48 protein-coding genes (2 of these 48 cut by a window edge) are annotated in these 57,671 nt (G+C 72.0%); 13 read left to right on the forward strand and 35 right to left on the reverse strand.

Going from position 1 to position 57,671, the window contains the following annotated elements; translation table 11 throughout:
- The 22 genes from ACIBF5_RS01410 to mraZ form a co-directional block, all read right to left on the reverse strand.
- A protein-coding gene (locus ACIBF5_RS01410) for an RluA family pseudouridine synthase (protein WP_396806911.1) crosses the window boundary here: on the reverse strand, positions 1–338 show its start. It extends 622 nt beyond the left edge of the window; only the first 338 of its 960 coding nucleotides appear in the window; its start codon is at positions 336–338; its stop codon lies off the left edge, out of view.
- Positions 335–985: a signal peptidase II gene (gene lspA / locus ACIBF5_RS01415; RefSeq protein ID WP_396806913.1), complete on the reverse strand. Its 651-nt coding sequence runs from the start codon at positions 983–985 to the stop codon at positions 335–337. The genes ACIBF5_RS01410 and lspA overlap by 4 nt, the downstream gene beginning before the upstream one ends.
- A gap of 106 nt (positions 986–1,091) precedes the next feature.
- The gene (locus ACIBF5_RS01420; protein ID WP_396806915.1) at positions 1,092–1,514 is read right to left on the reverse strand and encodes a TraR/DksA family transcriptional regulator; all 423 of its coding nucleotides are present in this window, start codon (positions 1,512–1,514) and stop codon (positions 1,092–1,094) included.
- Between the two features lie 504 nt (positions 1,515–2,018).
- The gene (locus ACIBF5_RS01425) at positions 2,019–3,521 is read right to left on the reverse strand and encodes a potassium/proton antiporter (RefSeq protein ID WP_396806916.1); all 1,503 of its coding nucleotides are present in this window, start codon (positions 3,519–3,521) and stop codon (positions 2,019–2,021) included.
- 22 nt (positions 3,522–3,543) lie between these two features.
- Positions 3,544–3,885 carry a DUF167 domain-containing protein gene (locus tag ACIBF5_RS01430; protein ID WP_396806918.1) on the reverse strand — a complete coding sequence of 114 codons (342 nt, stop codon included), beginning with the start codon at positions 3,883–3,885 and terminating at the stop codon, positions 3,544–3,546.
- Positions 3,882–4,631, reverse strand: coding sequence for a hypothetical protein (locus tag ACIBF5_RS01435; RefSeq protein WP_396806920.1), 750 nt, complete (start codon positions 4,629–4,631; stop codon positions 3,882–3,884). Before ACIBF5_RS01435 ends, ACIBF5_RS01430 begins: the two co-directional genes overlap by 4 nt.
- Positions 4,632–4,698: 67 nt before the next feature.
- Positions 4,699–5,502 (reverse strand): DivIVA domain-containing protein, encoded by an 804-nt coding sequence (locus ACIBF5_RS01440; RefSeq protein ID WP_396806922.1) that lies wholly within the window; start codon positions 5,500–5,502, stop codon positions 4,699–4,701.
- Positions 5,503–5,554: 52 nt separating this feature from the next.
- Positions 5,555–5,854 carry a YggT family protein gene (locus tag ACIBF5_RS01445; RefSeq protein ID WP_396806923.1) on the reverse strand — a complete coding sequence of 100 codons (300 nt, stop codon included), beginning with the start codon at positions 5,852–5,854 and terminating at the stop codon, positions 5,555–5,557.
- Positions 5,855–5,878: 24 nt separating this feature from the next.
- The gene (locus ACIBF5_RS01450) at positions 5,879–6,589 is read right to left on the reverse strand and encodes a cell division protein SepF (RefSeq protein ID WP_396806925.1); all 711 of its coding nucleotides are present in this window, start codon (positions 6,587–6,589) and stop codon (positions 5,879–5,881) included.
- Positions 6,590–6,779: 190 nt separating this feature from the next.
- Positions 6,780–7,526 (reverse strand): YggS family pyridoxal phosphate-dependent enzyme, encoded by a 747-nt coding sequence (locus ACIBF5_RS01455; RefSeq protein ID WP_396806928.1) that lies wholly within the window; start codon positions 7,524–7,526, stop codon positions 6,780–6,782.
- Between the two features lie 11 nt (positions 7,527–7,537).
- A complete protein-coding gene (gene ftsZ, locus ACIBF5_RS01460) occupies positions 7,538–8,662 on the reverse strand; it encodes a cell division protein FtsZ (protein WP_396806930.1) in 1,125 nt (374 codons plus the stop codon).
- Positions 8,663–8,961: 299 nt separating this feature from the next.
- On the reverse strand, positions 8,962–9,699 hold the full coding sequence (locus ACIBF5_RS01465) for a cell division protein FtsQ/DivIB (protein ID WP_396807357.1): 738 nt from the start codon (positions 9,697–9,699) through the stop codon (positions 8,962–8,964).
- A 131-nt stretch (positions 9,700–9,830) separates the two neighbouring features.
- Positions 9,831–11,321: a UDP-N-acetylmuramate--L-alanine ligase gene (murC, locus tag ACIBF5_RS01470; protein ID WP_396806932.1), complete on the reverse strand. Its 1,491-nt coding sequence runs from the start codon at positions 11,319–11,321 to the stop codon at positions 9,831–9,833.
- A gap of 31 nt (positions 11,322–11,352) precedes the next feature.
- Positions 11,353–12,459, reverse strand: coding sequence for an undecaprenyldiphospho-muramoylpentapeptide beta-N-acetylglucosaminyltransferase (murG, locus tag ACIBF5_RS01475; RefSeq protein WP_396806934.1), 1,107 nt, complete (start codon positions 12,457–12,459; stop codon positions 11,353–11,355).
- Positions 12,459–13,886: an FtsW/RodA/SpoVE family cell cycle protein gene (locus tag ACIBF5_RS01480; protein ID WP_396807359.1), complete on the reverse strand. Its 1,428-nt coding sequence runs from the start codon at positions 13,884–13,886 to the stop codon at positions 12,459–12,461. Before ACIBF5_RS01480 ends, murG begins: the two co-directional genes overlap by 1 nt.
- A 318-nt stretch (positions 13,887–14,204) precedes the next feature.
- Positions 14,205–15,311, reverse strand: coding sequence for a phospho-N-acetylmuramoyl-pentapeptide-transferase (gene mraY, locus ACIBF5_RS01485; protein WP_396806936.1), 1,107 nt, complete (start codon positions 15,309–15,311; stop codon positions 14,205–14,207).
- Complete coding sequence (gene murF, locus ACIBF5_RS01490; RefSeq protein WP_396806938.1) at positions 15,308–16,735, reverse strand: UDP-N-acetylmuramoyl-tripeptide--D-alanyl-D-alanine ligase; 1,428 nt, start codon at positions 16,733–16,735, stop codon at positions 15,308–15,310. The genes mraY and murF overlap by 4 nt, the downstream gene beginning before the upstream one ends.
- The gene (locus ACIBF5_RS01495; protein WP_396806940.1) at positions 16,732–18,258 is read right to left on the reverse strand and encodes a UDP-N-acetylmuramoyl-L-alanyl-D-glutamate--2,6-diaminopimelate ligase; all 1,527 of its coding nucleotides are present in this window, start codon (positions 18,256–18,258) and stop codon (positions 16,732–16,734) included. The genes murF and ACIBF5_RS01495 overlap by 4 nt, the downstream gene beginning before the upstream one ends.
- Before the next feature lie 91 nt (positions 18,259–18,349).
- A complete protein-coding gene (locus ACIBF5_RS01500) occupies positions 18,350–20,647 on the reverse strand; it encodes a peptidoglycan D,D-transpeptidase FtsI family protein (protein WP_396806942.1) in 2,298 nt (765 codons plus the stop codon).
- Position 20,648: 1 nt separating this feature from the next.
- A complete protein-coding gene (locus ACIBF5_RS01505) occupies positions 20,649–21,395 on the reverse strand; it encodes a hypothetical protein (protein WP_396806944.1) in 747 nt (248 codons plus the stop codon).
- Positions 21,392–22,525 carry a 16S rRNA (cytosine(1402)-N(4))-methyltransferase RsmH gene (gene rsmH, locus ACIBF5_RS01510; protein WP_396807361.1) on the reverse strand — a complete coding sequence of 378 codons (1,134 nt, stop codon included), beginning with the start codon at positions 22,523–22,525 and terminating at the stop codon, positions 21,392–21,394. Before rsmH ends, ACIBF5_RS01505 begins: the two co-directional genes overlap by 4 nt.
- A gap of 205 nt (positions 22,526–22,730) precedes the next feature.
- Positions 22,731–23,162: a division/cell wall cluster transcriptional repressor MraZ gene (gene mraZ, locus ACIBF5_RS01515; protein WP_396806946.1), complete on the reverse strand. Its 432-nt coding sequence runs from the start codon at positions 23,160–23,162 to the stop codon at positions 22,731–22,733.
- A 504-nt stretch (positions 23,163–23,666) separates the two neighbouring features.
- Here mraZ and ACIBF5_RS01520 point away from each other — a divergent pair.
- From ACIBF5_RS01520 to ACIBF5_RS01530, 3 genes are read left to right on the forward strand one after another with little or no spacing between them, the layout of a single operon-like run.
- Positions 23,667–24,914, forward strand: a complete 1,248-nt coding sequence (locus tag ACIBF5_RS01520; protein WP_396807363.1) for a MurT ligase domain-containing protein — start codon at positions 23,667–23,669, stop codon at positions 24,912–24,914.
- A 13-nt stretch (positions 24,915–24,927) separates the two neighbouring features.
- Positions 24,928–25,686, forward strand: a complete 759-nt coding sequence (locus ACIBF5_RS01525) for a type 1 glutamine amidotransferase (RefSeq protein WP_396807365.1) — start codon at positions 24,928–24,930, stop codon at positions 25,684–25,686.
- Positions 25,683–26,381, forward strand: coding sequence for a TVP38/TMEM64 family protein (locus ACIBF5_RS01530; RefSeq protein ID WP_396806948.1), 699 nt, complete (start codon positions 25,683–25,685; stop codon positions 26,379–26,381). Before ACIBF5_RS01525 ends, ACIBF5_RS01530 begins: the two co-directional genes overlap by 4 nt.
- Before the next feature lie 67 nt (positions 26,382–26,448).
- On the opposite strand, the gene leuS is transcribed toward ACIBF5_RS01530, so the two are convergent.
- A complete protein-coding gene (gene leuS, locus ACIBF5_RS01535) occupies positions 26,449–29,313 on the reverse strand; it encodes a leucine--tRNA ligase (RefSeq protein ID WP_396806950.1) in 2,865 nt (954 codons plus the stop codon).
- A gap of 422 nt (positions 29,314–29,735) precedes the next feature.
- Here leuS and ACIBF5_RS01540 point away from each other — a divergent pair, with 422 nt between their 5' ends.
- Genes ACIBF5_RS01540 through ACIBF5_RS01550 form a run of 3 tightly spaced genes read left to right on the forward strand, consistent with a single transcriptional unit; the run spans position 29,736 to position 34,557 of the window.
- Positions 29,736–30,800, forward strand: a complete 1,065-nt coding sequence (locus ACIBF5_RS01540; RefSeq protein ID WP_121155784.1) for a MoxR family ATPase — start codon at positions 29,736–29,738, stop codon at positions 30,798–30,800.
- Between the two features lie 2 nt (positions 30,801–30,802).
- Positions 30,803–32,101 carry a DUF58 domain-containing protein gene (locus tag ACIBF5_RS01545; RefSeq protein WP_121161769.1) on the forward strand — a complete coding sequence of 433 codons (1,299 nt, stop codon included), beginning with the start codon at positions 30,803–30,805 and terminating at the stop codon, positions 32,099–32,101.
- Complete coding sequence (locus tag ACIBF5_RS01550) at positions 32,098–34,557, forward strand: transglutaminaseTgpA domain-containing protein (protein WP_396806952.1); 2,460 nt, start codon at positions 32,098–32,100, stop codon at positions 34,555–34,557. The genes ACIBF5_RS01545 and ACIBF5_RS01550 overlap by 4 nt, the downstream gene beginning before the upstream one ends.
- Before the next feature lie 187 nt (positions 34,558–34,744).
- On the opposite strand, the gene ACIBF5_RS01555 is transcribed toward ACIBF5_RS01550, so the two are convergent.
- Together ACIBF5_RS01555 and ACIBF5_RS01560 are read right to left on the reverse strand one after the other, a co-directional pair.
- Positions 34,745–35,128 carry a DUF3040 domain-containing protein gene (locus ACIBF5_RS01555; protein ID WP_121155786.1) on the reverse strand — a complete coding sequence of 128 codons (384 nt, stop codon included), beginning with the start codon at positions 35,126–35,128 and terminating at the stop codon, positions 34,745–34,747.
- 115 nt (positions 35,129–35,243) lie between these two features.
- Positions 35,244–36,530, reverse strand: a complete 1,287-nt coding sequence (locus ACIBF5_RS01560; protein WP_396806955.1) for a DNA polymerase IV — start codon at positions 36,528–36,530, stop codon at positions 35,244–35,246.
- Positions 36,531–36,775: 245 nt separating this feature from the next.
- Between ACIBF5_RS01560 and ACIBF5_RS01565 the strand changes: the two genes are divergently transcribed.
- A complete protein-coding gene (locus tag ACIBF5_RS01565) occupies positions 36,776–38,023 on the forward strand; it encodes an MFS transporter (RefSeq protein ID WP_396806957.1) in 1,248 nt (415 codons plus the stop codon).
- Positions 38,024–38,083: 60 nt separating this feature from the next.
- On the opposite strand, the gene ACIBF5_RS01570 is transcribed toward ACIBF5_RS01565, so the two are convergent.
- The 10 genes from ACIBF5_RS01570 to ACIBF5_RS01615 form a co-directional block, all read right to left on the reverse strand.
- A complete protein-coding gene (locus ACIBF5_RS01570; protein WP_396806959.1) occupies positions 38,084–40,228 on the reverse strand; it encodes a xanthine dehydrogenase family protein molybdopterin-binding subunit in 2,145 nt (714 codons plus the stop codon).
- Positions 40,229–40,247: 19 nt separating this feature from the next.
- Positions 40,248–41,249 (reverse strand): FAD binding domain-containing protein, encoded by a 1,002-nt coding sequence (locus tag ACIBF5_RS01575; protein WP_396806960.1) that lies wholly within the window; start codon positions 41,247–41,249, stop codon positions 40,248–40,250.
- Positions 41,246–41,752, reverse strand: a complete 507-nt coding sequence (locus ACIBF5_RS01580; RefSeq protein ID WP_396806962.1) for a 2Fe-2S iron-sulfur cluster-binding protein — start codon at positions 41,750–41,752, stop codon at positions 41,246–41,248. Before ACIBF5_RS01580 ends, ACIBF5_RS01575 begins: the two co-directional genes overlap by 4 nt.
- Before the next feature lie 152 nt (positions 41,753–41,904).
- A complete protein-coding gene (locus ACIBF5_RS01585) occupies positions 41,905–43,119 on the reverse strand; it encodes an alkaline phosphatase family protein (RefSeq protein WP_396806964.1) in 1,215 nt (404 codons plus the stop codon).
- Positions 43,116–43,895, reverse strand: a complete 780-nt coding sequence (locus ACIBF5_RS01590) for a methyltransferase domain-containing protein (RefSeq protein ID WP_396806966.1) — start codon at positions 43,893–43,895, stop codon at positions 43,116–43,118. Before ACIBF5_RS01590 ends, ACIBF5_RS01585 begins: the two co-directional genes overlap by 4 nt.
- Before the next feature lie 91 nt (positions 43,896–43,986).
- Complete coding sequence (locus ACIBF5_RS01595) at positions 43,987–47,319, reverse strand: error-prone DNA polymerase (RefSeq protein ID WP_396806968.1); 3,333 nt, start codon at positions 47,317–47,319, stop codon at positions 43,987–43,989.
- A 42-nt stretch (positions 47,320–47,361) separates the two neighbouring features.
- A complete protein-coding gene (locus tag ACIBF5_RS01600) occupies positions 47,362–48,960 on the reverse strand; it encodes a DNA polymerase Y family protein (protein ID WP_396806970.1) in 1,599 nt (532 codons plus the stop codon).
- Between the two features lie 197 nt (positions 48,961–49,157).
- On the reverse strand, positions 49,158–49,910 hold the full coding sequence (locus ACIBF5_RS01605; protein WP_396807367.1) for a hypothetical protein: 753 nt from the start codon (positions 49,908–49,910) through the stop codon (positions 49,158–49,160).
- Positions 49,911–49,964: 54 nt separating this feature from the next.
- On the reverse strand, positions 49,965–50,414 hold the full coding sequence (locus ACIBF5_RS01610) for an SAV_6107 family HEPN domain-containing protein (RefSeq protein WP_396806972.1): 450 nt from the start codon (positions 50,412–50,414) through the stop codon (positions 49,965–49,967).
- A gap of 802 nt (positions 50,415–51,216) precedes the next feature.
- Positions 51,217–51,741, reverse strand: a complete 525-nt coding sequence (locus ACIBF5_RS01615; protein WP_396806974.1) for a hemerythrin domain-containing protein — start codon at positions 51,739–51,741, stop codon at positions 51,217–51,219.
- Positions 51,742–51,965: 224 nt separating this feature from the next.
- On the opposite strand from ACIBF5_RS01615, the gene ACIBF5_RS01620 reads away from it, so the two are divergent.
- The 6 genes from ACIBF5_RS01620 to ACIBF5_RS01645 all read left to right on the forward strand — a co-directional run.
- Positions 51,966–52,961: an EamA family transporter gene (locus ACIBF5_RS01620; protein ID WP_396806976.1), complete on the forward strand. Its 996-nt coding sequence runs from the start codon at positions 51,966–51,968 to the stop codon at positions 52,959–52,961.
- 151 nt (positions 52,962–53,112) lie between these two features.
- Positions 53,113–53,946 carry a monooxygenase gene (locus ACIBF5_RS01625; protein ID WP_396806977.1) on the forward strand — a complete coding sequence of 278 codons (834 nt, stop codon included), beginning with the start codon at positions 53,113–53,115 and terminating at the stop codon, positions 53,944–53,946.
- A gap of 41 nt (positions 53,947–53,987) precedes the next feature.
- Positions 53,988–54,542, forward strand: coding sequence for a GNAT family N-acetyltransferase (locus ACIBF5_RS01630; protein WP_396806979.1), 555 nt, complete (start codon positions 53,988–53,990; stop codon positions 54,540–54,542).
- A 16-nt stretch (positions 54,543–54,558) separates the two neighbouring features.
- Positions 54,559–55,332 carry a carotenoid biosynthesis protein gene (locus ACIBF5_RS01635; RefSeq protein ID WP_396806981.1) on the forward strand — a complete coding sequence of 258 codons (774 nt, stop codon included), beginning with the start codon at positions 54,559–54,561 and terminating at the stop codon, positions 55,330–55,332.
- Entirely contained in the window at positions 55,329–56,468 is a 1,140-nt protein-coding gene (locus ACIBF5_RS01640; protein ID WP_396806983.1) for a glycosyltransferase, read from the forward strand. The genes ACIBF5_RS01635 and ACIBF5_RS01640 overlap by 4 nt, the downstream gene beginning before the upstream one ends.
- 87 nt (positions 56,469–56,555) lie before the next feature.
- Positions 56,556–57,671: the 5' portion of a phytoene desaturase family protein gene (locus tag ACIBF5_RS01645; RefSeq protein ID WP_396806985.1), read on the forward strand. Its footprint extends 435 nt past the window's final position; only the first 1,116 of its 1,551 coding nucleotides appear in the window; the start codon lies at positions 56,556–56,558; the stop codon falls past the right edge of the window.

The raw sequence follows: 57,671 nt of genomic DNA on the forward strand, positions 1-57,671 counted from the left end.
GCGACTCCGACCGGTTTGTCCACCACGACGATGTCGTCGTCGGCGTAGATCACCCGCAGTCCGGGTACGGCCTGGGGAATGACCTGCGGCGCGACCGGCGGGGCCGGCAGCGTCACCTCCAGCCAGGAGCCGGCGCTGACCTTGTCCGACTTCGGTCGCGCGATCCCGTCGACCAGCGCGTCGCCGGCTTCGACCAGGGTGGCGGCGGCGGTACGGGAGAGCCCGAACAGACGGGCGACGGCCTGGTCCAGCCGCATTCCGTCGAGCCCGTCCGGCACCGGCAACGAGCGCTGGTCACCGACCGCGCGGGCCGGTACGGAGTCATAGGTGGAGGTCATGTCGCATCCCGATCCCGAGTGCCGGAACTGGCTTCCGGGTCGCTGTCCTGAGCGGTCGCGGCACCCGACTGGGCGCCCTTGTCAGCCGAGTCGCCGCGGATCCGGGTGCCGTCCCGCTGCCGACCGGTCAGTTCGAGCAGGATGGCCAGGATCACGCCGCTGACCAGCGCACTGTCCGCCAGGTTGAAGATCGGCCAGGTCTGCCCGTACGGGTCGAAGAGGCTGACCATGTCGACCACGTGGCCGAGGAACGGGCCCGGAGCACGGAAGATCCGGTCGACGAAGTTGCCGAGCGCCCCGGCGAGTACGAGTCCGAGCGAGATGGCCCAGGGCAGCGAGCGCAACTTGGTCGCCATCCAGCTGATCCATCCGACCACACCGACGGTGACCAGGGGAAAAACCCAGGTGTACTCGGAGCCGAGCCCGAACGCCGCACCGCTGTTGCGGATCAGGGTGAGATACACCGCCCCGCCGAGCAGGCGTACCGGCTCACCGTCGGTGAGGTTCGACAGGGCGAGCTGCTTGGTGCCGATGTCGGCGAGCAGGACCAGTAACGCGGTCGACACCAGGATCGTGATCGCCCGCCGACGGCCCACACCCACCTTCGGCACGGCGGTGTCGGGCCCGTCGGGCCGTACTGCGGTCATCTGCTCCCCATCGACGTTCAGCGGTACTGCCCTTCACCCGTGGCGACGCAGTCCCGTGGTACGACGCGGCCCGGGGTATCCCCCCGGGCCGCGTCGGACCGGTCGCTCAGCGTCGCTCTTCCAACTGCTTGCAGGAGACACAGAGGGTGGCGGACGGGAACGCGGCGAGCCGCTCCACCGGGATCGGGTTGCCGCACTTCTCACACCAGCCGTAGCCGCCCTCGTCGAGCCGCTCCAGCGCCCTCTCCACCTGCGTGATCCGCTCCAGGATGCTGTTGGCGAGAGAGATCTCCTGCTCCCGCTCGAACGTCTTGGTACCGGTGTCGGCCTGGTCGTCACCGGCCGAGTCGGTCAGACGGTCGCGCTGCAGCTCGGTAATCTCGCTCAGCGTCTGATCGTACTCGGCGCGCAAGTCGTCCCGCCGGGCCGCCAGCGCCGCACGGATCTTCTCGGTCTCCGCGACACTGCGGGATGCCTTCTCCGCTGGCTTGCGGCCCGCGGCGGTCTTGGTGTCAGCTGGCTTCGCCATCGTCGCTCCCTCGGCCGCGTTCCCCGCGGCGATCGGCGGTGCCTGGAAGGATCTGTTCCGCGACACGGAGGCTGGACCCGGCCGCGCCGTTCGCGGTCACCCCGGTGGTGTCCGTCGCACTCGTGACCGGGGCCCGCCGAGCCTTGGCCCACTTCGCGAGCGTGGCCGGACTGGGCGGGGTCACGGGTGTGACCGTCGGCGTCGGGCGGTCCTGGACCCCACCGCCGGGTACGTCCCGCGCCGTCTCCGGCGCCGGTGTGCCCGTCGGCCGTTCGCCGCCGTTCTTCTCTGGTGACGAACCCGGATCCGGGGCCGCCTCGCCCGCGGTTTGCGCCCGCTCGGCCATTGCGCCCCCCAGTTGCAAAACGGGCGCGCGGCGGGCCGCCGCGCACTCCGGAGGTTGGCAAGAATACGGAACGTATACGCGTCCGACAACACGCCGCACCGATGTCACGCATTTCACCCCGGACTAATCCCTAATCCGGGCAAAAAGAACCTAGCAGATCATCCCTCGCGATCGTCCCCACTTTCCCCGAACCACCGAGCCAACCGCCCGCGCCGGCTCACCGCCCGCAGCCGGCTCTCGGCCGCGTCCCGCACCTGCTCGGTGGCGACCACCAGCAGACTGTCACCCACCTTCAGGCGGGTGTCCGGAGCGGGTACGAAGCCGGCGCCGTCCCGGAGCACCAGGGTCACCGCCGCACCGACCGGCAGCCGAAGCTCGTCGATATGCACCCCCGCGAGTCGGGAACCCGACGGTATTTCCAACTGAAGCAGATCCGCGCCCATCCGCTCCAACGGCGCCGTCTCCACCCGCAACTCCGCCGCCTCCGCAGGGGCGACCACCCCGAGCCAACGGGCGACCGGGGCGAGCGTCGAGGTCTGCACCACCGTGAAGATGACGACCAGCACGAAGACCGCGTCGAAGAGCCGGTCGGCCCCGGGCATCCGCTCGGAGAGCGGGATGGTCGCCAGCACGATCGGTACAGCCCCACGCAGCCCCGCCCAGGAGAGGAAGACCTGCTCCCGCAGGCGGATGCCGAACGGTGCGGCGGCGACCGCCACCGACAGCGGGCGCGCCAGGAAGACCAGGGCCAGCCCGGCGACCACCGCCGGCAGCAGGGCGTTGTCCAGGCGCCCCGGCGACACCAGGAGCCCGAGCAGCACGAAAAGCCCGATCTGGGCCAGCCAGGCAAGCCCGTCGGCGAACCCCAGGATGGCCACGCGGTGGGGCAGCCGGGCATTGCCGAGCACCACCCCGCAGACGTACACGGCGATGAACCCGGAGGCGTGCAGCACGGTGCCGGCACCGTAGGCCAGCACGGTCAGCCCGACCGCGGCGATCGGGTAGAGCCCGGACGAGGGCAGCGCGGCCCGACGCAGGGTCCACCGCCCGCCGAGGCCGGCCAGGAACCCGACCGCAGCCCCGACCACCAGCTCGTACACGACCAGAAGCGCCTCCTGCCACCACGGGTGCGCGCCGAGCGCCGGGGTGGCCAGCAGGATGACCAGCAGCACCACCGGGGCGTCGTTCATCCCCGACTCGGCCTCGACCGTGGCCACCAGGCGGGGTGGCAACCGCAGCCGGCGCAGAGTGGCGAAGACCGCGGCCGCGTCCGTCGACGACAGCACCGCGCCGTAGAGCAGCGCGAGCCGCCAGTCCAGCCCGAGCAGGAGGTGGACCGCCACCCCCACCGCCGCGATGCTGACCACCACCGCGACGGTGGAGAGCATCAGGGAGAGCCCGAGGACCGGGCGCAACGTACTCCAGCGGGCGGTCAGCCCACCCTCGGCGATGATCACGATCAGGGCGCAGAAGCCGAGCACCCGGGTCAGTTCGGCGTCGTCGAAACGGATGCCGAGGCCGGATTCGCCGATCGCCACCCCGATGGCCAGGTAGACCAGGAGGCTGGGCACGCCGAGCCGGGTGGAGAGCCGAACGGCGCCGACGGCGATCAGCAGCACCGCCGCTCCGACCAGGAGGGCGACGTCGAGACCGTGGGTCATGCGCGCCCCGCGCGGACGGCCCTCACCCGGGAGCCCCGTCCCGTAGCCGCCGCAACCGGCCATCCAGTTCCGCGGCCTCGCCGGTGACCAGGAAGAGCTTGTCCCGGCTGGCGGCGCCAGCCCGCAGGGTGACCGCACCGGGGCGAACGTCCAACGCCCGGGCAAGCGCCAGTCGGGCGGCCTCGGTCGCGCGGCCGTCCACCGCCGGCGGGTTGACCGCGATCACCAACGCCGAGCCGTACGGGCCCGCGAAGCAGCCACCGACCCGGACCCGGGCTGACCCGGGCTTGACCCGGACCGCCACGGTCACCACGTCGGGGCGGGAGGAGGCGGCCCCACCGGTCGACACGGCGCGGCGGCTCAACCGCGGTGGATGTTGGCCAGCAGTGCGGTGTCCGGCGCGCAGATGGCGCACGGGGTGAAGCCGAGCCCGACCGCCTCGCCCACGGGCAACGGTTCGGTCTCCCGGTCCCGCAGGTGCGGGCAGTCGGCCAGGTGGTAACGCGGCCGGCCATCGACGACCAGGACGTCGTCGGTCATCCGGGCGACCCGGGCGGCGTCGGCGGGATCGACCCGCTGCGCCGCCGGTTCGTCCGGGTACGGGTCGTCGTCGACCTCGGCCGCCGCGACCGTACGGTCCTCGGACCATGGCGGCGCCCCGTCGGCCAGCCCCGCCGCCTCAGCCGGTTGCCGCCGGCCGCGGTCGTCGGTGTGCGTCGGATCAGGGCGACCGTACTGGTAGCCGCCCTGGTGGGGAACCAGTACCTCGACGGGACCGTCGTAGCCTGTCGACCCGAAACCGGTCGGCTGGTCGTCGAGGTCGCCCCGAACGGGTCTCCACCGTGGGTCAGCGGTACGCGCACCGGCCGCGGCCGGGCGAGGGTGTGCTGCTCCAACACCCTCGCCACCGGCCCGCAGGTCTGACTCCTCGTCGGAGTCGGTCATACCAGCGCGGATGGCAGCCGCCTGGCGGGCGCCCACCACCAGCGCGACGGCAGCCAGCAGGCTCGCCGCGATGGAGGCGACCAGCAACACGCTCGAACCGTTGGCCAGCCCGAACACGAGCAGCGCGACCGCGACGAGGATGAGCAGGAGACTTCCGACTATCACGGCTCACCCCTCGCCGCTTCGTTTCCAGCTGTTGTCGTGTGGTACGGGCTGAACTGGAGCGAGCGGGTCAGCGCCCGGCTTCAAGCGCGCCGGACCGGCTGCCACTGTAGGAGTTGGCCAGTCCTGCCGCAGCGAGGCTCGCGGATCCGCCACCAGACCGATTGCCGTCGGTCCGGGTCATCTCCGCTTCGAGACCCTGTCCACGCCCGTCGAGGTCCCGCAGCTGGCTCTCCAGGTACGCCTTGAGCCGGGTGCGGTACTCACGCTCGAACTGCTTGAGTTCCTCGATGTGCTTCTGCAGCGCCGTGCGCTTGGCGTCCAGGCCGCCCATGGCCTCCTGGTGCCGCTGCCGCGCGTCCCGCTCAAGGGCGTCGGCCTTGGCCCGCGCCTCGCGGGTGACCTCCTCGGCCTTGGAACGCGCGTCGGAGAGCAGCTTGTCGGCCTCGCGGCGGGCGTCCGACACGTGGTCGTCGGCCGTACGCTGCGCCATCATCAGCACCCGCAGTGCCTGCTGCTCGCCATCGCCGCCCGCGACCGGACCACCCTGGGAACGCACCTGCTCCAGTTCGGCCTGCATCGCCCGGGCGGCCTGCTCGGCCGCCGCCTTGTCGCGCTGCACCCGGTCGAGCTGGGCCTTGACATCGTTCAGCTCCGCGGCCAGTCGCGGGTCGGCGCCCGGGCCGGCTGGAGCGCCGCCACGACCGCCGCGCTCCACCTGGGCGCGAAGCTCATTGTTCTCCTCGATCAGACGGGCGAGCTCTCGCTCGACCTCGTCCAAGAAGGCGTCGACCTCCTCCTCGTCGTACCCCCGCTTGCCGATCGGCGGCTTCTTGAAGGCGACGTTGTGTACGTCAGCCGGGGTCAGCGGCATCGAAACTCCTCGGGTCAGTTGCGGCCGCGTAGCGCGCTGGTCACCTGGCGGATCACCTGATGATCAACGGCCTTAACACGAACTCCATCAGCACGAACAGGATAACCAGGAGCACAAGGGAGGCCAGGTCGATGCTCACGGTACCAATTCGCAACGGTGGGATCACACGCCTCAACGCCTTGAGGGGCGGATCAGTGACGCTCCACACCGTTTCGAGTCCTGCCGACGCTCCGCGGCCCGGCTGCCAGCGACGACCGTACTGCAGCACGGCGCCAAGGACAAAACGGGCTAAAAGAACCAGCAAAAAGATGTAGAGGATCAGGTACAGGACTTGGAACAGGATCGAAGACACGGCAGGCGAGATCCCTCGGTCGGGCTAACTCAGGCTGAAAAACCCACCCTCAGCGATCTTGGCCTTGTCCTCCGCGGTGACCTGGACGTTAGCCGGTGAGAGTAGGAACACCCGGTTGGTCACGCGCTCGATCGTACCGCGCAGCCCGAAGGCCAACCCGGCGGCGAAATCGACCAATCGGCGGGCATCGGCCTCATCCATCTCGGTGAGGTTGATGATCACAGGTACGCCATCGCGGAAGTGTTCTCCGATGGTCCGTGCCTCACGGTATGTGGTCGGATGCAGAGTGGTGATCTGATACCGCTGGTCCTCGTCTGGCACCGACCGCTCACGCAACTGCACCTGCGGCGCGAGCGCCAGGTTGTCGCGCGTGTGGTAGGTCATCGCGGAGGAGGGCTCCGGCGAACTCGGCCGGGTGATCGACCGTACGCTGGCACGCTCGCCGCGCTCGGTACGTTCGGTTCGCTCCGGACGGTCACCGTCGGACCGATCCAGATCAGCGGTACGGGTGCCGCTGCGCTCACTCAGCCGACCCCGATCGGTGGACCGGGAACGGGGCACCGCTGGCGGCTCGTCCGGCTCGTCGTCCTCGTCGGCGAACTCCTCGGCGTACCGGCTCTGCCGGTAGCGCGAGTCGCCGCGGTAACCGGCCTTCTCGTAGCCGTCGTCGTAGGCCCGCTCGTCGTCCTCTTCGACCAGCCCGAGCCAGACCCCCGCCTTGCGCAGTGCACCCATCGCCGCGCCCCTCCGTCCGCCGTGCGACACGCCCCCCGTGTCCATGCCACTGTCACGCGCGTGAACACTGCAGTGCCCACCGGTTCAAGGCCGCTCGCCGACGGCCGGTGTCCCGGTCGTCCCCCCTACCCCCCGATGGCGGTGAGTACGCCTCAAACAACACTGTTGTAGTTTGGTGTCCGTTGCCAGGCTACCGCAGCGTGGAACGCATTCCGAGCAACGCGCTACCGACGCGCACATGTGTCGCGCCGTAAGCGATTGCCGCCTCCAGGTCACCGCTCATGCCGGCGGAGAGCAGTCCCGCCTCCGGATGGTCGGCCCGCAGCCGGGCGGCCACCTCGGCCAGCCGCGCGAAGGCCCGTTCCGGCTCCCAGCCCAGCGGTGCCACCGCCATCAGCCCGGCCAGCCGCAACGCGTCCTGCCCGGCGATCTCGGCAGCCACCCGCTCCAGCCCCCGGTCGTCGTCGGCGCTGCCTGCCAGTGCCCCGCCCCGGTCGGCGTCGCCGTCGATGCTGACCTGCACCAACACCTCAAGCGGCCGGTCCCGGTGGCGCGCCGCCGCGCCGGCGAGCGCCCCCGCGAGACGTACGCTGTCCACCGAATGGACCAGGTCGGCGTACTCGACCACCGAACGGGCCTTGTTGCGCTGGAGCTGGCCGACGAAGTGCCACCGGACGTCCGCCCCGGCGGCGGTCACCTCGACCGCCTTCGGTGCCGCCTCCTGGTCTCGGTTCTCGCCCATCTCCCGCACGCCGAGTCCAGCCAGCAACAGGACGTCACTGGCCGGGTACGTCTTGGTCACCGCGATCAGGGTGACCGCGTCCCGGGGCCGACCGGCGGCCTCGGCGGCGTGCGCGATGCGGTCCCGGGTGCGGGCCAGAGCGTCCTCGAGTTGCGCGCGGCGGTCACGCTGCGCCGCGCTGGCTGGTGCGCTCATCACCGGTCGACTCAGGAACCGTTCTTGAGGAAGTCCGGCACGTCCACGTCGTCGAAGAGGACCCGACGGGGCGACTGGGTGGGCGCGGGCGGGGTGGTCGGCGTAGCCGAGCCCGACCCGTGCGTCGCCGCCGGCTGCGGCTGGGGCGGCACCGACTTGCGCGGCGATTCGGCCGCCTTGTACGACGGCGTGCCGCCGTCGAAGCCGGCGGCGATCACGGTCACCCGTACCTCGTCGCCGAGGGCGTCGTCGATGACCGCACCGAAGATGATGTTGGCGTCCGGGTGGGCCGCGTCGGTGACCAGTTGGGCGGCGTCGTTGATCTCGAAGAGACCGAGGTCGGACCCGCCGGCGATGGAGAGCAGGACGCCGCGCGCACCGTCCATGCTCTGCTCCAGCAGCGGGCTGGAGATGGCTGCCTCGGCGGCCTCCACCGCCCGGTTGTCACCTCGGGCACTGCCGATGCCCATGAGCGCACTGCCGGCGCCGCTCATCACGCTCTTCACGTCGGCGAAGTCCAGGTTGATCAGACCCGGCGTGGTGATCAGGTCGGTGATGCCCTGCACACCGGAGAGCAGCACCTGGTCCGCCTGGCGGAAGGCGTCCATCATGCTGATACCCCGGTCACCCAGCGCGAGCAGCCGGTCGTTCGGGATCACGATCAGGGTGTCGCACTGGTTGCGGAGTTCTTCTATTCCCGCCTCGGCCTGCACCTGCCGCCGCTTGCCCTCGAACGAGAACGGGCGGGTGACCACACCGATGGTCAGGGCGCCGAGCTTACGGGCGATGTTCGCGACCACGGGAGCACCACCGGTGCCCGTGCCGCCGCCCTCGCCGCAGGTGACGAAGACCATGTCGGCGCCCTTGAGCACCTCTTCGATCTCGTCGCGGTGGTCCTCGGCGGCGTTCTTGCCGACGTCGGGGTTCGCGCCCGCGCCGAGGCCCCGGGTCAGCTCGCGGCCGACGTCCAACTTGACGTCCGCGTCGCTCATCAGCAGAGCCTGGGCGTCGGTGTTGATCGCGATGAACTCGACGCCCTTGAGTCCAACCTCGATCATCCTGTTGACGGCGTTGACGCCGCCGCCACCGATGCCGACGACCTTGATGACCGCCAGGTAGTTGTGCGGAGGTGTCATCGGGGTCCTTCCCTTCGAGATTGGCGGGCGCCGACCCGTCGCGTGGCCCGGCCGGACCATGGTCGACATCCACCCCGGTACGAGGGGCGAAGGGAAACCCTCACCCTCTACTAGAGAGTTATAGTTATGTCAACCACTGATCCTCTCCGGGCAACGTAAGCGCCCCCGCCTCCTCAACCAAGGACCCGCGCGGCGTGTCGCCACGCCCGTCCACGATCGGTCGACGCGACGCCGACGATCGGCCCGGCGAAAGCCCACTCCGGCCACCGCCACCGAACCCACCACCGGACGGCGCCGGCTCAGCGGATCGTGACCACGTCCGGGGAACTCACATCGATGGTGTCGGTGCGCTGGCCGAGCAGAGCGGTCGCCACACTGGCCTTCTGGTCGCTCCGGGTCGCGTCGCCCCAGACCACCGTCCGGTCCTCCGCGAGCCGCACCAGGATCCGCGCCGGCCCCTCCACCGCCACCTCGACAAGTCCGTCACGCAACTGTGGGGTCAACGCCGCGATTACCCGCAGGGCCGCCTCGGTCGCCGGGTCGTCCCGCCCAGGCGTGGGGACCCGGACCAACGGCAGCCCGGCCGGCCGCTGGGCCACCGTCTGGAACACCACCCCGGCCCGGTCCACCACGGCGAACTGCCGGCCCTGTGGCACCACCGCCGCCGGAGTCCGCTCGACCACGTCGACCAGCAGCGCACCCGGCCAGTGCCGGGAGACCGTCACCCGCTCCACCGGCGCCAGCGCGCCGACCCGGTCACGGACGGCGGCCAGGTCCACCCGAGCCAACGGCTGCCCGTCCGGCACCGCCGCCGCCTCCCGTACCTGCGCCGGACTGACGAGGTTGGTGCCGGTCACCCGTACCTCGCCGACCCCGAGCAGCGAGGTGCCGTAGACGACCCAGCCGACCAGGCCGGCGAGGACCAGCACACCACCGGCGACCGCCCACGGCAGCACCGCGCGCAACCGCCGCTGACGGGCCCGACGCATGAACCGGCGAGCCGAGGGCGGCACCGCGTCGCTACCGGCCCGGACCAGACGCCAGCGCCGTCCCGTGCCGCTGCGCCCGGCCGACCCGGACCCGCCCCGGCCGGTGGGGCCGACGCCGCCGGAGGAGCCGGTCGACCCGGCTCCCGAAGCGGAGGCCCGGCCGCGCGGCGTACCCGGCGTCACGCGCCGGCGACGGTCGATCCGGCCGGACCGGGCGCGGTGACCGCGCCACGCCCGGCACCTGCCGTATCCGATGCCTCGGCGAGAGCGGCGAGCAACTCGTCGCCCATCAGCGAGATCGGCGGCGCGCCCATGGTCACCACCACGTCGCCCCGGGTGGCCCGCCGGACCACCTCGGCCGGCACGTCCGCCCAGGACTCAAGGAAGATCTTGCGCTCCGCCGGCAACGGCACCGCCGCGATGAGCGACGCCGACCCCTCCCCCGGCTGGCGCACCTCTCCCGGGCCGAAGACCTCCAGCATCACCACCTCGTCGGCGATGCCGAGCGCGGCGGCGAGCTGGTCCTGCAGGTCGCGCGTCCGGTAGACCCGGTAGGGCTGGAAGACCACGATCAGCCGCCCCTCCCCGGCGACCTCACGCAGCGTCTGCAGGGACGCGGTCATCGAGGTCGGGTGGTAGGCGTACTCGTCGTAGACCAGGACACCGTCGACCACACCCTTGCGCTCGAACCGCCGACGTACGCCGGGAAACACACCGAGCGCGGTGACCGCGGCCGACGCCGGCAGGCCCAACCGCAGCGCGGTCAGCACCGCCGCGGCGCTGTTCAGGGCCAGGTGCCGGCCGGGCACCGGAAGCTGGATCTCGCCCAGCGACTCGCCGTCCAGGGTGGCCAGGTAACGTGCCCCGGCGGCCGACGAGACCACCTCGCTCAACCGCAGGTCGGCGTCGTCGGCCAGCCCGTACGTGTAGACGCTGCGCCCCTGCGCACGCAGTGCCTCGGCCAACCGGCGGGTGCCCGGATCGTCGGCACAGGTGACCACGAAACCGTCCGGGTCGGTCAGCCGGGCGAACTCGCCGAAGCCAGCCTCCAGCCCGGCGTAGTCGCCGTACGTGTTGAGATGATCCTCGTCGATGTTCGTGATGATCGAGACGTACGGCCGGTAGAGCAGGAACGAGCGGTCGCTCTCGTCGGCCTCGACGACGAAGTACTGGCCGCTGCCGTGGTGGCCGTTCGAGCCGGCCTCGGAGATCTCCCCGCCGATCACGAAGGACGGGTCCTCGCCGGCCTGCTGGAGGATCAGCGTCAGCATCGAGGTGGTGGTGGTCTTGCCGTGGGTGCCGGCGACCGCGATCGCCCGTCGGCCGGTCATCGCCGCGGCCAGCGCCTCGGAACGGTGCATCACCCGTACGCCGCGCCGACGCGCCTCGACCATCTCCAGGTGGTCCTGCGGGATCGCGGTGGAGTAGACCACGGTGTCCACCCCGTCGAGGTTGGCCGCGTCGTGGCTCATGTGGATGGTGCCACCGAGGGCCCGCAGGCCCGCCAACGCGGGCCACTCCCGCAGTTCGCTGCCGGAGACCGGGATACCCCGGGTGAGCAGCAGGCGGGCCACCCCGCTCATGCCGACCCCACCGATTCCGATCAGATGTACGGTGCCGAGGTCCTCGGCGGCGACCGTACCGGCCGGGGTGGACTGCGCGGTGTTCATAGGGTCAACCTTCCGTTCGCGACGGGCCGGGTCACCGGCCCACCGCCTCGTAAACGAAGTCCAGCAACGCCTCGTCGCCGTCCCGCCGGCCATAGGTGCCGACCGCGTTGCTCATCGCCGCCAGACGGCGCGAGTCGCGCGCCAGCGGCAGCACGTTCTGCTCGACCCAGCCCGGGGTCAGTTCCGCGTCGTCGACGAGCAGGCCGCCACCGGCCTCGACCACCGGCAACGCGTTGCGCTTCTGTTCCTGGTTGCTGTACGGGTACGGCACATAGATCGCCGGCAGCCCGACCGCGGAGACCTCGGCGACCGTCATCGCGCCGCCCCGGCAGAGCATCAGGTCGGCGGCGGCGTAACCGAGTTCCATCTGCGACAGGTAGGGCACGGTCACGTACGGCACCGGCAGGTCGGTGGGGATCGACACGGGTTCGTTGCGGGCACCGATCACGTGGAGCACCTGCACCCCGGCGCGGGCCAGTTCCTTGGCCGCCCCGGCGACCGCGAGGTTGATCGACCGGGCGCCGCCGGAGCCGCCGGAGACGAAGAGCGTCGGCAGGTCCGGCCGGAGCCCGAAGTGGGCGCGAGCGGAGTTGCGCTGGGCCATCCGGTTCAGCCCGGTGATGCCGCGGCGCAGCGGTACGCCGACCACCCGGGCGTCGCGGAGCGACTCGGCCTGGACCGGCTGGTGCGGGAACCCGACCGCGACGTGCTTGGTGAACTTCATCCCGAGCCGGTTGGCCACCCCCGGGGGCACGTTCACCTCGTGGATCACGATCGGCGTCTCGCGCCGCCAGGCGGCCAGGTACGCCGGCACCGAGACGTACCCGCCGAAGCCGACGACCACGTCCGCGATGACCTCGTCGAGCACCTTGCCGGCGGCGCGGGCGGCCTTCCACATCCGGTCTGGAGTACGCATCAGGTTGACGTTGACCGACCGGGGCAGTTGGTAGGCGGGGATCTGCCGCAGCTCGTACCCGTGCGGGGGGATCAGCTCGTTCTCCAGCCCCCGAAAGCTGCCGACACAGGTGATCCGGACACCGGGGTCGTGACGACGCAAGCAGTCGGCGAAGGCCAGCAGCGGGTAGATATGCCCCCCGGTGCCACCTCCGGCAAGCACTACCGACCGCAGCGGACCCATCAGCGTCTCCTCTCGTTCGCCGGGCCGGCACGCTCCCGCGCCGCCCGACTACCCGCCACCCGGCCGCTTTCCGACCGGGTCTGCCCGTCGCGCCGCTTACCCGATCGGGGCGGGGCATCACCGGCGGCCGGGGCGGGACTCGACCGTCCGCGCCGGTCCGCGGGAAGCGGCGGCAACGGGGCCCAGACTAGTCGTACCCATCGGGCCGGCGGGCGGGCGTTCAACGCTCGGGCGGCGTCCGGTTCGGCGCGGGCGAAGGAGGCGAGCATGCCGATGGCGGCGAGGGTGACGACCAGGGCGCTGCCGCCGTCGGAGATGAACGGGAGCGGCAGGCCGGTGATCGGCAGCAGGCCGGTGACGCCGCCGACGTTGATGATCGCCTGACCGACCAGCCAGGTGGTCGCCGCGGCGGCGGCGAGCCGCCGGAACGGGTCGTCCACCCGGCGTGCGATCCGCAGCCCGCTGTAGGTCAGCACGGCGAAGAGGGCGAGCACCACGGCGCAGCCGACCACGCCCAGTTCCTCGGCGATGACCGCGAAGATGAAGTCGTTGTGCGCCTGCGGCAGCCAGTCCCACTTGGCGATTCCCCGGCCGAGCCCCACGCCGAACCAGCCGCCGTGGTCGATCGCCAACCGGGCCTCGCGTAGCTGGTAGCAGGCGTTCTCGGCGCAGTCGGGAGGCGGGTTGATGAAGGTGGTGAGCCGCAGCAGACGGTAGTTCGGTTGGTCCGAGGAGCCGGAGCCGCCGCCGGATGAGGCTGCGGCGACGAGCAGCCCGATCCCGGCGAGTCCGAGCAGCGAGAGGGTGGCGAAGACGCGCATCCGTACGCCGGCCGCCCAGAGCAGGCCGACCAGGAGGGCGAGCAGGCAGAGCATGGTGCCGAGGTCGTTGAAGCCGACCAGTACGAAGAGGAGTCCGACGACCGGGAAGAGCGGCAGCGCCAGTTCCCGCCAGTAGCCCAGTTCGGCGCCCTTGCGTGCCACCAGGTCGGCTCCCCAGAGCACCAGACCGAACTTCGCCAGTTCGGAGGGCTGGACCTGGACCGGTCCCAGGTGCAACCAGTTCAGACTGGCCATCAGTGGGCCGAGCTTGCCGATCTTGAGGTCGGGGTCTCCGACAGGGAACAGCACCAGCAGACCGTTGAGCACCAGCAGCAGGGCCACGGACAGGCCGAGCACCGGTCGGCCCAGGGCGCGGAAGGTACGGGCCGGAAGCCGCTGGCAGGCCCAGAACGCGACCAGTCCGATCACCGCGAAGAGCGCCTGCTTCGTGAGTGCGCCGAAGGCGTTGCCGCCGTTGGCGTACTCGGTGACGCTGGTGGCCGAGAAGACCATGGTCAGCCCGATCACCAGCAGCAGACCGGCGCTGGACAGGAGCACGTAGTAGGAGGCCAGTGGCCGGTCGAGCAGGCCACGGAGGGCGGCCAGGCCGCCGGCCAGGTCCAGTTCCCCACCGGCCGCGCCGACCGGGCCGGGTCGAGCCGGGGTGGCCGTTCCCGGCGTACGTCCGGCGCCGGGCGAGGGCCGTGGCTGCTCACCCGTCATCTCGCCCGCCCCTTTGGCCTCCCCAGCGCAGTCATCGGCCCATCATCGACGTTCACCGCACGCGCTCACCGCAGGCGCACGGTCGGCGTGTCGGATCCGGTGGTACGGATGCGGTACGGCCCGCCCGGGGTGACTGCCGCGTCACCGGTTGTCCCGGGTCGACGCGGCGGTCCCCACCGGGCGGGCCGGTGAACGCTCGGCTCAGCTGACGGCGGCGAGGAAGTCGCTGTAGAACAGGCCCAGGGCGATCGCCACCCCGATCCCTGCGATGATCCAGAATCGAACCACGATATTGACTTCGCTCCACCCCGCCAACTCGAAGTGGTGTTGCAGTGGAGACATTCGGAACACCCGTTTGCCCGTGGTACGGAACGAGATGATCTGGATCACCACCGACATCGTGATGATCACGAAGAGGCCACCGATGATCGGCAGCAGCAGGATCGTCCGGGTCGACATCGCCATGCCGGCGATCAATCCGCCGAGCCCGAGCGCGCCGGTGTCCCCCATGAAGATCCGCGCGGGTGAGGTGTTCCACCAGAGGAACCCGACACAGGCACCGGCCGCCGCACCGGCGATCAGCGCGATCTCCAGCGGGTCGCGTACCTCGTAGCAGTAGATCGAGGGCCTGATGTTGTAGTCCGGGTCGGCGCACCAGTGCCGGTACTGCCAGAACGCGATCAGCGCGTACGCGGCCAGCACCATCACCGAGGCGCCGGTCGCCAGGCCGTCCAGCCCGTCGGTCAGGTTCACCCCGTTGGTCGAGGCCATCACGACGAAGATGAAGATGACCACCGACGCGATCTTGCCGATCTCCAGCGCGTCGATGTCCCGGATGAACGAGAGCGTGGTCGCACCGACCGTCTGCCCGTTGGTGCTGGGGAAGTAGAGGGCGATCACCCCGAACACCGCGCCGACCAGGATCTGACCCAGCAGCTTGCCGCGCTTGTTCAGCCCGGCGCTGTTGCGCTTGCGCACCTTCAGGAAGTCGTCGATGAACCCGACCGCGCCGGCGAAGACCATCAGCCCCAGCAGGACCAGCGCGGTGATGGTCGGCTGCACCTGGGCGATCTGCTGGCTCGGCAGTGTGGTCAGCGCGAGGTGACCGGCGACGTACGCGATCACGGTGGCGATGATGAACACCACCCCGCCCATCGTCGGGGTGCCCTTCTTGCCCTGGTGCATCGCCGGACCCTCGGCCCGGATCGGCTGCCCCGCCTTGAGTCGGGTGAACACCTTGATCGCCAGCGGCGTACTGAAGAGCGACACCAGGAAGGCCACGCCGATGGCGACGATGACCGCCCTCACGCGCGAACCCCTTCGGTTCCGTTCCCGGTCTCCGTCACGGCGTCGGCGCGTAACGCGTCAACCACCTCCCAGGTGCGGTAGCGCGAGCCCTTCACCAGGACCACGTCGCCCGGGCGCAGCTCGGCCCCTACCGCGGCCACCGCCTCCGCCTGATCGGTCACCAGCACCGACACTCCTCCCCAAGTCCTGACCGCCGACGCCCCGTGGTGGATCGGCGCCGCCGACTCACCAACCACGAAGAGCCGGTCGACGCCCAGGTCGGCCGCGAGCCGGCCGACCTCCTCATGTCCCTGCTGTTCGAACTCGCCGAGTTCGGCCATGTAGCCGAGGACCGCGACGGTCCGGCGGCCCCGCCCGAACTCGGCCAGCGCACGCAGCGCGGCCGACATCGAGGCGGGGTTCGCGTTGTACGAGTCGTCGATGACCGTCACCTCGTCGGTGCGGTCGAAGACATCCATCCGGCGGGTCGACACCAGGCGGAGTTCGCCCAGCGCCACCGCCAGGTCGGCCAGCGGCATCCCGAGTTCACGGGCCACGGCCGCCGCCGCGAGCGCGTTGCCGACCTGGTGCCGGCCGGTCAACCCGAGCCGCACCGGCGCGCTCCCCTCCGGCGTGACCAGCATGAAGGCGGGCCTGCCCCGCTCGTCCATGGTCACCTCGGTCGCCCGCAGCTCGGCATCGGCGGCCTCGCCGACCAGCACCACCCGCGCGCTGGTCCGGGACGCCATGGCGCGTACCCGGGGGTCGTCGGCGTTGAGCACCGCCACCCCGCCGTCGGCCGCGGCCGGCAACGCCTCGACCAGCTCGCCCTTTGCCGTGGCGATCCCCTCGACCGAGCCGAACTCACCGAGATGGGCCACCCCGACGTTGAGCACCACCGCGATCCGGGGCGGCGCCACGGTGGTCAGGTAACGGATGTGTCCGATCCCCCGGGCGCTCTTCTCCAGCACCAGGAAGCGGGTCTGCTCGTCGGCCTTCAGCACCGTGTACGGGTGCCCCAGCTCGTTGTTGAAGGAGCCGGGCGGTGCCACGGTCGGGCCGAGTCGGGCCACCAGCTGCGCGGTCAGGTCCTTGGTGCCGGTCTTGCCGGAGGAGCCGGTCAGGCCGACCACGGTCAGCTCCGGCAACCGGTCCACCACCGCCCGGGCCAACGGCCCCATCGCGCTCAGTGCGTCGTCGACCAGCACCATCGGCACGCCGTCGATCTGCCGGGTGCCGAGCACCACGACCGCGCCGGCCTCGACCGCGGTGGCGGCGTAGTCGTGCCCGTCGACCCGCTCGCCGGGAAAGGCGACGAAGAGCGAGCCGGGTTGGACCTTGCGCGAGTCGAACTCGACCGGCCCGGTGACCCGTACGGTCGGGTCGGCGGCGACCAGCCGCCCCCCGACGGCCTCGGCCACCTCGGCCAGGGTGAGGGCGATCATGACTGATCCACCAGGTGTCCGAAGCGGGCGGTGAGCGCGGCGGCCAGTTCGACGTTGTCGTCGAAGGGGAACACCTGGCCGTCGACCTCCTGCCCCCGCTCGTGTCCCTTGCCGAGTAGGGCGATCACGTCACCGGGCTCGGCCAGCCGGACCGCCTCGTCGATGGCGGCCCGCCGGCCGGCCAGTTCGATGATCTGGGCGCCGTCGGTCACGGTGAGCGCGCCCTCGACCACCTCGGCCCGGATCGCGGCCGGGTCCTCGGTCCGCGGGTTGTCGTCGGTGACGATCACCAGGTCGGCCCCGCGCGCGGCGGCGGCCCCCATCACCGGCCGTTTCTGCCGGTCCCGATCACCACCGGCGCCGATCAGGCAGATCACCCGGCCACCTCCCACGGTGAGCTCGCGCAGTGCGGCGAGTACGGCCACCACCGCGTCCGGTTTGTGCGCGTAGTCGACGACGCCGCGTACCGGCCCCGGGGCCTCGACCCGCTCCAGCCGGCCCGGTACGCCCGCACAGGCGCCCACCCCGGCCACCGCCGTCGCGGGGTCGACCCCGGCGGCGACCAGCAGGGCGATCGCGAGCAGCGCGTTGGCGACGTTGTGCCGGCCGGGCAGCGCCACGGTGGCGTCCAGCGTCAACCCGTTCGGGCCGTGCGCGGTGAACCGCTGGGCGTAGCCGGAGCCGCTGATCCCGGTCGCCCACCAGGTGGCGTCCGGGTTGCCGTCGGCCGAGTAGCTCACCGTGTCCGGCTTGAACAACGGACGCAGCGCGGGGTCGTCGAAGTTGAGCACCTCGACGTCGCAGCGGCCGTCGAAGAGCTGCGCCTTGGCCGCGAAGTACTCGTCCGCGTCGGCGTGGAAGTCCAGGTGGTCCTGGCCGAAGTTGGTGTAGCCACCGGCGCTGAACCGCACCCCGCCGACGCGGCCCAGGGCCAGCGCGTGGCTGGACACCTCCATCACCACCGAGGTCACCCCCCGCTCCCGTGCGGCGGCGAGCATGGCGTGCAGGTCGGTGGCCTCGGGGGTGGTCCGTACGCTGTCCAGACTCAGGTCGCCGAGCCGGGTCTCCACCGTGCCGATCAGACCCGTCACCTGGCCGGCGGCGCGCAGCCCCGACTCGACCAGGTACGCCGTGGAGGTCTTGCCCGCCGTGCCGGTGACGCCGATCATGATCAGCCCGGCGGTGGGTTCTCCGTAGACGGCGGCGGCGATCGTGCCGAGCACCGCCCTCGGGTCGGGTACGACCAGCGCGGGAAGGCCCGCTTCAGCCGCCGCCGGCGCCCCGGCCGGGTCGGTCAGCACCGCCACCGCACCGGCGGCGGCGACCGCCGGGATGAACTCGGCGCCGTGCCGGCGCGCTCCGGGCAGCGCCGCGTAAAGGTCACCGGGCTGCACCTCGCCGCTGGCGTGGGTCACTCCGGTCACCACCAGGGCGGTGTCGTCGGGCGGTTGGATCCCGAGCCGGTCGGCGAGTTCGCGGAGCCGGATCGGATTCACCGTGCGTGGACGTGGATTGCCGGGCACGGCGTCAGACCCTACCGGGTCGAGGGACCGGTACCGCACAGCCGCCCCGGTGGTTTGCCCGCACCCACCGATGATGTCCCGTATTGGCCGCTCAGCGGGGATAGACAACAAACTTCGGCGGTTTGGTCCCCGTTTGAGGCACCCGGTAATGGGTCAGGGTGAAGTTCATCATCTTCTTGAAGGCGGGGGCGGAGATGTCACCGCCACCACCGCCCGGCGTGTACGCGAAGACCGCGATGACGTACTTCGGATCCTCGGCCGGGGCCATGCCGATGAACGAGGCGACCTCGCCGGGGGCGTACTTGCCGTCGACCACCCGCTTGCCGGTGCCGGTCTTGCCGGCGACCCGGTAACCGGGGATCTGGGCCTTGGTCCCGGTGCCGTCCGGCACCGCCACCGGGGCCTCCAGCATCTCCCTGAGCACCGTCGCCGTCTCCGGGCTGATCACCTGCCGGGTCTGCGGAGCCTTGGCCGGCGTACGGGTGCCGTCCGGCGCGATCGTCTCTTTGATCAGCTGTGGCTGCACCCAGGTGCCGTTGTTCGCGATCGCGGCGTACGCGGCGGCCATCTGCAGCGGCGTCGCGTCGACGCTGTGCCCGATCGGGATGGAGCCGGGCGACGACGCGCTCCACTGGTCCGGTGGCAGCACCCGGCCGGTCGCCTCGCCCAGCACCCCCTCGCCGGTCGCCTCGCCGAGCCCGAACTTTCGCTGGTACTCGTAGAGCTTCTCCGGCCCCAGCTTCTCCCCGATCCGGATGGTGCCGATGTTCGATGAGTAGGCCAGAATTCCCGGCAGGCTCATTTTGGTGCCGGGCGGCGCGTAGTGGGTGTCGCTGAACTTCTGGCCACCGATCCACTGCACCGGGTCGACGGTGATCGTGTCCCCCGGCTTGATCACCTTCTCCTCAAGCGCGGCGGCGAAGGTGATCGCCTTGTGCACCGAGCCCGGGTCGACCACGAAACTGGTCGCCGCGTCCTCCCGATCGGTCGGCAGGGTGCCCTTCCAGTCGGCGGCGCTGTACGTCGGATGGCTCGCCTGGGCGAGCACCTGCCCAGTACGGACATCGAGCACCACGGCGGCGGCGACGCTCGCCTTGTTGCCCTTGGCCGCCACACTGAGGATCCGTTGGACCTCGAACTGCAGGTCCCAGTCGATGGTCAGCGACAGGGAACTGCCCGGCTTGGCCGGCGTGACCTTGTCGTAGCCGCCGGGGATGGCGAGGCCCAGCTCACCCCGGCCGGCCTCGAAGACCCGCTCGCCGTCGACCCCGCGCAGCAGGTCGTCGTAGCGGGCCTCGATCCCCTCCAGCCCGCTCATGTCGTCGCCGATGAAACCGATCAGGTTTGCCGCCAGGTCCCCGCCGGGCACCTCGCGCCGCTCGTCCGAGCCGGTGAAGATGCCCTCCAGGTTCAGCTCCGCGATCTTCTTCGCGGTCGGGATCTCGACCCCTCGGGCGAGGTACTGGAACTGGGATGGGCTGCCGTCGGAGCGCTTCTTACGGTTGAGGTCCTCGACCAGCGTGGAGCGGGGGATGCCGAGCAGCGGGGAGAGCACGTTCGCGGTGCCGGCCACGTCCGTGACCGCGCTCGGGTCGGCGTACACGTAGCGCGCGTCGACGCTGTGGGCCAGCACGGCGCCGGAACGGTCGTAGATCGCGCCACGGGGCGCGGAGAGGATCACCGGTCGGAGCCGGTCGCTCAGCCCTCCGTCGGCGTACGCGGGAAGCTGCACGACCTGTAGGACGATGAGCCGGATGCCGATGGTGGCGAAGAGCGCGAGCGCGAGCAGCGTGCCCAGACGCAGCCGGCGTCCAGGGTCGGCCAGCCGGGGTCGGCGCGGCGGCTTGCGGGGCGGCCGGGCGGGCGCGGCGCGGCCCCGGCCGGCGCCGCTGGCGCGGCTGTCGTTGGTGCCACCGCCAGCGGGACGGCGGCGGGGTGCCGGGACCGGCTTGGCGACGTCGGAGGCGCGCGGGGTGCGCGGCGGCACCGTGCGGCCGGCGCCGCTGCCCCGGCTGTCGGCCGGTGGCGTGGGTTCGCGTCGGGTACGCGCGGCGCCGCCCCGACCGCCGCCGTCGAGCACCTGCAAGGCGGGGCGGAACGGGTCTGCGGAGCGGGTGGAACGGGGGGTACGGCGCAGTTCCGGGGCGTCCCGGACGGTGCGCCCCCGGGGGGTGTAGGCCCGGGCGCCGGAGATGCCGCCGAGACCGGCGTCGCCCTCGTCGGCGGCGCCCCGCGTGCCGTTACGGGCCCCGCCGTCCCGGGAGGCACCACGACCGCCGGTGTCCCGGCCGGCGGAGCGCGCCCCGGTCTCCCGTTCCGGGCCGGCCGCCGACGCACCGCGCCGGGACGCTGACCCGTCCCGGCGCGGTTCATCGGAGCGTGGCGACACGCTAACCCCCCGCGTTCTGCTGACTGGTGATCGACGGCTGGCCGCCGGCCGGCTTCGGCACCCCGATCAGCCGGCCGTCGGGGAGCCGGATGAACGCCGGCGGACCGGAGTCGACCAGGCCCAGCTTGCGGGCTTCGGCGACCAGGTTGCCCGGGGTCCGAGCCTCGTCGATCTCTTGCTTCAGTTCCTGCTGTTGGAGGTCGAGCGTGGCCTGCTGCTTCTGCAGCTTGTCCAGCCGGATGGCGTTTTCGTTGATCTTGGTGTTGATCACCAGGACCCCGAGCACCCCACCGACCACCATGGCCAGGATCAACCCGACGAACGGTGCCCTCGGCACACTCACCGGCAGCGGTGGAGCGACCCGCAACGCGGGCGGGTCGACCCGACCGGAGCCGGCCGGGTGTGCCTCGCGGCCACTGACACCGGCCCGAGGCGCCTGGCCCAACCGCTCACCGCCGGCCGGATGCGCCGCGCGGGCGCTGTCGCGTGCGGCGCGGTCGCGCGTGCCGACCTCGGCAAGCTCCGGTGCCCGCAGCGCCGCGCTGCCCTGGATCGGAAAACTGCCCCGCGCGGAGAACTCGCGCGCCCCCCGGACGCGAGCCTCCGAACCCGGCGCCTGGCGGGTCGCCGTCCGAGCGCGGTTGATCCGCTCCGTCGTGGTCCGCTCCGCCGCGGTCCGGCCCCCCGACCGCGGTGTGCGCGGCTCCACGCCGGTCTGGTCCCGGTGGTCGCGCTTGTTGACGTTCATGATCCCTCCCCCTCTACAGCCGTGCCGTCTGCGTCCCCTGGCCCCGACGGGCCCTTCCTCCGGTCCACGTCGGACCGACCCGGCGCGGTCGCACCGGGGGTGTGCAGTGCCTTCACTCGTCGACGAGACCGCTCGCGGTCGGCTCGCCCGGTTGTCTCCGGCCCACCCGCACGCTCCGGGTCGACCCGCTCCGCTGCCCGCAGTCGCACCGAGGCGGCCCGCGGATTGGCCGCCACCTCTGCCTCGCTCGGCAACTCCGCGCCACGGCTGAGCAGCCGCAACGTCGGACCGGTGCCGGGCAACTCGACCGGCAGGTCGACCGGACCGGTGCTGCGGGCCCGGCCGGCGAACGCCTGTTTGGTGATCCGGTCCTCCAGCGAGTGGTACGAGAGCACCACCAGCCGACCACCGACGGCGAGCGCGTCCAACGCGGCCGGCAGCGCCGTCTCCAGCGCGGCCAGTTCCCGGTTTACCTCGATCCGCAGTGCCTGAAACGATCTTTTCGCCGGATGCCCGCCGGTACGCCGGGCGGCGGCCGGGATCGAGTCACGGACCAGTTCGGCGAGGAACGCCGAGGAGGTGATTCGGGACCGTTCCCGTTCCCGCACGATCGCCGAGGCGATCCGTCCGGCGAACCGTTCCTCGCCGTACACCTTGAGCACCCGGGCGAGTTCGCCGTGCGAGTAGCTGTTGACGATCTCCTCGGCGGTCACCCCACGGGTCTGGTCCATCCGCATGTCCAGCGGCGCGTCCTGGGCGTAGGCGAACCCGCGATCGGGCGCGTCGAGTTGCAGCGATGACACCCCGAGGTCGAACAGCAGGCTGTCGACGTGCGGGTAGCCGAGCCGGTCGAGTACCTCCGGCAGTTCGTCGTAGACGGCGTGCACCAGGTGGATCCGGTCGGCGTACCGGGCCAGCCGGGCCCGGGCGTGGGCCAGGGCCTCGGAGTCGCGGTCGAGCCCGATCAGGATCGTCTCCGGGTGGGCGGCCAGGACCGCCTCTGCGTGGCCGGCGAGGCCGAGCGTCGCATCGACGTGGATGGTGCGTCGGTTCCGGTCCAGCGCGGGGGCGAGCAGCTCGAGACACCGCTCAAGCAACACCGGCACGTGCGTACCGCGCAGCTCCCCCATGTCGACCCCCACTGACCGGCTTCCTTGTCTGTTCACGTCTGTATGCTGTCAACCGCTCGTCATACCGCCAGATCCCCATCCGCTCTGGCCCGTCGACCGGCCCGGTGTAGGCCCGTCAGCGGATCGCGTCCCTGGCACCGGGGAAGAGGCGCCAGGAACAGGAGCGGCTGGAGATCTCGCAGTACGTCAGGCGCGTTGGCCCGCGCTACAGACCGCCTGGCAACACCCCCTCCTCGATGTCCGCGAAGTCGTCTTCGCTTTCCGCGAGGTAGGTCTCCCAGGCCCGCTTGTCCCAGATCTCCACCCGGGTACTGGCCCCGATCACCACCAGCTCACGATCCAGTGCGGCGTACTCCCGCAGGTGTGCCGGGATGGTCACCCGGCCCTGCTTGTCCGGCACCTCGTCGTGGGCGCTGGCGAAGAAGACCCGGCTGTAGGCCCGTGCCGCCTTGTGTGTCATGGGTTGCTCACGCAACTGGTCCGCGATCCGCTGGAACTCGGGCGTCGGGAAGACGTACAGGCAGCGCTCCTGCCCCTTCGTGATCACGACACCTCCCGCCAGTTCGTCCCGGAACTTGGCCGGAAGAATCAGCCGGCCCTTTTCGTCCAGACGCGGGGTGTGTGTGCCGAGAAACACGGCTCAACCCCCTCGCCCTTCCAGCGGCGTTCGCGGCGCCGCTGTCCCCCGGGCCGGCAGGTCCTCCCGGCCCCACCATTGGGCCCCACTCTACTCCACTTCCCTCCACCCGCAACCGGAAACACGGGCAAACCACGACGATGTCATTCACAAAACTGCACGTCAGAGGGGGTGGTGCGGAGTGGAGGGCGGTGCGCGGCCCGGCCGGCGTCCGCTTTCCGACAAAGATCAAAACCAACCTCTGGTACGCCCACGAGGCGCCCGTCCCGCACCCATCGGACCCAGTTTGCCCGCAGCGGTCCACCCGCATTCGGGCGCGCGACGGCCACCGGTGGAGGAAAGTGGGGAGAAAGGCGGAGGGATAGCAATGGTCGGGGAGGAAGTGGGGCAGGTCACCGGGGCCGTAACCGGACAGGTCAATGGTCCGGGCGGGACCGAACGCCTCGTGCGACGGTCTGGGCACCGCCGCTGTCCGGTAACCTCGCTCGCGTGACGGACGCGAGAATGCCCCTGCGGGCGAAGGTGGCCAGCTCCGTGTCGCGCACCGCGGCGGCGCTGTCGCGGGCCGCCGGCCGTGGCGACGGATCGGTGATCGGCGGCTGGATCGGACTGAAGATCGACCCTGACCTGCTGGCACACCTCTCCGCCGGCCGAGCCATCGCCCTCATCTCCGGGACCAACGGCAAGACCACCACCACCCGCCTGAGCGCCGCCGCCGTCGGCAAGCTCGGCACGGTGGCGACCAACTCCTTCGGCGCCAACATGCCCACCGGCCACACCTCCGCTCTGGCCAAGGCGGGCAGCACCCCGTACGCGGTACTGGAGGTCGACGAGCACTACCTGCCCGAGGTCCTTGAGGCCACCGAGCCGCACGTGGTCGCCCTGCTCAACCTCTCCCGGGACCAGCTCGACCGGGCCAAGGAGGTCAGCATGATGGCCCAGCTCTGGCGGTCCGCGCTGGTCCGCTACCCGGAACTGCGGGTGGTCGCCAACGCCGACGACCCGTTGGTGGTCTGGGCCGCCACCCCGCCGGAGAAGCGCAGCGGGACGCTGAACACCCCGGTGGTCACCTGGTTCAGCGCCGGGCAGCGCTGGCACGACGACTCCTGGGTCTGCCCCGAGTGCGGCTCGCCCATCGAACGCGCCCAGGACCAGTGGTGGTGCACCGGCTGCTGGCTGCGCCGGCCGCAACCGCAGTGGGTGGTGGAGGACGACGGCGTACTCGACCCCTCAGGTGCCTGGCACAAGGTGGTGCTCCAGCTACCGGGACGGGTGAACCTCGGCAACGCGGCCACCGCGCTCGCGGTCGCCGCCGAGTTCGGCGTACGACCGGCGGACGCGGTCTCCCGGCTCGGCGGGGTCGCCTCGGTCGCCGGCCGGTACGCCCAGGTGGCCCGCGCCGGACGGAACATCCGGCTGCTGTTGGCGAAGAACCCGGCCAGTTGGCTGGAGGCGTTCGACATGGCGGAGCAGGCCCCGACCCTGCTCTCCATCAACGCCCGGGACCCCGACGGTCTGGACACCTCGTGGCTGTTCGACGTCGACTTCTCGCCGCTGCGCGGCCGACAGGTGCTGATCACCGGCGACCGGGCGTACGACCTGGCGGTCCGGCTGGACGTCAACGAGGTGCCGTTCCAGCACGTCAAGACGTTCAGTGAGGCGGTCTCGGCGGTGCCCCAGGGGCGGCTCGAAGTGATCGCGAACTACACCGCGTTCCAGGACATCCGAGCGGAGTTGGACCGTGTCAACTAACTCGTACTTCCCGGTGAACCAGCCCAGCGGGTACGCCACGCACTCGCCGAGCGGCTCGGAGAGCACCCTGCGGATCGCCTGGATCTACCCGGACCTGCTCTCCACGTACGGCGACCGGGGCAACATGCTGATCCTGGCCCGTCGGGCACAGCAGCGCGGCATGCCGGTGGAGACCATCGAGGTCCGCTCCGACCAGCCACTGCCCGCCGTCGCCGACATCTACCTGCTCGGCGGCGGCGAGGACGGACCGCAGGCGCTCGGCGCCCAGCGTCTGATCGCCGACGGCGGGCTGCACCGCGCCGTCGCCCAGGGCTCGGTGGTCTTCGCGGTCTGCGCCGGCTACCAGATGCTCGGCGGCTCGTTCTTCGCCAAGGGTGCCAAGTGCGCCGGCCTGGACCTGCTCGACCTGCACTCCGACCGGGGGCCGTCGCGCGCCGTCGGCGAACTCGCCGGGGAGATCGACTCCCGACTCGGGCTGCCGCCGCTGAGCGGCTTCGAGAACCACGGTGGGCGTACGCACCTCGGCCCCGGGGTTTCTCCGTTGGCCCGGGTCACCACCGGCATCGGCAACGACGGCAGCAGTGAGGGGGCCTGGCGCGGCAAGCTGCTCGGCACCTACTCGCACGGTCCGGCGCTGGCCCGCAACCCGGCCCTGGCGGACCTGCTGCTGCGCTGGGCGACCGGGGTGAGCAGCCTGCCACCGCTGGACGACACCTGGCAGGACCGGCTGCGCGCGGAGCGGGTCGCCGGCGTCGCCGCCGCACGGTCGTGATCGTCCCGCACCTCCGTCGGCTGCTCCGGCAGCGGTCGGTCGTGCGATTCGGGTCGCTCCTGCTCATCCTGGCCCTGTTCGGTCTGGCGCTGCTGGTCGTACAGCCTGACCTGGCCTCGGCGCCACGGCTGGTCGACCGGCTCGGCCCCGCCGCGCCGGTCGCAGCGGTCCTCGTCGGCGCACTGCTGATGGTGGCGTTGGTGCCCCGGACGCTGGTCACCGTGGCCTGGGGGGCACTCTTCGGACCGCTCGGCGGCGCCGGCTACACCCTGGCCGCCGCGCTGGTCGCGGCTGCGCTGGGGTTCACGGTCGGGCGGATGCTCGGCCGCGACTTCGTCGCCGAGCGGGTACGTGGCCGACTGGCCCGGCTCGACGGTTGGTTCAGCCGGCAGAGCGTGCTCGGGGTGATCACGGTACGGCTGCTGCCGGTCGGCGGGTTCGGGCTGGTCAGCTACGGCTACGGGACGACCGGCGCACGGGTGGCGCCGTTCCTGATCGGCAGCGTGCTGGCCTCGGTGCCGTCCGCCTTCGGCTACGCCGCGGTCGGCGCGGCGGTGGCCGAACCGGACCGGTTCAACTGGCTCTCGGTGGCACCGGCCAGTTTCGGCCTGATCGCCACCGCGGTGCTGGTCGCCCGTTGGCGCCGGTCCGAACGCGCCCACCGTCGGCGCCCGGCCGACACCGCCCCGGACTGAAGCCGACACCGCCCCGAACGGAAAGTGGCCGCCCCGATCGGGACGGCCACTTCTTCCACCTCGACGGTCAGGCGACGACGCTGACCATCCGGCCGGCAACCACGATGACCTTGCGGGGTTCCTTGCCGGCCAGTTGGTCGGCGATCTCGGCCAGCGCGGCGGCGCGTACGGTCTCCTCCGACGCGTCGGCGGCGACCTCGACCCGTCCCCGGACCTTGCCGTTGATCTGCACCGGGTACGTGACCGTCTCGGCCACCAGCAGCGCCGGGTCGGCGACCGGGAACGACGCGTACGTCAGCGAGCTGTCGTGGCCCAGCCGCTGCCACAGTTCCTCGGCGATGTGCGGGGCGAACGGCGCCAGCATCAGCACCAGTGGTTCGGCCACCTCACGGGGCGTACCGGCCAGCCGGGTCAGCCCGTTGGTCAGCTCGATCAGCTTGGCGATCGCGGTGTTGAACCGGATCGCGTCCATGTCGGCGCGTACCCCGTCGATGGTCTTGTGCAGCAGTCGCCGGGTCGGCTCGTCGGCCGGCGTCTCCACCACCCGCGAGGCGCCGGTGTTCTCGTCGACCAGCGCCCGCCAGACCCGTTGCAGGAACCGGTACGACCCGACCACCGCCCGGGTCTCCCACGGCCGGGAGACCTCCAGCGGTCCCATCGACATCTCGTAGACCCGGAAGGTGTCCGCACCGTACGCCGCGCACATCTCGTCCGGGGTGACCACGTTCCGCAGCGACTTGCCCATCTTGCCGTACTCGCGGCGGACCTGGTTGTCACCGTGCCAGAAGCCGCCGTCACGCTCGGCCACCTCGGTCGCCTCGACGTAGCGTTCCCGCTCGTCGGTGTACGCGTACGCCTGGATCATGCCCTGGTTGAACAGCTTGCGGAACGGCTCGACCGAGGAGACGTGTCCCAGGTCGTACAGGACCTTGTGCCAGAACCGGGCGTAGAGCAGGTGCAGCACGGCGTGCTCGGCGCCGCCGACGTACAGGTCGGTGCCGCCGGTGTCGCCGGTGTCGCGGGGGCCCATCCAGTAGCGCTCGTTGGTCGGGTCGACGAACCGGTCCGAGTCGGTCGGGTCCAGGTAACGCAGCTCGTACCAGCAGGAGCCGGCCCACTGCGGCATCACGTTCGTCTCGCGGGTGTAGCGCTTCGGCCCGTCACCCAGGTCCAGCTCCACCTCGACCCAGTCGCCCTTGCGCGACAGCGGGGTCTCCGGGTTCGAGTCGGCGTCGTCGGGGTCGAAGGTGCGTGGCGAGAAGTCCTCCACCTCGGGCAGTTCGACCGGCAGCATCGACTCGGGCAGCGCGATCGGGGTGCCGGCCTCGTCGTAGACGATCGGGAACGGCTCGCCCCAGTAGCGCTGGCGGCTGAACAGCCAGTCCCGCAGCCGGTAGGTGACCGCGCCCTGGCCGTACCCGTTGGCCTCCAGCCACGCGATGATGGCCGCCTTGGCGTCGGTGACGCCCAGGCCGTCCAGGTTCAGGCCGCGCTCCGGCGCGCTGCTGTTGATCGCCGGGCCGTCCCCGGTGTACGCCTTGCCGTCGAAGCCGGCCGAGGGCTGCACGGTACGCACGATCGGCAGGTCGAACACCTCGGCGAAGGCCCAGTCCCGCTCGTCCTGACCGGGCACCGCCATGATCGCCCCGGTGCCGTAACCGGCCAGCACGTAGTCCGCGATGAAGATCGGGATCGGCGTCCCGGTGACCGGGTTGGTGGCGTACGCACCGACGAAGACACCGGTCTTCTCCTTGGCGTCGGCCTGCCGCTCCACGTCGGTCTTGGCGGCGGCGGCCTTCCGGTACTCCTGGACCGCGACCCGTGGGTTGGCGTGCCCACCGGTCCACGCCTCCCGGGTCCCCTCCGGCCAGACCGCCGGCACCAGCAGGTCGACCAGTTCGTGCTCGGGGGCCAGCACCACGTAGGTCGCGCCGAAGATGGTGTCCGGGCGGGTGGTGAAGACCCGGATCGGCTCGACCTCCGCCCCGGTCTCGACCGGGGCGGCAACCGGGAAGTCGACGTGCGCGCCGACCGAGCGCCCGATCCAGTTGCGCTGCATCAGCTTGATCGGCTCCGGCCAGTCCAGCCGGTCCAGGTCCTCCAGCAGCCGGTCGCCGTACGCGGTGATCCGCATCTTCCACTGCTTCAGGTTCCGCTTGAACACCGGGAAGTTGCCCCGGTCGGAGCGGCCGTCCGCGGTGACCTCCTCGTTCGCCAGCACCGTGCCCAGCCCCGGACACCAGTTGACCGGCGCCTCGGAGACGTACGCCAGCCGGTGGTCGTCGACGACCACGCGCCGCTCGGTCGCGGTCAGCTCGGCCCAGGGCCGGCCGTCCGGGGTGGGCCGGGTGCCGGCCTCGAACTCGGCGACCAGCTCACCGACCGGCCGGGCCCTGCGCGCGGCCGGGTCGTACCAGGAGTTGAAGACCTGTAGGAAGATCCACTGGGTCCAGCGGTAGAAGTCGGTGTCGATGGTGGCGACCGAACGGCGGTCGTCGTGCCCCATTCCCAGCCGCCGTAGCTGTGCCTTGTACCGCTCGATGTTCGCCTCGGTGGTGGTCCGGGGGTGGGTGCCGGTCTGCACCGCGTACTGCTCGGCCGGCAGCCCGAACGCGTCGAAGCCCATCGCGTGCAGCACGTTGCGGCCGGCCATCCGCTGGTAGCGGGCGTACGAGTCGGTGCCGATGTAGCCCAGCGGGTGCCCGACGTGCAGCCCGGCGCCGGACGGGTACGGGAACATGTCCAGCACGTACAGCTTCTCCGCCCCGGCCCGGGGGTGGTCCGGGTCGGCGAGCGGTCCGACCGGGTTCGGCGCGTGGAAGGTGCCCCACTTCTCCCAACGGTCCTGCCAGCGCTGCTCGATCTCCCCCGCCAGTCCGGCGGTGTATCGATAGGGCGGAGTGTCCGCCGCCGGCTCGACTGTCTCGGTCATGTCGTCTCCTCGCCGCGCTCACCGTCGTGCGTCTCAGGGCCCGTTCCGCGCATTTCTGCGGGGGCACTTCGTACTCCAGGCACATGCTTTTTTCGGGCACAAAAAAGCCCCTCACGCAGGAGGGGCAGCCGTGCTGTGGCGCTTGTCAGCGTCAGCACGGCTCGCTAAGGAGCAGGTAGGCCCGGGCCATACCCGATAGTCTACGCCTTCGCCAGATGGCCTGTCGCGCCGGTTCGACCGTCGGCGCGGTGACGCCGAGCGGTCAGCAGGACCGACGTGTGGTCGGCGCGAGCGCGAGTTACGGCTAGCCTGATTCCAAGCGGGTGATCCGAGCGAGCCCGGCGGACGTATTTTCCCGTGAACCTTACGGCCGGCCCAGCAGGTCTGGACAGAGCAGCCGTGCAGCGACGAGGAGGAGGCCCGTGACACAACAGACGTGGGACGAGTTGGGCGGCGCGCTACAGCCCGACGAGTTCCGTACCGCCAGCGAAGCCATCGTGGCCAACATCGAACAGGTCATCGAGGGCAAGACCGCGACGGTACGGCTCGCGCTCGCCGTCCTGCTCGCCGAGGGTCATCTCCTGATCGAGGATGTCCCCGGGGTCGGCAAGACCAAACTCGCCAAGGCCCTCGCCCGATCGATCGACTGCTCCGTGCGACGCATCCAGTTCACCCCCGACCTGCTGCCGAGCGACGTCACCGGGGTCAGCGTCTACAACCAGGAGACGCACGACTTCGAATTCAAGCCGGGCGCCGTCTTCGCCAACCTGGTCGTCGGCGACGAGATCAACCGCGCCTCGCCGAAGACCCAGTCGGCCCTCCTCGAATGTATGGAGGAGCGTCAGGTAACGGTCGACGGCGTGACCTACGAGTTGCAGACCCCGTTCATGGTGATCGCGACCCAGAACCCGATCGAGATGGAGGGCACCTACCCGCTGCCCGAGGCCCAGCGCGACCGGTTCACCGCCCGGATCGCGATGGGTTACCCGGACGCCGGGTCGGAGCTGGCGATGCTCGACGGCCACGGCGGCGTGGACCCGTTGCGCGCCCTCCAACCGGTCGCCGACGCCGAGACCGTACGTCGCCTGATCGCCACCGTACGTGACATTCACGTCGCGGACGCCGTCAAGCAGTACGCCGTCGACCTGGTCACCGCCACCCGCGAAGCACCCGACCTGCGGCTCGGCGCCTCCCCCCGGGCGACCCTGCAGCTGTTGCGCACCGCCCGCGCGGTGGCCGCACTGGAGGGTCGCGACTACGTCCTTCCGGACGACCTGCAGGCCCTCGCCGTACCGGTGCTCGCGCACCGGATCATCCCCACGGCGGACGCGCAGCTCGCCCGGCGGACCACCGACGCGGTCGTCTCCGACCTGGTGCACCGGCTGCCGTTGCCGCACGAACGGCAACAGCGCTCGCAGTACGACACCCGTCCCGCCCCCGCACCGGACGGCAAGGGTCGATCCCAGTACGAGCCGCGGAGGCGGTGACCGTGCGCGAGGCACTACGCGGCCTCACCACCCGTGGCCGGTCCTTCCTCGCCGCGGCGGTGGCGGCGGCGATCTCCGCCGCCATCCTCGGCGAACGGGACCTGCTCCGGGTGGCGGTACTGCTCGCGGTCCTGCCGCTACTGGCCGCGGCGTACGTCGGGCGCAGCCGTTACAAGCTCGCCTGTAGCCGCTCGCTGGAGCCGCAACGGGTGCCGATCGGTGCCAGCTCCCGCGTCGTGCTGCGGTTGCAGAACATGTCCCGGCTGCCGACCGGGACCCTGCTGCTGGAGGACCGGCTGCCGTACGCGCTGGGCAGCCGGCCCCGGGTGGTGCTGGAGCGCCTCGGCGCGCACCAGGCCAGTTCGGTGGCGTACACGGTCCGCGCCGACGTACGCGGCCGGTACGAGGTCGGGCCGCTGGTGGTTCGGCTGACCGACCCGTTCGGGCTCTGCGAGCTGACCCGGGCCTTCCCCAGCGTCGACCGACTGACCGTCATCCCCCAGGTCACCGCCCTGCCCACGGTCCGCCTCGCCGGCGAGTACGCCGGCAGCGGCGACAGCCGGGCCCGGTCGGTGGCGGTGCACGGCGAGGACGACGCGGCCACCCGGGAGTACCGGCGCGGCGACGACCTGCGCCGGGTGCACTGGAAGTCGACCGCCCGCACCGGTGAGCTGATGGTGCGGCGGGAGGAGCAGCCCTGGGAGAGCCGGGCGACGGTGGTACTGGACACCCGCGCGGTGGCACACCGGGGTGAGGGGCCGACGGCCAGCTTCGAGTGGGCCGTCTCGGCCGTCGCCAGCGTCGCGGTGCACCTACGCCAGTCCGGCTACAAACTGCGCCTGGTCAGCGGTTCCGGAATGGACGCGGACGCGACGGAGGGCGGCGGCGAGGGCCTGCTGCTGGACCACCTCGCCGACGTGCGCCTGAGCCAGCGGGGCGATGTCGCCACCCTGGTCGAGCAGGTTCGGCAGCGCTCCGACGGCGGTCTGGTCATCGCTGTCCTCGGCACCCTGAGCACCGCCGAGGCCGAGGTCCTGGCCGGGTTGCGGGGCAATGGCGCGACCTGTCTGGCCTTCCTGGTCGACAGCACCACCTGGCTCACCCTGCCGGCACCGGCCAGGGCCGAGGCCGACCACGCCCACGGCGCCGCCGTGCTGGCGCTGATGCAGAGCGGCTGGCGGGTGATCGGGGTCGAACACGGCAGCCGGTTGCCGGCGTTGTGGCCACAGGCCGCCCGGGGCTCGCAGGGCTTCGCCTGGCGGGCCGCGATGGCCGAGACCGTGGCCGGAGGGATGCGATGAGAGGGCGCCGTCACCTGGGGTTCGTCGCCGCGGCGGCGACCCTGCTCGCCGCCGCGCCGATGTCGGCGATCTTCGAACGGTGGACCTGGCTGCTCGACTCCGCGATCGCGGTCGCCCTGATCGCCGGGGTCGCCACCCTGACCCGGTCGCTGCGGGCACCGGTCTGGGCGCAGGTGCTGAGCATGCTCGGCGCACTGCTGCTCGGACTGACCTGGATCTTCCCGAGCGGCGGCGAACTGCTGGGCGTGGTCCCGACCCCCGACACGATCGCCCACTTCGGCGCGCTGCTGAGCGGCTCGGCGACGGACATGCGGACGTACGGGGTGAAGGTGCCCGACACCGATCCGCTGCTCTTCGTGGTGGTGCTCGGGGTCGGCGCGGTCGCGGTCGTGGTGGACCTGCTCACCGTCGGGCTGCGCCGCCCGGCGCTGGCCGGGCTGCCGATGCTCGCCATCTACTCGGTGCCGGTCGCGGTCTATGTGGACAACGTGCCGGCGCTGCCGTTCGTGGTCGGCGCGATCGGCTTCCTCTGGCTGCTGGCGGCGGACAACGTCAACCGGGTACGGCACTTCGGCCGCAGGTTCACCGGCGACGGCCGCGACGTCGACATCTGGGAGCCGTCCCCGCTGGCGGCGGCGGGCCGTCGGCTCGCGGTGGTCGGGGTGGTGATCGCGGTCCTGCTGCCGCTGGCCGCACCGCAGATGACCGACGGGCTGCTCAACCGGTTCAACAACTCCGGCACCGGGATCGGCGACGGCAACGGCCGGGGCGGCCCCGGTGGCGGGGTCCAGCTCTTCTCGGCGCTGCGCGGCCAGCTCAACCAGACCGCGGTGACCGACTACGTCAAGGTCACGACGAATGAGCCGGAGCCGTTCTACCTGCGGTTCGCCACCGCCGACCGGGTACGTTCGGCCGGGTTCGACCCCCGTCCGTCGACCGGTTCGCCGCTGAACCAGTTGCCCGACCCCCGGATCGGGGCGGCGCCCGGGATCGCGTTCAACACCTACCGGGCGCAGGTCGAGGTGACGAACTTCAACATGCAGATGTTGCCGATCTACGCGAACCCGGTGGGCTTCTCCAACCTCGACGGCAACTGGCTCTACGACAAGAGCGCGCAGGTGGTCTTCTCCAACCGGCGGCTGTCCAAGGGCAAGAAGTACTCGTTCGACTACGTCCGGGCGACGTACACGCAGAAGGTGCTGGAGGGGATCAAGCCACTCCCCGACAACGACCCGATCCTCGCGAACTTCACCGAGGTGCCGACGGTGCCGCAGGTCGAACAACTGGTCGGCGAACTGACCCGGGGCAAGACCACGCAGTACGCCAAGGTCCGGGCGATCTACGACTACTTCTCCCGGGACAACGGTTTCACGTACAGCCTCAGCACCGAGGGCGGGACCAGCGGCGAGGACATCGTCAACTTCCTCGACAACAAGGTCGGCTTCTGCCAGCAGTACGCGAGCGCGATGGCGTGGCTGGTCCGGGCGGCCGGCATCCCGAGCCGGGTGGCGTTCGGTTTCACCGTCGGCGGGAGCGAGCGGGAGAACACGTACACGCTGACCAACCTGAACATGCACGCCTGGACCGAGGTCTACTTCGCTGGCGCGGGCTGGGTGCCGTTCGACGCCACCCCGGCGGCGAACGTGACCGGCTCGACCCGTACCGACTGGGCGCCGGACACCGACGCACCGGACCCGGTCGCCCCGGCGACGGCACCTTCCGCGGCACCGGGGGCGAACGCCACCACCGGACCGAACGCACAGGACCGGCCTGAGCGTGGCTTCGACGACCCGAACCTGGCCGGCGGCGGCGCGCTCAACACCAACACGACCACCTGGCCCTGGTGGACCGCGGCGGGGGTGTTGGCGTTGCTGCTGTTGCTCGCCGTACCGGCGATGCGCCGCTCGGCGCTGCGCCGTCGGCGACAGTTGCGGACGGAGGCGGCGACCAACGCGGTGGCCGCCGGGAGTGATCCACCACCGGGTGTGGCCCAGGTGGTGGTGACCGGGGCCGAGGCTGATCGGGCGCGGGCCGACGCGCACGCCGCCTGGGACGAGTTGCTCGACACGATGGTCGACTTCCGGGTCCAGGTGGACCGGACCGAGACGCCCCGGGCGACCGCCGAACGGTTGGTCACCCAGGATCTCGGCGAAACCGGGTCGGAGGCCGCTCGACTGCTGGGCCGGGCCGAGGAGCGGGCCCGCTATGCCCGTACCCCGTTGGCGGGCGGGGAGTTGAACCCCGCCCTGCGGACCGTACGTCAGTCGCTCGCGGCGCGGGCCGACCGGCGTACCCGCCTGATGGCGACCGTGTTGCCACCGTCGGTGTTGCTGCAGTGGCGACTGGCGGTCATGGATGGGTCGGAACGGTTCGTCGTGGCTACCGGGCGGCTCCGTGACGGGCTGCTGCGGTGGAGCCCGCGCCGGCTGCTCGCCAACCGGCCGGCGGGCCGGTGACGGGGGCACGCTGACAAAGTCGAAACCCGTGGTGTCCCGGTACTGGTCGGGGCACCACGGGTTTTCATTTGGCACGAAACGCATGAAACTAAACTAAGCGGGCAGAAAGCACCCGCCGACCACCGCCGGAGGGACGTTCCGGCGGGCCGTCACGCGGGCGAACCCGCGATGACGGAAACACCTGCGGTCAGCGGTGGCCCTCCGGCCGTTGCCGCCACCGGTCCTCAAGACGGTCGATCAGCGACATCCGCCGACCACGCGTACGGCGGCTGGTCGAGCCACCCACCACGCGCAGATCGGGCGTCTGCGCCTTGCGATGCGACTGCATCGCAAATGCCGCCGCGCCGAGCATGACCACGAAGCCGGCCACTCCGAGAAGTGAGGTCTTGCTCACCGTGCCGTAAACGACCAGTGCAAGGCCAGCGATGATCACGCCAGCGGCGACGAGCAGGCGACGGCGCGCATGAAAACGCGGGTCGCTGGCACGCACAGCCGAGGCGAATTTGGGGTCCTCGGCAAGCGACTGTTCGATCTGCTCGAACAGTCGCTGCTCGTGCTCCGAGAGCGGCACGGCACTCCTCCCCGGTCACGTTGAGTCGGCCCGGTCGGACCGACAGACCGTGGCAGCCAACCGGCTGCTTGACGCAAGTCTACGAGGGGGGTCGCGGCTCGGAAAGCGGGACGACCTACGGTCGCGCCTGATTTTCCGTCCGGCGCAGGTCATTACGTCCCAATAAACTCGCTGGACGCACCACCGGACGGCCAAAACGAGCCGCTGCGGCGTCGGCGGCGGCCTCCGCCTCCCGCCAACCACGCTCCGGCTCGTCCAGGGTGAGCTGTCTGGGAGTCTCCCGGGCGTCGGTCAACCCTTCCATCCGGACCCCCACGAGCCGAATCCGGTCAGTCGATTTGAGCGCGACGAACAGTGCCCAGGAGACCTCGAACAACTCATGGGCGACGTCGGTGGCACCCGCCAGGGTCCGGGAGCGGTTGACCGTACGGAAGTCGGCCGACCGAACCTTGATCGACACCGTCCGTCCCACCTGCCCCGCGCGGCGCATCCGTACGCCCACCTTCTCGGCCAACGCGAGCAGTGCCCTACGGATCGTCTCCGGGTCACTGATGTCGGTGTCGAAGGTGACCTCGGCGCCGATCGACTTCTCCACCTGCTCCGGGCTGACCGCCCGGGGATCACGCCCCCAGGCCAGCTCGTGCAGATGCTGCGCCGCCGCCTCACCGACCGCACCGCGCAGCATCTCGATCCGCGCCTGGGCCAGGTCGGCGACGGTGTGCAGCCCGAACCGGCGCAGTGTCTCGGCCGAACGCTCCCCCACCCCCCAGAGCGCCTCCACCGGCAACGGGTGCAGGAATTCGAGCACCCGCCCGGCCGGCACCACCAGCAGCCCGTCCGGCTTGGCCCGGGTGGAGCCGAGCTTGGCGACGAACTTGGTCGGCGCCACCCCGACCGAACAGGTGATCCGCTCCTGCTCGCGCACCCTGGCCCGGATCAGCCGGGCGATCTCGACCGGGCGCCCCAACAGCCGTCGCGCACCCGCCACATCGAGAAACGCCTCGTCCAGCGAGAGCGGCTCGACCAGCGGGGTGACCTCGCGGAAAATCTCCATCACCGCCCGGGAGGCGGCCGAATACTCGGCGAAGTCCGGCGGCAGGAACACCGCCCCGGGGCAGAGCGCGCGTGCCCGCATCGTCGGCATCGCGCTGTGCACCCCGAAACGCCGGGCCTCGTAGCTGGCCGAGCTGACCACGCCACGCGGACCGATTCCGCCGACCACCACCGGCCGCCCGCGCAACTCCGGCCGCTTGCGCACCTCGACCGCGGCGAAGAACGCGTCCATGTCGACGTGCAGGATCGGGCAACCCTCGTCGTCCCCGTCCGGCCCGAAGCGCGCCCGGTCCCCGCCCGACCCGGAACCGCCGGCCGAACGGGGTGGCACCGCCTGGCTCCGACCCATGACCGCAGGCTAGACCCCGGGTACGACAGCGCCTCGCACGCCGCCGCGTTTCGGGACCGTCGGGGGGGCTCCTCAACCGGGGGACCCGTCTGGCCCGGTCGGGCCGTCGAGACGTTCCGGCAGGTACTCCTCGTCACCTCGGCGACCTCTCGTTGCGGCGGTGCGACGGCCGAGGGGCACGATGTGGCCGAGCCGCGCCTCCACGCCGCCGTGGGGTGTCGGTCCCGTTGCCGGTCGGCGACGCCATGACGAGCGGAGACACCACCACCGTGAGCACCACCGAGGTCCGGCCCACCCCGCAGGACGCACCCGACACACACCGTCCGGCCGGGGCGGCACTGTTCGCGCTCGCCCTCGGCGGCTTCGGCATCGGCACCACCGAGTTCGCCACCATGGGCCTGCTGCCACAGATGGCCGACGACCTGCACGTCTCCATTCCGGAAATGGGGCACGGCATCACCGCGTACGCGTTGGGTGTCGTCGTCGGCGCGCCGGTCATCGCGGCCCTCGCGGCCCGGGTGCCCCGGCGCGGGCTGTTGCTCGTGCTCATGGCCGCCTTCGTGGTGGGCAACGGGCTGACCGCTCTCGCGCCCGGCATCTGGTCGCTGGTCGGCGCCCGGTTCCTGACCGGTCTGCCGCACGGCGCCTACTTCGGCATCGCCTCCGTCGTGGCGGCCGGACTCGTCCCGCCGGACCGGAAGGGCCGAGGGGTGGCGCGGGTCATGATCGGGCTGACCGTGGCCAACATCGTCGGCGTACCCCTCGTCACGCTCGCCGGACAGATGTTCGGCTGGCGCGCCTCGTACGCGTTGGTGGCCGGGATCGGCGTCGTGACCATCCTCGCCGTCCGGCGGTGGGTGCCGCCCGTGGCCGCCGCCGACGGGGCCAGCATCGCCCGGGAGTTGGGTGCGTTCCGCCGGGTGCACGTGTGGATCGCGCTGCTCACCGGCACCGTCGGCTTCGGTGGCATGTTCGCCGTCTACAGCTACGTCGCGCCGACCCTCACCGACGTCGCCGGAATGCCGGCCCGCGCGGTGCCGTGGGTTCTCGCCGTCTTCGGCCTGGGGATGACCGTCGGCGCGCTGCTCGGCGGGCGGCTCGCCGACCGGTCGGCGCTCGCCACGCTCATCGGCTCACTCGTCGCGATGACCACGGTCCTCGCGCTCTACGCGCTCACCGCCTCGTCACCGGTCGCCGCCGTGCTGCTCGTCTTCGCGATCGGGCTGGTGTGCCAGGTGCTCGGCGCCGGTCTCACGATCCGACTCATGGAAGCCTCGCCGGACGCACCCGCGCTGGCGGCGTCGTCGAACCACTCCGCGCTCAACCTCGCCAACGCGATCGGAGCGTGGCTGGGTGGCGTCATGATCGCGGGCGGACACGGGTACCTGTCGACGGCGTGGGTCGGGGCGGTGCTGTCGGTCGCCGGGTTGCTGTTCGTGGGCGGCTCGGTGCTGGTGCCGCGCCTGGCGCGTCGGCACGCTCCACGGTTCTGACGCCCAGGGCGTTAGGAAGGGGCCCTTGTACTACCGAATCCGATAACAAGGGGCCCTTCCTTATCGGGCGAGGAGTTTGTCCAGGGTGATCGGGAGGTGGCGGATCCGTACGCCGGTGGCCTGGTAGACGGCGTTGCCCACCGCCGCCGCCGTACCCACGATCCCGATCTCGCCCATGCCCTTGCTCCCCATCGGGTTCACGTACGGGTCGTGCTCCTCCAGGCAGTACGCCTCGACCGATCCGACGTCGGCGTTGCTCGCGATGTGGTACTGCGCCAGGTCCTGGTTGACCACGTGCCCGAACCGCCGGTCGAGCACGCCGTGCTCGTGCAACGCCATCGACAGCCCCATGGTCATCCCGCCGATCAGTTGTGACCGGCCGGTCTTCGGGTTGATCACCCGTCCGACGGCGAAGACCCCGAGCAGCCGGGGTACGCGTACCTCGCCGGTCTCCTCATGCACCCGCACCTCGGCGAACTGGGCGCCGAAGCTGTCCATGGCGAACTTTCCGATGTGCGGGTTCTCCGGCATCGCCGCCTCGACCGTCAGCCCTTCGGCGGGCACCGCCCCGCCGTGCTCCTCGGCCAGGACGCGGCGCAGTTCTTCGGCGGCGGCGACGATGGTCGACCCCCAGCAGGTGATTCCCGTCGATCCCCCCGCCGAGCTGGCCGTCGGCAGCCTGGTGTCACCGATGGCGAGATCGATCCGCTCGAACTCGACGTCGAGCGCGTCGGCGGCGATCTGGGTCAGCGCGGTCCAGGCACCGGTGCCGATGTCGGCGGCGGCGATCTCGACCGCGTACCGGCCGTCCGAGCCGAGCCGGATCCGGGCCGACGACCCGGGCAGGCTCAACACTCCGTAGGTGGAGGCGGCCACGCCGAGGCCGACCAGCCAACCCCCCTCGCGGTGACCGCCCGGGGTGGGGTCGCGCCGGTCCCAGCCGAACCTCCGGGCCCCCTCCCGCAGGCACGCGACCAGGTTCCGGCTGGAGTACGGCAGCCCGGTGGTGGGGTGCACGCTCGGCTCGTTGCGGATCCGGAACTCGATCGGGTCCAGCCCGCAGGCGATGGCCATCTCGTCCATCGCCGACTCCAACGCCCACATGCCCGGCGTCTCCCCCGGTGCGCGCATGATGCTCGGCGTCGGTACGTCCAACGTCGCCAGGCCCTGGGTGCTGCGGCGGTGCGGGGCGGCGTACATGCTCTGGGTCATCCGGGTGGCGTGCTCGGCGAACTCGGTGATCCTGGAGGTCTGCTCGACCGAGCGGTGTGCGATCGCGACCAGCCGACCCTGGTCGTCGGCGCCGAGCCGGATCCGCTGGATGGTCGGGCTGCGGTAGCCGATCTGGGCGAACATCTGTTGCCGGGTGAGGGCGAACTTCACCGGCCGGCCGGGCACGGTGCGGGCGGCCATGACGGCCAGCACCAGGTCCGCCCGGGGCCGCACCTTGGAGCCGAACCCGCCACCGACGTGCCGGGAGACCACCCGTACCTGGTCGGCGTCGAGCCCGAACAGGTCCAGCACCGCCTCCTTGACCCGGTTGACGCCCTGACTGGAGACGTAGAGGGTGAGCCCCTCGTCGGTCCAGTGCGCGATGGTGCTGTGCGGCTCCATCGGATTGTGGTGGAGCATCGGCGTGGTGTACGTGGCGTCCAGGGTGACCGCGGCCGACCCGAGCGCGGCGTCGACGTCGCCCTGCTCGGTGTTCATCGGGAACTGGGGCAGCACCGCGGCGGGGACCGACAGGTCGCTGCGGTCGGCCCGCAGGTCGAAGTCGGGCTCTTCGGCGGCGTAGGTGAACCGGACCAGGCCGGCGGCGTACCGTGCGGTCTCCGGGGTCTCGGCCACCACCACGCCGATGAACTGCCCCCGGAAGGCGACCCGGTCCGATTGCAGGACGGCGTGCTCGCCACTGTCCACTTTCACCAGTCGGGGCGCGTTGTCGTGGGTGAGGACGGTGGCGACCCCGGGTTCGGCGCAGGCGGCGACGGTGTCGACGGCGCTGATCCGGCCGGTGGCGATGGTGGACTGCACCGGGTAGAGGTAGAGCGGTGCGTCGACCGGGTGCTCGAAGGCGTAACGGGCCAGCCCCTGGACCTTGTCCGGGCCGTCGATCCGGTCCATCGGTCGGCCGATCGCCCTCGGCGCGACGGTCATCCGCGTCCCCTCCCGCTCGTCGTCCACGGCGCCCGGACCGCCCGGCACCCGCCGACACCGACCGGGGTCATCGGCCGTCCTCCGCCGCGTCCCCGGTGAGGTCGAGCAGGGTACGGATGATCGTCGCGCGGGCCAGCGGCACCTTGAAGGCGTTGCCGGGCAGCGGCTGGGCGGCGGCCAGTTCGGCGTCGGCGGCGTCGGCGAAGCTCTGTGCGATCGCCGGGGCGCCGCGTAGCAGTTCCTCGGCACGGGTCGCCCGCCACGGTTTGTGCGCCACCCCGCCGAGAGCCAGCCGTACGTCGCGGACCACCCCGTCCACCACGTCCACCGCTGCGGCGACCGAGACCAGCGCGAACGCGTACGACGCCCGGTCGCGTACCTTGCGGTATCGCGAATTGGCGGCGAACCCGAGCGGCGGCAGCTCCACGTTCATGATCAGCTCGCCGTGCCGGAGCACGGTGTCCCGGCCCGGCTCCTCGCCGGGCAGCCGGTGCAGCTCGGTGACGGGGATGAGGCGGTCGCCGTCCGGTCCCCGGGTGCGCACCAGCGCGTCGAGTGCGGCCAGTGCGACCGCCATGTCCGAGGGGTGGGTGGCGACGCACTCCTGCGACGCCCCGAAGATCGCCATGTCCCGCTGGTGGCCCTCCCGGGCCGAGCAACCGGTGCCGGGTACGCGCTTGTTGCACGGGGTGGTGATGTTCTGGAAGTACGGGCACCGGGTGCGCTGGAGCAGGTTGCCGCCGGTGGTGGCGAGGTTGCGCAGTTGGCCGGAGGCGCCGTCGAGCAGCGCCTGGGAGAGCACCGGGTAGCGGGTACGGATCGTCGGGTCGGCGGCCAGTTCGCTGTTGCGTACCGCGGCGCCGACCAGGATGCCGCCGTCGGGCAGGTCCTCGATCCGTTCGGAGGTGAGTCGCCGGACGTCGACCAGCAGTTCCGGCGTTGCCACGCCGAGTTTCAGCAGGTCCACGAGGTTCGTCCCACCGGCCAGGTACGCCCCGTACGGCGCGGCGGCGAGCATCCGCACCGCCTGCGGTACGTCCTGTGCGCGGGCGTAGCGCAGCGGCCTCACGACCGGGCCACCTGGGCGATGGCGGGGACGATGTTGGCGTACGCGGCGCAGCGGCAGAGGTTGCCGCTCATCCGCTCCCGGATCTCCGCCTCGTCGAGCACCACGTCGGCGTCACCGGCCGCGGTCACCGCGCTCGGCCAGCCCGCGTCGACCTCGTCCAGCATGCCGACGGCGGAGACGATCTGTCCGGGGGTGCAGTAGCCACACTGGAACGCGTCGTGCTCGATGAACGCCTGCTGCATCGGGTGCAGGTTGCCGTCCATGGCCAGACCCGCGGCGGTGACGATCTCGGCGCCGTCGTGCGCGACGGCGAGGGCGAGGCAGCTGTTGGCCCGCCAGCCGTCGAGCAGGATGGTGCAGGCGCCGCACTGCCCGTGGTCGCAGCCCTTCTTCGGGCTGGTGATGCCGAGCCGTTCGCGCATCGCGTCCAGCAGCGTGGTGCGGGTGTCCACCTTCAGCGTGTGTGTGGTCCCGTCCACCCGCAGCGTCACTTCGGTATCCATCGCCGCCCCCGGTCGTCCGAATCACCCGAAATTATCCCAATTCAGGTGTCGGTACGGCCGGTATCCCCGGTTGATCTTCCGCTGCTCCCCGCACCCGAAAGCGGACCGGGTCAGCCGCAGGACGAGCCAACAGGGCAGGCCAGCAGGACGAGTCAGCCGCGGACCGTCAGCAGCGGAATGGTCATCTCCGCCGCCGTCCAGGACCCGTGGTACGCCACCAGCCTCGCCTCGATCGGCGCGTCCGTCCGGCTCGCCAGCACCACGTACGACTCCCGACAGCAGACCACCACGTCACCGATCCGGCTCAGGTGCGCCTCCGGGACCGGCCCGAACCAGCCGGCGGCGACCGCCTCGGCCCGCGAGGCCACCCACGCCGCCGGTCCCAGCACCTCGGTCCAGGCGGCCCGCACATCGTCCACCGCACCGGGCTCGGTATGCAGGTAGCGAACCCTCGGCTCGCCCGCCACCACCCGTACCCCGGCCCGCAGCCGAGGATCGAGGTCGAGGTCGAACCGCCGGTCCGGCGGCACGTTGAGCTGCCCGTGATCGGCCGTCACCAGCAACGCCGCGTCGGCCGGCAGGCCACCTACCAGCCGGTCGAGCAACCGGTCCAGGTCGGTCACCGCCGCCCGCCAACCGGCGGAGTCGACCCCCGTCAGGTGTCCCTGCTGGTCGATGTCCGGATGGTAACCGGAGACCAGCGTCGGCCCCGGGCCGGCGGTGAGCGCGGCCAGCATCTCGGTGGCGAGCCCGTCCACCCCGGCCGCGCCCCGGTAGTCGCCACCGGAGTTGGCGGCCAGGGTCAGCCCGCTGCCGGCGTGCTCGGGACGACTCACCACGGTCACCGCCACCCCGGCCGCCCGAGCCAGCTCCCACTGGGTCGGCAACGGCTGCCAACGCCGAGGCTCCGGGTCCGGCGTACGCAGCCCGCCGGTCGCACCGGACCAGTTGATGTGGGTCAGCACCCGGTCGGTGCCCGGCACGTTCACCCGGAAACCCAGCACCCCGTGCGCACCCGGCGCCGCCCCGGTGCCGAGACTGACCACACTGGTCGGAGTGGTCGAGGGAAACCCGCTGGTCAGCGGCCGGCCGGTCCGGGCCACCAGGTCGGTCAGGACCGGGGCGTACGGGGCCGCGGTGGGGAGCTGGTACCAACCGAGCCCGTCGACCAGCAGGACCGCGATCCGGCGTACGCCCGCCATCGGACCGACCAGGCCCAGCGGGTCGGGCGCCCCCGGCACCCCGAGCACCGCCAGCGCGCTGGGCAGCACGTCGGCCAGGCTGTCGCCGCCGTACTCCGGCCGTACCAGGTCCAACGGCCCGGTGGCACCGAACGGGCCGGCGGCCGGGCCGGTGGACCCGGTCACTCCGGCCGGCGGGCGAAGAGGTGCAACTGGGCGGCGACGTCCCGGTAGGGCGGCCGGGACGCTGCGGCGATCTCCAGATCGAGCAGAGCCTGCGGGTCACCATCGGCGGCGGCCGCCGGAATCAGGTCGGCGAAGACCCGTACCCCGTGGGTCTGCTCGACCCGCAACCCGGCGGCGCCGAGCAGCGCCGCGGCGCTCTCCGCGTCATAACGCCGGCGCAGCGTGTCGCGCGGCCCGGCGCAGCCGTCCGGGTCGGCCAGGAGCGCCGCGGCGACGTCCAGGTGACCGTTCATCGCGCGGCTGAGCACGGCCGCCGCCCGGCTGGCGACCAGTACGCTGGCCGCGCCCCCGGGCCGCAGCGCGGTCGCCAGCGCCGCCACCACCCCCGCCGGATCGTCCACCACCTCAAGTACGGCATGACAGAGCACCAGGTCCGCGCTGGCCGGCTCGACCAGCCCGGCGAGGGCGTCCCCGTCCCCCTGGACCGCCCGGATCCGATCCGCCACGCCCGCCTCGGCCGCCCGCCGGGTCAACGCGGCGAGCGCGTCCGGGCTGGCGTCGACCACCGTCACCCGGTGTCCCGCCTCGGCCAGCGGTACGGCGAACCCGCCGGTGCCGCCGCCGACATCGAGCACGGTCAGGGTGCGCCCGGTGAGCCGGTCGAGTTCACGGCGCAGCACCGCCCAGACCACGGCGGTACGCGGGGCCGGATACGGCCCGGATGCTGGCGCCGGCCGGCCGCGCACCGCGCCGGACCCGATCTGTGTTCGCTCCACCCGGACGAGCCTAGGCCACCCGGTTCCCGGACCGGTCAGGAGAAGCCGACCGATGCCCGTCCACGCTCCACCGCGCCGCCGGCCCGGCCGATCAACGAAAGTCGCGGGAGGCGGGGGTGACCGGCGCGGTGATCTCGTCCAACCGGTCGGCGACCAGGTTCGTCACCCCCTCAGCCCGTTCCAGTCGCCCCCGTACGACCAGCGCGTTGCTGCTCCGGGCCACCTTCCGGTAACGCTGCCACAGGCCCGGCGAACAGATCACGTTGAGCATGCCGGTCTCGTCCTCCAGGTTCAGGAAGGTGACCCCACCGGCCGTACCGGGACGCTGTCGGTGGGTGACGATGCCACCGACCCGGACCCGCCGCCCCGACTCCACCCGGGCCAGCTTCGCGATCGGCACCGCGTCCAGCGCGTCGAGCCGATCCCGGACGAACCGGGCCGGGTGGCTCTCCGGCGAGAGGCCGGTGGCCCACACGTCGGCGACCAGCCGGTCCACCGCCGCCATCCCGGGCAGGGTGGGCGCCGTCGCCCCGGTCACCGTGCCCGGCAACCGGCCCGGCCTCTCCTGTGCCGCCGCACCGGCCGCCCAGAGCGCCTCCCGACGGGTCAGCCCGAAACAGGCGAAGGCGTCCGCGGTGGCCAGCGCCTCCAGCTGCGCGGCCGGCAGGCCGACCCGGCGGACCAGGTCCGGCATGTCCGCGTACGGGCCGTGCGCGTCGCGTTCCGCCTCGATCCGCGTCGCCAGGTCGGCGCCGACGGTGCGGACCCCGGCCAGTCCCAGCCGCACCACCGGCCCACCCAGCCCCCACCGGTGCGGTGGCTCGCCCGGTTCGCTGCCCCACCGGGTCTGCGGGGTCGACTCCAGCACCGCCTGCGCGCCGCTGGCGTTGATGTCCGGCCGGCGCACCTCGACCCCGTGCCGGCGGGCGTCGTCGACCAGGGTCTGTGGCGAGTAGAAACCCATCGGCTGGGCGTTGAGCAACGCGGCCAGGAACGGCGCCGGGTGGTAACGCTTGAGCCAGGAACTGGCGTAGACCAGGTAGGCGAAACTCATCGCGTGGCTCTCCGGGAAGCCGAAGTTGGCGAACGCGGAGAGCTTCAGGTAGACGTCGTCGGCCACCTCCCCGGTGATCCCCCGCTCGGCCATGCCGGCGTAGAGGCGCTCCCGGATCCGGTCCATCCGCTCGGTGGAACGCTTCGACCCCATGGCCCGGCGCAACTGGTCGGCGCCGGCGGCGTCGAACCCGGCCAGGTCGATCGCGAGCTGCATCAACTGTTCCTGGAACAACGGCACACCGAGCGTCTTCTCCAGCGCGTTGCGCATCAGCGGATGCGGGAAGGTGATCGGCTCCTGGCCGTTGCGACGCCGGATGTACGGATGCACCGAACCGCCCTGGATCGGGCCCGGCCGGATCAGCGCCACCTCGACCACCAGGTCGTAGAACGTCCGGGGCTTGAGCCGGGGCAGGGTGGCGATCTGGGCCCGGCTCTCCACCTGGAACACCCCCACCGAGTCGGCCCGGCAGAGCATGTCGTAGACCTCCGGATCGTCCAGGGACATGCCGCTCAGGTCGAGGGTGGAACCGATCATGTCGTACGCGTAGTGCAGCGCCGAGAGCATGCCGAGCCCGAGCAGGTCGAACTTGACCAGTCCGGCGTTGGCGCAGTCGTCCTTGTCCCACTGCAACACGGTGCGGCCGGGCATCCGCCCCCACTCCACCGGACAGACCTCGATCACCGGCCGGTCGCAGATCACCATGCCGCCGGAGTGGATGCCCAGGTGCCGGGGGAAGGTCTGCAACTCGTTGGCGTACGCGACGACGTGTTCGGGGATCTCCTCGACGTCCACGTTCGACACGCTCCCCCACCGGTCGATCTGCTTGCTCCAGGCGTCCTGCTGCCCGGGGGAGAAACCAAACGCCTTGGCCACGTCCCGCACCGCCGACCGGGGCCGGTACGAGATGACGTTCGCGACCTGCGCGGTGTGCTCCCGGCCGTACGTGGTGTAGATGTACTGGATCACCTCCTCCCGCCGGTCCGACTCGATGTCCACGTCGATGTCGGGCGGCCCGTCCCGTTCGGGGGCGAGGAACCGCTCGAAGAGCAGGTGGTGGCGGACCGCGTCGACGTTGGTGACCCGCAGCGCGTAGCAGACCGCCGAGTTCGCCGCCGAGCCCCGGCCCTGGCAGTAGATGTTCTCCCGCCGGCAGAACGTGACGATGTCGTAGACCACCAGGAAGTAGCCGGGAAAACCCAGCTCCTCGATCATCCTCAGCTCGTGTTCGAGCTGCTCGTATGCCCTCGGGTGCGCCTCGCGTGGGCCGTAGCGCTCCAGTGCGCCGTCCATGGTCAACTGGCGCAGCCAGCTCATCTCGGTGTGCCCGGGCGGCACCGGATAGGCGGGCAGGTCGGGCGCGACCAGTTGCAGGTCGAAGGCGAGTTCGGCGCCGAACCGCGCGGCCCGCGCCACCGCACCGGGGTAGGCGGCGAACCGGGCCGCCATCTCGGCCCCGCTGCGCAGGTGCGCGGTGGCCGCCGCCGGCAGCCAGCCGTCGAGTTCGTCCATGCTGCGCCGGGCCCGTACGGCCGCCAGTGCGGTGGCGAGCCGCCGCCGCGACGGGGTGGCGTAGTGCACGTTGTTGGTCGCCACGGTCGGCAGCCCGGCGTCGGCGGCCAGCGCGGCGAGGGCGTCGTTGCGGTCACCGTCGGTCGGGTCGCCATGGTCGGTCAGCTCCACCGCCACGGTCTCGGCACCGAAGAGCGCGGTCAGCCGGTCGAGTTCCCGCACCGCCGCGTCGACCCCCTCGGTGAGCAGCGCCGCCGGAACCGGGCCCTTGCGGCAGCCGGTCAGCACCAGCACGTGGTCCCGCAGGTCGGCGGCGACCTCCTCCAGGTCGTAGACCGGGCGTCCCTTCTCACCGCCGCGTAGCTGCGCCCGGGCGATGGTCCGGGCCAGTCGGGCGTACCCCTCCGGGCCGTGCGCGAGCACCAGCAGATGCCGCCCGAGCGGGTCGGGCTCACCAGCCGCCGGTCCGGGCAGGCCGAGGGAGAGTTCCGCACCGAAGATGGTGGGCAGGTGCAGTGCGCGGGCCGCCTCGGCGAAGCGCACCACACCGTAGAACCCGTCGTGGTCGGTCACCGCGAGCGCGGTCAGCCCCAGCCGGGCCGCCTCCTCGGCCAGTTCCTCCGGGTGGCTGGCACCGTCGAGGAAGCTGAAGTTGGTGTGTGCGTGCAGTTCGGCGTACGGCACGGTGTCGCCGGAGGTGACCGGTCGCGTCGGTGAGGTGTAGCGCTCCCGTCGCCGGCTGCTCGGTGCCTCGTCGGCGAGCGGGTCGACCACGCGCAGGTGACCGGCCGGGTCACGCCGCCCGGAGAGTGCGCGTTCCAGCTCCGACCAGGGCATCTTCGGGTTGCGGAAGCTCACCGGCGACACCCCGCGTGGGCCGTTGCGCGTCGGGTCGGGTGGTCAGTCATAGACCGCCTCCACCGTCCACTGCCCCCCGGCGAGGGAGAGCAGCAGTGCCCTACCGTCGGCGAGCCGTACCTGGAACCGGGCCCGCCGCCGGGCCTCGGCCGGCGCCCACCAGCGTTCGTCCAGGGGCCAGGGCCCGGCCCAGCCGACGATCTCCACCGGGGCGGCGGTGCCCACCACGAGCCGGGCCGGGGCGGCACTGACCGCCAATCGGGCGGTCACCGCGACCGGTTCACCCGTGCTGTCGTAGACCGCGGCCGGCACCGGAGTGGGCAACACCACCGCCGGCGCGGGCGGCGGCAACCTGCCTGGCCAGGGCGGTGTCGCCGGGCGGCGGGGGGTCCGCTCGTCCCCCCACGGCACCAACCGGGCCTGGTCGGCCGGGGACCGTCCGCCACCGAGCACCGCGGTCAGCACCGCGTCGGGGCCGAGGATGCCCTGCACTCGGCTCAGTGCCCGGTGTGCCCGGTCCCGTTCGGCGCCGGTCTCACCCCACAGACCCGGTTGCAGGCCGGCCTGGGCGAGCAGCCCGTCGGGCACCAGCCGCAACCGGATGATCCCCGACGTCGGCCGGGGCGGGACGGGGCGCTCTCCGGCACCGGGACGCCGGTTGGTCCCGGAGAGCCAGCCGTCGAGCTGCCAGCGGACCCGGTCGGCGATGGCCGCCGCGCTGAGCAGCCCGTCGTGCCGCCAGACGCGGTGCAGTTCCTGGCCGTGTTCGGTGACCGCCTCGATGCCAAGCCGGGTGCAGGCCAGGGCGTGCCCGGCGAGGGTCTCGTGCAGCCGTTCGGCGAGGGAACGGGCAGCGAACGCGGCGGCGTCGACCCGGTCGAGCGCTTCGTCGTACGTCTCGGTCACGGCCAGGTCCGGCGGCGGCCGGCGGACCGCGAGCCGCCGGTGGTCGCGGCCGGCGGCCAGTTGGTGGGCGAGCGCGGCGTCGAACCCGAACCGGGCCAGTACGTCACCCGCCGGCAACGCCGCGAAATCGGCCAGGGTACGCAGCCCGAGCCGGCGCAGCAGGTCGGTCAGGGCCGGTCGGCCGAGCGCCTCGACCGGCAGCCCGGCGAGGAAGTCCCGGGTGCCACCGGGCGGTACGAGCTGACCGGTACGGGCGGCCAGACCGGCGGCGAACAGCCCGTCGGCGATGCCGATCTGGCTCTCCACCAGGCAGGTCTGGGCGACGTGCTCGACAATCCGCTCGGCGGCCTGTTCCTCGCCGCCGAAGTAGCGGGCCGGGCCACGGGCGACGAGCGCGCAGGCGCCCGGGCGGATCACCTCGACCCCGGCGGCGACCTCCTCGACCGCGGTGACCACCGACTCGAAGGCGCGGGAGTCCCGGCCGGGATCGTGGTCGACCACGACCAGTTGCGGGCAGCGGTTCTGCGCCTCCCGTTTACGCAGGCCACGCCGCACCCCCTCGGCGCGGGCGGCGGTGGAGCAGGCGTACACCCGATTGGCGTGCAGCACGGCGACCGGGGCCGACGCGGGGACTCCGTCGACGATCTCGGCCGCGACCACCGGCCAGTCCGGGCACCAGAGGAGCAGGGTGCGCACCGGCGTCTGCTCTCCGGCGTCCCCCGTCCCGCCCCCCATCACACCCTCCTCGACCGGCCCGTCGAGCGCGACCGGCCCACCCAGTCACCTTAGAACATGTGTTCGATTCTTGTTCGACGGACCTCCCCTGACGCCCCGTGACCAGCGGTTCGCGCAGCCGGCGGTCGCCCGACGACCTCCTCCACCGCCCGGCTCCACCACCCGGCGAACCCGGTCGGCCACGCCGGTCGGGTCCCTCACCGCGCGACCAGGGTGAGCGCGGTACGCCGCCCCCCGGTCTCCGATCCGGTGGTGGGCGATCCGGGCGTACGGCTGCCGCCGGCCGGCTTGACCGTGCGGGTGGCCTCGTCGCCCGGCATCCAGACCTTGATCTCCTTGGGCCGGGCGGCGGCACCACGTCCCCGGGCGGAGACGGTCACCTCGCGCCGACGCAATCTGCCCCGACCCTGACCGAGCCCTTCCCACGCGCCCCCGATCACCTGAAGGGTGACGTCGGCCCCGGCCCACTGGCCGTACGGGACCAGCACGCTGCCGCGCTGACGGGCTCGGGCGGCCAGCCGACTGGTGACCGAGGCGCTGATCGAGCCCGGCACAGCGACGACGACCACGTCGACCCCGTCGATCAGGGCGGCGACCACGGTCGCCCATTCCGGTCCGGGGTTCGGCACGAGGGCGAGCCGGTCCAACGCGATGCCGAGTTCGGCCGCCGCCCCCATGCCGAGGGTCGGTACGCCGACCACCGCACACCACGAACCTGCACGCGACGCCTCGGCGAGCAGCGCCAGCAGGAGTGAGGTGCCGCCGCTACGGACGGGTTGGCCGGTGCCGACCGCGACTGTGCTGCCCCGTCGCAGCCCTCGGTTGGGCAACAGACCGATCAGTTCGGGAAGCACCGGCAGCGTCCGGTGGGCGCCGGCCGGATCCGGAGCGCTAGCCGGTCGAACCAGGTCCGTCAACGCTGCCGACCCGACCGCCATCCGGCCCGCCATGGGCTCACCCACCCCCCCGTTTCTGCAGATGTGTCGCCGATCCGATCTCGCGGCTCAGGCGGCCAATCCGTCGAAGGCGGGTTGGTGGGACAGGCCGAGCGCGGCCTCGACCACGGCTACGAACTGCTCGGCCGAGCGGAGCAGGTCGTCGGCTTCCCGCTCGGTCACCACCCGGGGGATGCCGGCCTCGGCGGCGGCGCGCTTGGTCGCGCCGGTGGCGAAGTAGGTGGCCCACTCCCCCATCTCGGGGGCGACGAGCATGAGCAGGGCCCAGACGCTGGTGACCCGGTTGCGTCGGGTGGGGGCGGGACGGGCCCGGGCGGCGAGCACCGCCGCGGCGGCACGCAGGGCGGCCAGGTGCGCCGCGGCGTAACGCAGTCCCTCGGGTCGGGTCTGGGCGGCTTCCGCCAGCCCACGCCGGGCGATCACGAGCAGTTGGGCCGGGGTCCGGTGCGGCAGCATGTGCGCCGGCACCGTCGGCACCTGAACCGGGCTGGTCGACATGGGAATCTCCTCCGCTTCGCCGCCGCGTCGCCACCGGTCGGGCCTGGAGCCCGGGTGGCCACGCACTGTCGGATAGCCCGCTGCGGAGGAAGACGCACCGGTGGTGCCGGCCGGGTGTGGATGCTTCCCCACACCTCACCCGGCCGGCTGAACCGGCGGGGTCATCGCCCGCCGCCCGGGGGTCGTGGGCGGCGGACGACGATCCTGCCTTGGTGGCCCGGGCCGGTGTGCCCGGAGCCCGCGCGGTCCGCGGAACCGCACGCCGGGAGCCACGCCGCGAACGCGACTCCCGATCGCCAGGACGAGCGCTCGACCCGATGCGGACACGACCGGACCGAAGACGACCGATCGAGCGACACCTAATCGAACACGCGTTCTAACTACTGATGACAGTACACCTCGCCGCCGACAAAAACGCAACGTACGACCCGTACCGGCGCCGCATGTCGGCACCGGGCACACGGGAGGCGGGTCAGCCGCCCGCGCGGCGGCACCACCCACCCCTGCCGGACGGGGGGGATCCACCACTTCACGGCCCGGCCGTACGGGCTTCATCTGCCCTTCCCCCGCCCACCGGGCGGGAGTGGATAGCATCCGAAGAGTTGATCAAGAGTCACCCGAAAGGGGACCACCGGATCAGCCGACCCGTCCCGATGATCGATCGATCGGCACCGCTGTCCCGGGCGGTGGTGACGGGGCGCTCCGGCGCCGCCTCCACGAGGGGCGACGCCGTGCGCGTGGGCCCGCCACTGATGCCGTGGCGGGCCCACGCGGCGCCGGTAACGCCACCGACGCCACGCACTCACCCCTCGCCGTCGGGCTCCCCGGTCAGCAGGAAGTCGGGGCGGTCCGCCCGCCACCTCGGCAGGTCCATCGAGTTGAGCACGGAGATCAACTTCTTCTCCTCGTACGTGAAGTGCGTCTCCATGATGGCCGACAGGCCCTCCAGTTCCGCGCGTACCCGGCTCGCGGCGCCCGGGTCGGGATCCGCCGGCAGGTCTCCCAGCAGCCTCTCCAGGTTGCCCAGGATCCAGTCGATCCGGTTGTGGTCGGTCTTCAACTCGGTGATCACCCGGCGCAGCTCGGGGAACTCCTCGGCGATGACGGGGAACGCCCCTCGGTCCTCGCCGGTGTGGTGCCGGGTGAGCGCCGAACAGAAGCTGAGGCAGTGCGCCCGCAGGTCGCGGGGCGGCAGACCCTCGCCCGCGAAATAGGCGTCGACGTTGTCCCGGAGGTCTTCCAACTGCTCGCGGAGCCAGATGTGCACTTCGACCAACTGGTTGCCGAAGGCGGTGAGGCGACTGCTCGCCTCGAAACGTGCATCCATGTTCCTCCCCGGATCGGGCGCCGGGTGCGGAACACCACGGGCGCCACGGCCCAGTATCTCCACGAGCGTCCGCCTCCCGGTGCCCCTACGCCCACCGGCCGCTCCCAAGGCCGTTCCAAAGCCGTTCCCAAGGCCGGGGCCAGGGGCAGACTCCGTGTCCGAGGTGTGGGAGTAACGGGCGGGTGGCGGGGTGGGTACTGACGTCACGCCGGTAACCTCGGTCGGTGACCACTCGTAACCCGGCTCTCGGCGTACTGATGGTGCTCTCCGCGAGTGCCCTGTTCGCCGTCAACGGGACCGTGTCGAAGCTGGTGCTGCGCGCCGGCGTCGAGGCACCGCAGCTCACCCTGATCCGGGCGGCGGGCGCCTTCGCCGGACTGCTCCTGCTGAGCGTGCTGGTGCGTCCGGGCGTACGCCGGCTCCGGGTCAGCGTCCGCGAACTGCCGCTGCTGATCGGCTTCGGCCTGGCCGGGTTCTTCCTCACCCCGATGCTCTACTTCACCGCGATCTCCCGACTTCCGGTCGGGATCGGGCTGCTGTTCGAGTACACCGCTCCCCTGCTCGTCGCGCTCTGGGCCCGCTTCGGTCAACACCAGCGGGCCCGTCCCCGGCTCTGGCTCGGACTCGCCGCGAGCCTGGCCGGACTGGCCTGTGTGGCCGAGGTCTGGGGCGCACTGGAGTTGGACGGGCTGGGGGTGCTCGCCGGGCTCGGCGCGGCCGTCGTGCTCGCCTGTTACTACGTGCTCGGCGCGCGGGGTGTACAGCAACGGGACACCCTCTCCCTGACGACCTGGGCGTTCGGCGCCTCGGCGGTCGCCGGCCTGATCACCCGGGCGGTGGCCGTCGGCGGTGGCGGTTGGGAACCGCTCCATGGGAGCAGTGGCGGGGTTCCGGTGCTGTTGCTCTGCGCGTACGTGGTGGTGCTCGGTTCGATCGTGCCGTTCCTGCTGGTCTCCGGCTCGCTGCGGCATCTCCCCGCGACCAGCGTCAGCATTCTCGGGATGGCCGAGCCGGTGATCGCCTCGGTGGTCGCCTGGCTGGCCATCGGTACCGGTGAGGCGCTCACGACCGTCCAGATCGCCGGCGGCCTGGTAGTCCTCGCTGGCGTCGCGCTCGCCGAAACCGCCCGCCTTCCCGCTCCCGCCGCCGCCCTGTCCGATCCCCCCGTCCCCGTCGATCGTGAAGTAAGTCCCCTCGGAGCGCCCGATCCGGCGCGCTGACTTCACGATCGACGCGACCACGAGCGACGCAAACACGAGCGGGAGCCGGCCGACCTGAGGGGCTGACCGGCGGCCCCCGCGTACCACCTGGGCAAGATGGGGGCATGCAGCCCCACACCGGTCAGCCGATCGGCGACCCCGCCGAGGTGGCGTGAACCAGCCGCCGGACCTCGTCACCCTGCACGTCTGGCGGATACCCCGCCGGGCGTTGCCGAGGGCGCTGACCCGGATGGCGGTCGACCGGCGCCGACTGCGGGCCACCCCCGGCGTACGGTTCGGCAAGCTGCTCGGCACCGGCAGCGGGACCAGCTTCGGGCCGACCGACGCCGACCTGACCCGCTGGGCGGCGCTGGTGGTCTGGTCCGAGCCGGCGCGGGCGGCCGACTTCGACGACAGCCCGGTGGGCCGCGCCTGGGGCCGAATCGCGCTGGCCGGCGCCCGCCTCGACCTGCGCCCGCAGGCCAGCCGGGGCCGCTGGGCCGGTACGGAACCCTTCGGCGCCCCGGCCAACCGAACCGACCCCGTCAACCGAACCGACGCGGCCCACCGAACCGACGCCGCCCAGCGCACCGACGCCGCCCAGCGCACCGACGCCGCCGACCGCCGCAGCTCGCACGGGCGACCCACCGCCCCGGGCGGGCCGGTGCTGGCGCTGACCCGAGCCCGGTTGCGTCCGGCGCGGGCGGCCACGTTCTGGCGGGCGGTCCCCCCGGTCGTCGCGGCGCTACGGGACGCCCCCGGACTCCTCGCCCGGTTCGGTGTCGGAGAGGCACCACTGGGCTGGCAGGGCACGGTCACCGTGTGGCGCAGCAGCACGGACCTGGTCGAATTCGCGTACCGTCAGCCGGAGCATCGCGGCGCGATCATGCGCACCCCGACCGAGCGGTGGTACGCCGAGGAGCTTTTCGCCCGTTTCGAGATACGGGCGGTGCACGGTGACCGGACCGTACTGGACTGGGCAGGTCACGATGATGGCCCAGAGTGATGATTGCCGAGAGTGACGATGGCGATGAGGAGCGGGCAGGCATGAGGTTGGTGCCGTGGCAGCCGGACGACCTGGTCCGGCGGCTCGACGACGTGGTGACGGTCTACGGCGAGGCGATGGGCTACCGGGCCGAACTGCTTGAGGCCCGACGGGGCTACATCGCCACCCACGTACGCCGCCGCGGCTTCCGTGCGGTGGCCACGCTGACCAACGACGGGCGGCTGGCCGGCTTCGGTTACGGCTACCACTCCTACTCCGGCCAGTGGTGGCACGACCAGGTGTACGCCGCGCTGACCGACGACGGGCGTAAAACCTGGTTCACCGACTGCTTCGAGGTGGTCGAACTACACGTACGCCCAGCGGCACAGGGGCACGGGATCGGCGCCCGCCAGCTCACCGCCCTGCTCGGCATGGCGCAGGGGAGCACCACCCTGCTCTCGACTCCGGAAGCGGACGAGCAGAAGTCCCGGGCGTGGCGGCTCTACCGGCGCTTCGGCTTCGCCGACGTGCTGCGCGGCTTCCACTTTCCCGGCGACGAGCGTTCGTTCGCCGTACTCGGTCGGGAGTTGCCGCTCGCCCCGCCGACCCCCGACTGACCCGGCGGAGGATCGATTGGACCGGAACCGGTTGCGGTGGCTGCCGCTGGTCGTACTGGTGCTGGCGCAGATCGGCTACCCGCTCACCGAGGGTCAGGACCGGGCCCGGTTGACCGTGGCCACGGTCGTGCTCGGTTACCTGCTGTCGGTCGGCCACGCCCTGTGCAGCCGAGGTGCCCGGACCGCCGCCGTGCTGATCCTGGTCACCACCGGCGGCGGCTGGGCGGTCGAGACGCTCGGCGTGACGACCGGCTTCCCGTTCGGCGACTACGACTACTCGGGGCAGCTCGGGCCGAAACTGGGCGGCGTACCACTGGTCATCCCGCTCGCCTGGACCTGGATGGCGTGGCCGGCCTGGCTGGCGGCGGTGCGGTTGACCCGACCCGGCCCCCGACGGGTCGCGCTGGCCGCGGTCGGGCTCGCCACCTGGGACCTCTTCCTCGACCCGCAGATGGTCGCCGAGGGCTACTGGAGCTGGCACCGGCCGACCCCGGCACTGCCCGGCGTGGCGGGGGTGCCGCTCGGCAACTACCTGGGTTGGCTGCTGGTCGCGGTGCTGCTGATGGCCGTGCTGGCCCGGCTCACCCCGGTCGAGCAGGCGCGCGACGCCACCGACGCCCCGATGTACGCGCTCTACCTCTGGACGTACACCTCCAGCGTGCTCGCCCACGCGGTCTTCCTCGACCTGCCCGGCTCGGCCGCCTGGGGGGCGCTGGCCATGTCGGTGGTCGCCGTGCCGCTGGCCGGCGCACTGTTGCGACCTCGCCTTCCGCACCGGGTACGCGCGTGAGCTGGGCAGGTGCCGTACCGGCCCTGGTCGGCGCCGCCGTGGTCGCCGCGCTGACCCTGCACGGCCACGTCAACGCCACCCGTTGGCTGCGCCGTACGCCCACTCTGGCCACTGTGGACGAACCGGTCTCGGTCCTGCTGCCGCTACGGGACGAGGCCGGCCGGCTCACCCCGTGCCTGCGGTCGCTGCTGGCCCAGCGGGGCGTACCCGCACTGGAGATCGTGCTCCTCGACGACGGCTCCACCGACGGCACCGCCGACGTCGTGCGTACGGTCGCCGCCGGTGACCCGAGACTGCGACTGCTCACCGGTGCGCCACCCCCGCCCGGCTGGCTCGGCAAACCGTACGCGTGCCAGCAACTCGCCGAGGCGGCCAGCGCCGACTCGACCGCGCTGGTCTTCGTCGACGCCGACGTGGTCCTGAGCCCGTACGCGGTGGCGAGCGCCGTCGCCGCGTTGCGTACGGCGCGAGCCACGCTGCTCACCCCGTACCCCCGGATCGTCACCGGTTCGATCGGTGAGCGGCTGGTCCAACCGCTGTTGCAGTGGACCTGGTTGACCTTCCTGCCGCTGCGGGCGATGGAACGCTCGCCGCGCCCGTCGCTCGCGGCGGCCGGTGGACAGTTCCTCGTCCTCGACCGGGCCGGCTACCAGTGGGCCGGCGGGCACGCGGCGGTCCGGGACCGGATCCTGGAGGACGTCGAACTGGCCCGCGCGGTCAAGCGGGCCAACGGGAGGATCGCCCTCGCGGACGGCTCCGACCTGGCCGACTGCCGGATGTACGGCTCCTGGGCCGAGGTGCGCGACGGCTACACCAAGTCGCTCTGGGCGTCGTTCGGTTCACCGGTCGGCGCCACGGCCGTGGTCGCGTTGCTCCTGCTCCTCTACACCGTGCCACCACTGCTCGCGGTGGGGGCGGCGGTCGCCGGTGCGGTGCCACTGGCCGTGGCCGCGTCCATCGCCTACCTGCTCGGCGTCGCCGGCCGGCTGGTCAGCGCCCGGGCCAGCGGTGGCCGACGCTGGCCGGACGTTTTGGCACACCCGCTCTCGGTCGCGCTGCTGGGTTGGTTAACCCTACGGTCGTACCATCTGCGCAGGCGGCGACGGCTCTTCTGGCGCGGTCGGCCGGTGCTCTGACCCAGCTCACGGCACCCGCGCCGGTCCACGCCGGCACCGGATTCCACGATCGGCCGGACCGGTCGGCCAGCGGAGGAGGCGCACGGGGTGAGTCGAATCGTCGTTGTCGGCGCCGGGGTGGGCGGCCTCGCCACGGCGGCCCGGTTGGCCGCCACCGGACACGAGGTCACGCTCTTCGAGCGGGCCGAGACGGTTGGCGGCAAGCTCGGCCGCTACTCCCGCGACACCCCCGCCGGTACCTTCCACTTCGACACCGGCCCCAGCCTGCTCACCCTGCCGCAGGTCTTCACCGACCTCTTCCTCGACACCGGCGCCAAACTCGACGAGTACCTCGACCTGGTGCCGTTGGACCCGATCGTGCGGCACCACTTCCCCGCGTACGCCGGCTTTCCAGGCAACAGCGGCTTTCCAGGCAACGCCGGCTTTCCAGGCAACGCCGGCGGAGCCGCGACGGTGCTCGACTCCTGCGCCGAACCGGAAACCTTCGCAGCCCGGATCGGCGCCGTGTTCGGTCCCGAGGCCGAGGCGGACTGGGAGCGGCTCTGGCGGCGGGCGGGACGGATCTGGCACGCCGCCTGGCGGGACATCCTGCGCAACAGCGTCGACTCGCCGCTCGACCTGGCCCGCCTCGCCTGGCGGCTGGGCGACCTGGCCGCGATCCGCCCCGGGCAGAGCCTGCGCGGGCTGGGCCGCTCGCACCTGCGCGACCCACGGCTGCGGATGCTGCTCGACCGGTACGCCACCTACACCGGCGCCGATCCACGCCGGGCGCCGGCCGCGCTCGCCGCGGTTCCCTACGCCGAACTGGCCTTCGGCGGCTGGTACCTGCGCGGTGGTCTCGGCGCTCTCGCTGACGCGCTCCTCTCCCGCTGCCTGGACCTGGGGGTGGTGGTGCAGACCGGCACCACGGTGACCGGCGTCAACGCCGCCGGAGGTCGGGTCCACGGGGTACGGCTGGCCGGCGCGACCGCCCCGGTGCCGGCGGACGTGGTGGTGGCCAACGTGGACGCGCTCACCGTCTACCGGGATCTGCTCCCCCGCCCGGACCGGCTCGCCGGCCTGGCCGACCGGAGCCTCGCCGGTTTTGTGCTGCTGCTCGGCGTACGCGGGTCGTCCGGCCTGGCGCACCACAACGTGTTCTTCCCGAGCGACTACGACGCCGAGTTCGACGCGGTCTTCGGCGACCCGGGGCGGGGCGTACCG

Origin of the sequence: Micromonospora sp. NPDC050417 (assembly GCF_044458865.1) — a bacterium.
Lineage (GTDB): Bacteria > Actinomycetota > Actinomycetes > Mycobacteriales > Micromonosporaceae > Micromonospora_G.

Bases quoted from the DNA above. Each gene is read 5' to 3' on its own strand.
- rsmH (WP_396807361.1), bottom strand. From the start codon at position 22,525: ATGGGGGAGCTGCGCGGTACGCACGTGCCGGTGTTGCTTGAGCGGTGT.
- murF (WP_396806938.1), bottom strand. From the start codon at position 16,735: ATGATCGCCCTCACCCTGGCCGAGGTGGCCGAGGCCGTCGGGGGGCGG.
- ACIBF5_RS01580 (WP_396806962.1), bottom strand. From the start codon at position 41,752: ATGGATACCGAAGTGACGCTGCGGGTGGACGGGACCACACACACGCTG.
- ACIBF5_RS01610 (WP_396806972.1), bottom strand. From the start codon at position 50,414: ATGTCGACCAGCCCGGTTCAGGTGCCGACGGTGCCGGCGCACATGCTG.
- murC (WP_396806932.1), bottom strand. From the start codon at position 11,321: ATGAACACCGCGCAGTCCACCCCGGCCGGTACGGTCGCCGCCGAGGAC.
- ACIBF5_RS01560 (WP_396806955.1), bottom strand. From the start codon at position 36,530: ATGGGTCGGAGCCAGGCGGTGCCACCCCGTTCGGCCGGCGGTTCCGGG.
- ACIBF5_RS01505 (WP_396806944.1), bottom strand. From the start codon at position 21,395: ATGAACGTCAACAAGCGCGACCACCGGGACCAGACCGGCGTGGAGCCG.
- ACIBF5_RS01520 (WP_396807363.1), top strand. From the start codon at position 23,667: ATGCCCCTGCGGGCGAAGGTGGCCAGCTCCGTGTCGCGCACCGCGGCG.
- ACIBF5_RS01550 (WP_396806952.1), top strand. From the start codon at position 32,098: ATGAGAGGGCGCCGTCACCTGGGGTTCGTCGCCGCGGCGGCGACCCTG.
- ACIBF5_RS01565 (WP_396806957.1), top strand. From the start codon at position 36,776: ATGACGAGCGGAGACACCACCACCGTGAGCACCACCGAGGTCCGGCCC.
- ACIBF5_RS01615 (WP_396806974.1), bottom strand. From the start codon at position 51,741: ATGGATGCACGTTTCGAGGCGAGCAGTCGCCTCACCGCCTTCGGCAAC.
- ACIBF5_RS01440 (WP_396806922.1), bottom strand. From the start codon at position 5,502: ATGCCGCTGACCCCGGCTGACGTACACAACGTCGCCTTCAAGAAGCCG.
- leuS (WP_396806950.1), bottom strand. From the start codon at position 29,313: ATGACCGAGACAGTCGAGCCGGCGGCGGACACTCCGCCCTATCGATAC.
- ACIBF5_RS01425 (WP_396806916.1), bottom strand. From the start codon at position 3,521: ATGACCCACGGTCTCGACGTCGCCCTCCTGGTCGGAGCGGCGGTGCTG.
- lspA (WP_396806913.1), bottom strand. From the start codon at position 985: ATGACCGCAGTACGGCCCGACGGGCCCGACACCGCCGTGCCGAAGGTG.
- ACIBF5_RS01455 (WP_396806928.1), bottom strand. From the start codon at position 7,526: ATGAGCGCACCAGCCAGCGCGGCGCAGCGTGACCGCCGCGCGCAACTC.
- ACIBF5_RS01605 (WP_396807367.1), bottom strand. From the start codon at position 49,910: ATGGCGGGCCGGATGGCGGTCGGGTCGGCAGCGTTGACGGACCTGGTT.
- ACIBF5_RS01600 (WP_396806970.1), bottom strand. From the start codon at position 48,960: ATGGGGGGCGGGACGGGGGACGCCGGAGAGCAGACGCCGGTGCGCACC.
- ACIBF5_RS01450 (WP_396806925.1), bottom strand. From the start codon at position 6,589: ATGGGTGCACTGCGCAAGGCGGGGGTCTGGCTCGGGCTGGTCGAAGAG.
- murG (WP_396806934.1), bottom strand. From the start codon at position 12,459: ATGGGTCCGCTGCGGTCGGTAGTGCTTGCCGGAGGTGGCACCGGGGGG.
- ftsZ (WP_396806930.1), bottom strand. From the start codon at position 8,662: ATGACACCTCCGCACAACTACCTGGCGGTCATCAAGGTCGTCGGCATC.
- ACIBF5_RS01420 (WP_396806915.1), bottom strand. From the start codon at position 1,514: ATGGCGAAGCCAGCTGACACCAAGACCGCCGCGGGCCGCAAGCCAGCG.
- ACIBF5_RS01630 (WP_396806979.1), top strand. From the start codon at position 53,988: ATGAGGTTGGTGCCGTGGCAGCCGGACGACCTGGTCCGGCGGCTCGAC.